This is a genomic window from Exiguobacterium sp. s36 (assembly GCF_018618345.1).
GTDB classification, from domain to species: Bacteria; Bacillota; Bacilli; order Exiguobacteriales; family Exiguobacteriaceae; genus Exiguobacterium; species Exiguobacterium chiriqhucha.
The window spans coordinates 1-57,671 of record NZ_JACSLW010000004.1; the positions used below are offsets into that span (position 1 = coordinate 1).

At 54.0% G+C, this 57,671-nt stretch carries 57 protein-coding genes and 2 other annotated features (1 of these 59 running past the window's edge); of the genes, 11 read left to right on the top strand and 46 right to left on the bottom strand.

Translation table 11 applies throughout. The features are described from left to right. Positions 1-95: 95 nt before the first annotated feature. On the bottom strand, positions 96-1,130 hold the full coding sequence (locus KNP95_RS09710) for a zinc-binding dehydrogenase (protein WP_214836862.1): 1,035 nt from the start codon (positions 1,128-1,130) through the stop codon (positions 96-98). Between the two features lie 91 nt (positions 1,131-1,221). After that, a complete protein-coding gene (locus tag KNP95_RS09715) occupies positions 1,222-2,934 on the bottom strand; it encodes an ABC transporter ATP-binding protein (RefSeq protein ID WP_214803096.1) in 1,713 nt (570 codons plus the stop codon). A gap of 118 nt (positions 2,935-3,052) precedes the next feature. Here KNP95_RS09715 and KNP95_RS09720 point away from each other — a divergent pair, with 118 nt between their 5' ends. Together KNP95_RS09720 and KNP95_RS09725 are read left to right on the top strand one after the other, a co-directional pair. After that, positions 3,053-3,403, top strand: coding sequence for an iron-sulfur cluster biosynthesis family protein (locus KNP95_RS09720; protein ID WP_214803093.1), 351 nt, complete (start codon positions 3,053-3,055; stop codon positions 3,401-3,403). Further along, complete coding sequence (locus tag KNP95_RS09725) at positions 3,400-3,591, top strand: hypothetical protein (protein WP_214719548.1); 192 nt, start codon at positions 3,400-3,402, stop codon at positions 3,589-3,591. The genes KNP95_RS09720 and KNP95_RS09725 overlap by 4 nt, the downstream gene beginning before the upstream one ends. 63 nt (positions 3,592-3,654) lie before the next feature. On the opposite strand, the gene KNP95_RS09730 is transcribed toward KNP95_RS09725, so the two are convergent. The 9 genes from KNP95_RS09730 to secD all read right to left on the bottom strand — a co-directional run bounded on the left by KNP95_RS09730 (position 3,655) and on the right by secD (position 16,243). Next, positions 3,655-4,797 (bottom strand): DUF5050 domain-containing protein, encoded by a 1,143-nt coding sequence (locus tag KNP95_RS09730; RefSeq protein WP_214836865.1) that lies wholly within the window; start codon positions 4,795-4,797, stop codon positions 3,655-3,657. A 117-nt stretch (positions 4,798-4,914) separates the two neighbouring features. Beyond that, complete coding sequence (gene aspS, locus KNP95_RS09735; RefSeq protein WP_214803087.1) at positions 4,915-6,687, bottom strand: aspartate--tRNA ligase; 1,773 nt, start codon at positions 6,685-6,687, stop codon at positions 4,915-4,917. Beyond that, a complete protein-coding gene (gene hisS / locus KNP95_RS09740) occupies positions 6,684-7,964 on the bottom strand; it encodes a histidine--tRNA ligase (RefSeq protein ID WP_214803085.1) in 1,281 nt (426 codons plus the stop codon). Before hisS ends, aspS begins: the two co-directional genes overlap by 4 nt. A gap of 40 nt (positions 7,965-8,004) precedes the next feature. Beyond that, positions 8,005-8,238: a binding site (T-box leader), on the bottom strand. A gap of 38 nt (positions 8,239-8,276) precedes the next feature. Next, positions 8,277-8,720, bottom strand: coding sequence for a D-aminoacyl-tRNA deacylase (gene dtd, locus KNP95_RS09745; protein WP_021066906.1), 444 nt, complete (start codon positions 8,718-8,720; stop codon positions 8,277-8,279). Positions 8,721-8,736: 16 nt separating this feature from the next. Next, positions 8,737-10,926 carry a RelA/SpoT family protein gene (locus KNP95_RS09750; RefSeq protein ID WP_021066905.1) on the bottom strand — a complete coding sequence of 730 codons (2,190 nt, stop codon included), beginning with the start codon at positions 10,924-10,926 and terminating at the stop codon, positions 8,737-8,739. A gap of 189 nt (positions 10,927-11,115) precedes the next feature. Beyond that, a complete protein-coding gene (locus KNP95_RS09755) occupies positions 11,116-11,634 on the bottom strand; it encodes an adenine phosphoribosyltransferase (RefSeq protein WP_021066904.1) in 519 nt (172 codons plus the stop codon). A gap of 1 nt (position 11,635) precedes the next feature. Then, on the bottom strand, positions 11,636-13,927 hold the full coding sequence (recJ, locus tag KNP95_RS09760; protein WP_214803083.1) for a single-stranded-DNA-specific exonuclease RecJ: 2,292 nt from the start codon (positions 13,925-13,927) through the stop codon (positions 11,636-11,638). 101 nt (positions 13,928-14,028) lie between these two features. After that, positions 14,029-14,952, bottom strand: a complete 924-nt coding sequence (secF, locus tag KNP95_RS09765; RefSeq protein ID WP_214803080.1) for a protein translocase subunit SecF — start codon at positions 14,950-14,952, stop codon at positions 14,029-14,031. Further along, a complete protein-coding gene (gene secD / locus KNP95_RS09770) occupies positions 14,942-16,243 on the bottom strand; it encodes a protein translocase subunit SecD (protein ID WP_131471102.1) in 1,302 nt (433 codons plus the stop codon). Before secD ends, secF begins: the two co-directional genes overlap by 11 nt. Before the next feature lie 219 nt (positions 16,244-16,462). Between secD and zupT the strand changes: the two genes are divergently transcribed. Beyond that, positions 16,463-17,317, top strand: coding sequence for a zinc transporter ZupT (gene zupT / locus KNP95_RS09775; RefSeq protein ID WP_214803078.1), 855 nt, complete (start codon positions 16,463-16,465; stop codon positions 17,315-17,317). Between the two features lie 40 nt (positions 17,318-17,357). On the opposite strand, the gene KNP95_RS09780 is transcribed toward zupT, so the two are convergent. From KNP95_RS09780 to KNP95_RS09820, 9 genes are all read right to left on the bottom strand, one after another. Then, positions 17,358-19,118, bottom strand: a complete 1,761-nt coding sequence (locus KNP95_RS09780) for a methyl-accepting chemotaxis protein (protein ID WP_214803076.1) — start codon at positions 19,116-19,118, stop codon at positions 17,358-17,360. 186 nt (positions 19,119-19,304) lie between these two features. Continuing rightward, on the bottom strand, positions 19,305-19,583 hold the full coding sequence (yajC, locus tag KNP95_RS09785) for a preprotein translocase subunit YajC (protein WP_021066898.1): 279 nt from the start codon (positions 19,581-19,583) through the stop codon (positions 19,305-19,307). 83 nt (positions 19,584-19,666) lie between these two features. Next, positions 19,667-20,812, bottom strand: coding sequence for a tRNA guanosine(34) transglycosylase Tgt (tgt, locus tag KNP95_RS09790; RefSeq protein WP_021066897.1), 1,146 nt, complete (start codon positions 20,810-20,812; stop codon positions 19,667-19,669). Continuing rightward, positions 20,809-21,852: a tRNA preQ1(34) S-adenosylmethionine ribosyltransferase-isomerase QueA gene (gene queA / locus KNP95_RS09795; protein WP_087576471.1), complete on the bottom strand. Its 1,044-nt coding sequence runs from the start codon at positions 21,850-21,852 to the stop codon at positions 20,809-20,811. Before queA ends, tgt begins: the two co-directional genes overlap by 4 nt. Before the next feature lie 20 nt (positions 21,853-21,872). After that, the gene (gene ruvB, locus KNP95_RS09800) at positions 21,873-22,868 is read right to left on the bottom strand and encodes a Holliday junction branch migration DNA helicase RuvB (RefSeq protein ID WP_021066895.1); all 996 of its coding nucleotides are present in this window, start codon (positions 22,866-22,868) and stop codon (positions 21,873-21,875) included. 10 nt (positions 22,869-22,878) lie between these two features. Next, positions 22,879-23,466, bottom strand: coding sequence for a Holliday junction branch migration protein RuvA (gene ruvA / locus KNP95_RS09805; RefSeq protein ID WP_021066894.1), 588 nt, complete (start codon positions 23,464-23,466; stop codon positions 22,879-22,881). 83 nt (positions 23,467-23,549) lie between these two features. Further along, a complete protein-coding gene (gene nadA / locus KNP95_RS09810; RefSeq protein ID WP_214803073.1) occupies positions 23,550-24,629 on the bottom strand; it encodes a quinolinate synthase NadA in 1,080 nt (359 codons plus the stop codon). Continuing rightward, complete coding sequence (nadC, locus tag KNP95_RS09815; protein WP_021066892.1) at positions 24,592-25,461, bottom strand: carboxylating nicotinate-nucleotide diphosphorylase; 870 nt, start codon at positions 25,459-25,461, stop codon at positions 24,592-24,594. The genes nadA and nadC overlap by 38 nt, the downstream gene beginning before the upstream one ends. After that, on the bottom strand, positions 25,415-26,848 hold the full coding sequence (locus tag KNP95_RS09820) for an L-aspartate oxidase (RefSeq protein ID WP_131471099.1): 1,434 nt from the start codon (positions 26,846-26,848) through the stop codon (positions 25,415-25,417). The genes nadC and KNP95_RS09820 overlap by 47 nt, the downstream gene beginning before the upstream one ends. A 96-nt stretch (positions 26,849-26,944) precedes the next feature. Between KNP95_RS09820 and KNP95_RS09825 the strand changes: the two genes are divergently transcribed. The 4 genes from KNP95_RS09825 (at position 26,945) to KNP95_RS09840 (ending at position 30,179) form a co-directional block, all read left to right on the top strand. Beyond that, a complete protein-coding gene (locus KNP95_RS09825) occupies positions 26,945-28,075 on the top strand; it encodes a cysteine desulfurase family protein (RefSeq protein ID WP_214836868.1) in 1,131 nt (376 codons plus the stop codon). After that, positions 28,053-28,592, top strand: coding sequence for a transcription repressor NadR (locus KNP95_RS09830; RefSeq protein ID WP_021066889.1), 540 nt, complete (start codon positions 28,053-28,055; stop codon positions 28,590-28,592). The genes KNP95_RS09825 and KNP95_RS09830 overlap by 23 nt, the downstream gene beginning before the upstream one ends. Positions 28,593-28,696: 104 nt before the next feature. Continuing rightward, positions 28,697-29,278, top strand: coding sequence for a DedA family protein (locus KNP95_RS09835; RefSeq protein ID WP_214713909.1), 582 nt, complete (start codon positions 28,697-28,699; stop codon positions 29,276-29,278). A 124-nt stretch (positions 29,279-29,402) separates the two neighbouring features. Beyond that, the gene (locus KNP95_RS09840) at positions 29,403-30,179 is read left to right on the top strand and encodes an NUDIX domain-containing protein (protein WP_058763233.1); all 777 of its coding nucleotides are present in this window, start codon (positions 29,403-29,405) and stop codon (positions 30,177-30,179) included. Positions 30,180-30,222: 43 nt separating this feature from the next. Here the strand turns inward: KNP95_RS09840 and KNP95_RS09845 are convergent, their stop codons facing one another. The 24 genes from KNP95_RS09845 to KNP95_RS09960 all read right to left on the bottom strand — a co-directional run bounded on the left by KNP95_RS09845 (position 30,223) and on the right by KNP95_RS09960 (position 51,649). After that, positions 30,223-31,509: a hemolysin family protein gene (locus KNP95_RS09845; RefSeq protein ID WP_285801150.1), complete on the bottom strand. Its 1,287-nt coding sequence runs from the start codon at positions 31,507-31,509 to the stop codon at positions 30,223-30,225. Between the two features lie 16 nt (positions 31,510-31,525). Continuing rightward, the gene (gene obgE, locus KNP95_RS09850; protein ID WP_021066885.1) at positions 31,526-32,815 is read right to left on the bottom strand and encodes a GTPase ObgE; all 1,290 of its coding nucleotides are present in this window, start codon (positions 32,813-32,815) and stop codon (positions 31,526-31,528) included. Further along, complete coding sequence (locus KNP95_RS09855; protein WP_021066884.1) at positions 32,816-33,256, bottom strand: Spo0B domain-containing protein; 441 nt, start codon at positions 33,254-33,256, stop codon at positions 32,816-32,818. 75 nt (positions 33,257-33,331) lie between these two features. Next, positions 33,332-33,613 carry a 50S ribosomal protein L27 gene (gene rpmA, locus KNP95_RS09860; protein WP_016508537.1) on the bottom strand — a complete coding sequence of 94 codons (282 nt, stop codon included), beginning with the start codon at positions 33,611-33,613 and terminating at the stop codon, positions 33,332-33,334. Positions 33,614-33,625: 12 nt separating this feature from the next. Further along, positions 33,626-33,961, bottom strand: a complete 336-nt coding sequence (locus tag KNP95_RS09865) for a ribosomal-processing cysteine protease Prp (protein ID WP_031200131.1) — start codon at positions 33,959-33,961, stop codon at positions 33,626-33,628. A gap of 3 nt (positions 33,962-33,964) precedes the next feature. After that, a complete protein-coding gene (gene rplU / locus KNP95_RS09870; RefSeq protein ID WP_016508528.1) occupies positions 33,965-34,273 on the bottom strand; it encodes a 50S ribosomal protein L21 in 309 nt (102 codons plus the stop codon). A gap of 15 nt (positions 34,274-34,288) precedes the next feature. Beyond that, positions 34,289-34,360: a sequence feature (ribosomal protein L21 leader region), on the bottom strand. A gap of 55 nt (positions 34,361-34,415) precedes the next feature. After that, positions 34,416-35,741, bottom strand: a complete 1,326-nt coding sequence (locus KNP95_RS09875; protein ID WP_214836875.1) for a ribonuclease E/G — start codon at positions 35,739-35,741, stop codon at positions 34,416-34,418. A 42-nt stretch (positions 35,742-35,783) separates the two neighbouring features. Continuing rightward, positions 35,784-36,641, bottom strand: a complete 858-nt coding sequence (minD, locus tag KNP95_RS09880) for a septum site-determining protein MinD (protein WP_021066881.1) — start codon at positions 36,639-36,641, stop codon at positions 35,784-35,786. A gap of 5 nt (positions 36,642-36,646) precedes the next feature. After that, entirely contained in the window at positions 36,647-37,315 is a 669-nt protein-coding gene (locus tag KNP95_RS09885) for a septum site-determining protein MinC (protein ID WP_021066880.1), read from the bottom strand. Positions 37,316-37,320: 5 nt separating this feature from the next. Beyond that, complete coding sequence (gene mreD / locus KNP95_RS09890; protein WP_052013683.1) at positions 37,321-37,815, bottom strand: rod shape-determining protein MreD; 495 nt, start codon at positions 37,813-37,815, stop codon at positions 37,321-37,323. A 1-nt stretch (position 37,816) separates the two neighbouring features. Beyond that, on the bottom strand, positions 37,817-38,707 hold the full coding sequence (gene mreC, locus KNP95_RS09895; protein ID WP_214836878.1) for a rod shape-determining protein MreC: 891 nt from the start codon (positions 38,705-38,707) through the stop codon (positions 37,817-37,819). Between the two features lie 13 nt (positions 38,708-38,720). Next, complete coding sequence (locus KNP95_RS09900) at positions 38,721-39,758, bottom strand: rod shape-determining protein (protein ID WP_021066877.1); 1,038 nt, start codon at positions 39,756-39,758, stop codon at positions 38,721-38,723. Between the two features lie 204 nt (positions 39,759-39,962). Continuing rightward, positions 39,963-40,799 carry a DUF2785 domain-containing protein gene (locus KNP95_RS09905; RefSeq protein ID WP_214836881.1) on the bottom strand — a complete coding sequence of 279 codons (837 nt, stop codon included), beginning with the start codon at positions 40,797-40,799 and terminating at the stop codon, positions 39,963-39,965. A 186-nt stretch (positions 40,800-40,985) separates the two neighbouring features. Further along, positions 40,986-41,609, bottom strand: a complete 624-nt coding sequence (radC, locus tag KNP95_RS09910) for a RadC family protein (RefSeq protein ID WP_021066873.1) — start codon at positions 41,607-41,609, stop codon at positions 40,986-40,988. 29 nt (positions 41,610-41,638) lie between these two features. Beyond that, a complete protein-coding gene (locus KNP95_RS09915) occupies positions 41,639-42,226 on the bottom strand; it encodes a Maf family protein (protein WP_251138525.1) in 588 nt (195 codons plus the stop codon). Between the two features lie 138 nt (positions 42,227-42,364). Continuing rightward, positions 42,365-43,072, bottom strand: coding sequence for a hypothetical protein (locus tag KNP95_RS09920; protein WP_058763221.1), 708 nt, complete (start codon positions 43,070-43,072; stop codon positions 42,365-42,367). Further along, positions 43,069-44,712 (bottom strand): pilus assembly protein PilM, encoded by a 1,644-nt coding sequence (gene pilM, locus KNP95_RS09925; protein ID WP_214836887.1) that lies wholly within the window; start codon positions 44,710-44,712, stop codon positions 43,069-43,071. The genes KNP95_RS09920 and pilM overlap by 4 nt, the downstream gene beginning before the upstream one ends. Positions 44,713-44,724: 12 nt before the next feature. Continuing rightward, positions 44,725-45,477, bottom strand: coding sequence for a prepilin peptidase (locus KNP95_RS09930; protein WP_214836890.1), 753 nt, complete (start codon positions 45,475-45,477; stop codon positions 44,725-44,727). Between the two features lie 91 nt (positions 45,478-45,568). Next, on the bottom strand, positions 45,569-46,081 hold the full coding sequence (locus KNP95_RS09935; RefSeq protein ID WP_214836892.1) for a prepilin-type N-terminal cleavage/methylation domain-containing protein: 513 nt from the start codon (positions 46,079-46,081) through the stop codon (positions 45,569-45,571). A 142-nt stretch (positions 46,082-46,223) separates the two neighbouring features. Then, the gene (locus tag KNP95_RS09940) at positions 46,224-47,441 is read right to left on the bottom strand and encodes a type II secretion system F family protein (protein WP_029595836.1); all 1,218 of its coding nucleotides are present in this window, start codon (positions 47,439-47,441) and stop codon (positions 46,224-46,226) included. 4 nt (positions 47,442-47,445) lie between these two features. Then, on the bottom strand, positions 47,446-48,480 hold the full coding sequence (locus tag KNP95_RS09945) for a type IV pilus twitching motility protein PilT (protein WP_021066866.1): 1,035 nt from the start codon (positions 48,478-48,480) through the stop codon (positions 47,446-47,448). A gap of 4 nt (positions 48,481-48,484) precedes the next feature. After that, positions 48,485-50,134 (bottom strand): GspE/PulE family protein, encoded by a 1,650-nt coding sequence (locus tag KNP95_RS09950; protein ID WP_251138532.1) that lies wholly within the window; start codon positions 50,132-50,134, stop codon positions 48,485-48,487. A 10-nt stretch (positions 50,135-50,144) separates the two neighbouring features. Then, positions 50,145-50,426 carry a hypothetical protein gene (locus KNP95_RS09955; RefSeq protein ID WP_021066864.1) on the bottom strand — a complete coding sequence of 94 codons (282 nt, stop codon included), beginning with the start codon at positions 50,424-50,426 and terminating at the stop codon, positions 50,145-50,147. Next, on the bottom strand, positions 50,423-51,649 hold the full coding sequence (locus KNP95_RS09960) for a G5 domain-containing protein (RefSeq protein WP_214836899.1): 1,227 nt from the start codon (positions 51,647-51,649) through the stop codon (positions 50,423-50,425). Before KNP95_RS09960 ends, KNP95_RS09955 begins: the two co-directional genes overlap by 4 nt. A 163-nt stretch (positions 51,650-51,812) precedes the next feature. Here KNP95_RS09960 and KNP95_RS09965 point away from each other — a divergent pair, with 163 nt between their 5' ends. Genes KNP95_RS09965 through KNP95_RS09975 form a run of 3 tightly spaced genes read left to right on the top strand, consistent with a single transcriptional unit; the run spans position 51,813 to position 54,470 of the window. After that, positions 51,813-52,262 carry a prepilin-type N-terminal cleavage/methylation domain-containing protein gene (locus KNP95_RS09965; RefSeq protein WP_131471085.1) on the top strand — a complete coding sequence of 150 codons (450 nt, stop codon included), beginning with the start codon at positions 51,813-51,815 and terminating at the stop codon, positions 52,260-52,262. Then, the gene (locus tag KNP95_RS09970) at positions 52,210-52,773 is read left to right on the top strand and encodes a PilW family protein (protein ID WP_214803043.1); all 564 of its coding nucleotides are present in this window, start codon (positions 52,210-52,212) and stop codon (positions 52,771-52,773) included. Before KNP95_RS09965 ends, KNP95_RS09970 begins: the two co-directional genes overlap by 53 nt. Before the next feature lie 14 nt (positions 52,774-52,787). Next, a complete protein-coding gene (locus KNP95_RS09975) occupies positions 52,788-54,470 on the top strand; it encodes a hypothetical protein (RefSeq protein WP_214836903.1) in 1,683 nt (560 codons plus the stop codon). A 43-nt stretch (positions 54,471-54,513) separates the two neighbouring features. On the opposite strand, the gene KNP95_RS09980 is transcribed toward KNP95_RS09975, so the two are convergent. Next, positions 54,514-56,055 (bottom strand): hypothetical protein, encoded by a 1,542-nt coding sequence (locus tag KNP95_RS09980; RefSeq protein WP_214836906.1) that lies wholly within the window; start codon positions 56,053-56,055, stop codon positions 54,514-54,516. 44 nt (positions 56,056-56,099) lie between these two features. Next, positions 56,100-57,344, bottom strand: a complete 1,245-nt coding sequence (locus KNP95_RS09985; protein ID WP_214836909.1) for a bifunctional folylpolyglutamate synthase/dihydrofolate synthase — start codon at positions 57,342-57,344, stop codon at positions 56,100-56,102. 108 nt (positions 57,345-57,452) lie between these two features. Here KNP95_RS09985 and KNP95_RS09990 point away from each other — a divergent pair, with 108 nt between their 5' ends. Then, positions 57,453-57,671 carry the beginning of a protein adenylyltransferase SelO gene (locus KNP95_RS09990; RefSeq protein WP_214836911.1) on the top strand. 1,218 nt of this gene lie beyond the right edge of the window, so 219 of the gene's 1,437 nt are visible here — the first part of the coding sequence; the start codon lies at positions 57,453-57,455; the stop codon falls past the right edge of the window.

A 57,671-nucleotide genomic window follows, 5' to 3' on the forward strand; every position in this document is an offset into this window, starting at 1 on the left:
CCATAAAAAGGAGAAGAGGCCACCTGGCGCGAACGAGTCGCGCCAGGTGGCCTCTTTCTTATAAATCTACTGAGTTATGTCCCAGCCTCTTTTCGTTATGGCACGAGGACAATTTTCCCGAATTTGCCCCGTTGCTTGAAGTACGTCTGCGCGTCCCGTGCCTCAACGAGCGGGAACATCCGATCGACGAGTGGCCGAATCTTACCGGCCTCAATCGCCTCGAGCATCGCTTGGAACTCGGCCCGCGTGCCGAGTACGGAGCCGTACATGGTGATATGTTTCAAATACATCGTCCGGAAATCGAGGTTCGTCTGTTGTCCCCCGGCCGAACCGGAAATACAGAACTTACCGCCGTTTTTCAACACCTCGAGCGACGTCGCGAACAAGGCGTCACCGACGACATCAAGGACGGCATCGACCGGCCCGCCGTTCGCCTCGAGAATCTCGTCGGCGAGTGTCTCGGAGCGGTATGAAAAGACACGGCTCGCGCCAAGTTCTTTCAGCTTCGCCTCATCTTTCAAGTCGCCGACGATAGCAAATACGTTCGCGCCATGCACGTTCGCCGCGATTTGGACGTTGAACGACCCGACCCCGCCGCTTGCACCGGTGACGACAATCGTCTGCCCCGGCTGAATCTCAATCTGTTCATTCATATGCCACGCCGTCAACCCGCTCACCGTGAAGACGGCGCTATCGACGAAACTGTCGAGCGGCATATCGTAACAGAGTGCGGCCGGCCAAGCGACATATTCGGCATAACCGCCATCGTACTCGGAACCGATGAACGACATATCGTCAGCGATATGCTCTTCCCCGTCCTGCCCGCTCGATGTGAACGGGAACAGGATGACACGACGTCCTACCATCGTCTCCTCGACCCCGCTGCCGACTTTCACGACTTCCCCGGTGATATCTGAACCCGGGACCCGTGGGAACTGGACCCCTTCCGGCCGCCAGCCTGACTCTTTGTCCGTCCCATACGCCCCTTCTCGCATCCAAATCTCGGTATTGTTAATCCCGCACGCCTTCACACGCACGAGCACTTCTCCTTGTTTTAGGCTCGGAATCGCGACATCGACGACTTGTAATTGATCGACGTCACCGTAACCGATGACCTGTATTGCTTTCATCACTTGTTTTCCTCCTCATCACAACTATATTCCTGTCTATACCCCACTAACGCACGACAGCCACCAAAAATTATTGGTGGCTGCCCATTCCTTATAGTTGTTGGCGTCTGAGCAATCCGGCGAACACGCCGCCTTTCATGCTCAATTCATCGTGCGTCCCGTCCTCGACGATGCCGTCAGCGGTGACGACGAGGATACGGTCGGCATTTTTCACCGTCGCTAAGCGGTGGGCGATGATGAGCGTCGTCCGGTCGGCCGCGAGTTCATTGAGCGAGTCTTGAATGATCGCTTCCGTCTCCGTGTCGAGCGCGGACGTCGCCTCATCTAAAATCAAAATCGGTGGATTTTTGAGGAACATCCGGGCGATGGCAATCCGTTGTTTCTGTCCGCCCGACAGCTTCAAGCCCCGTTCCCCGATTTGCGTATCGAGGCCGTACTGCAACTCGTCGACGAGCGAGTTCAGATGTGCTTTCTCGACCGCATGCATAATTTCCGCGTCGGTCGCGTCCAGCTTCCCGTAAGCGATATTCTCACGGAGTGTTCCCGCGAACAAGAACACGTCCTGTTGCACGATTCCGATTTGGCGTCGCAGACTCTCTTTCGTCATATCGCGGATGTCCATACCGTCAATTGTGATGGCGCCACTCGTCACGTCATAGAAACGCGGGATGAGCGAACAAATCGTCGTCTTCCCGGCCCCGCTCGTCCCGACGAGGGCGACCGTCGTACCCGACTTGATGTCGAGGTCGATGTCGGTCAACACTTGGCGATAGTCCGAGTAGCCGAACGAGACGTTTTGGAAGGCGATGTCGCCTTTCAGTGCCGTGACGTCGACGGCGTCCGGACGGTTCTCGATGTCCGGCGCCTCGTCCAATAGTTGCGTGAATCGTTTGAAGCCGGCCATCCCTTTCGGATACATCTCGAGGAGGGCTGTGATTTTCTCAATCGGCTTGATGAGCAAGTTCATATAGAGGATGAACCCGACGAGCTGCCCGTAAGACAGTTGACCTTGATACGTCAAATAGGCGCCGTAAACGAGTACGAGCAGCGTCATGAGCCGCGTCGTAATATAAATGCCCGCAAGCGATTTACTCATGACTCGATACGCCTCGATTTTCGAGCCGCGGTAGAAGTTATTGTCTTTCTGGAATCGGTTGATTTCGAACGTCTCGTTCGTGAACGATTGGACGACACGCGCGCCGGAGACGCTGTCCTCGACACGGGCGTTCACTTCACCGATGTTCGTATACATCTTTTGCCACGCCTTGTTCATGTTTTTGTTGGCGTACGTGATCATGATGACAAGGAATGGCACGGCGACGACCGTCACGAGCGCGAGTTGCGGGTCGATCGAGAACATGATTCCGAACGCACCGAGCAGTGTCATGATGGCGATGAAGAAATCTTCAGGACCATGGTGCGCCACTTCGCCGATATCGAACAAGTCGTTCGTCACCCGACTCATCAGATGGCCGGTCTTATGATTATCGAAGAACCGGAACGACTGTTTATGGATGTGGGTGAACAGCTCTTCCCGCATATCGGTCTCGATATTGATGCCGAGCTTATGCCCCCAATAGTTGACGACGTACTGCATCATCATGGCGAGTATGTAAAGAATCAATAGGCCGATGCTGATGATGATAATCCAATTCCATTCCCCACCCGGCAACAGGTCGTCGATGAACCATTGTACGGCGAGCGGAAAACCGAGCTCGAGCAGGCCGACGAGGATGGCGAACGAGAAATCGAGGATGAATAACTTCTTATGTGGACGGTAATAACTAAAAAAACGTGAGATCATGTCGTTTCCCCCTTCTAAACAAATAGTTTACGCCTTTTTGCAGGAAGTGGAAAACGGGAAGCACGTCTTTTTCAATCTTTTTTCCAGCGAGGTATAATAGAGTTAAGGAGTGATATACATGAACGTACAGATTACAGAACGCGCTCAGGCGCGGATTGATGCCTTAAAAGGCGACCGTGACGGACAAATGCACTTGTTTTATGAGACGGAAGGTTGCGGCTGTGGCAATAGCGGCATCTTCGAGATTCGCTACGTGACCGAGACGACACCAGAAGATGTCAAGATTGATTCGAACGTCGGCCCGATTCTCATCAAGAACTGGACGAAAATCTTTTTGGACGAGGACATGATCATTGACTATCGTGACGATAAACGGACGCTCGTCTTGAAGAGTAACGGCCAAGTGTTCAACTCGAACTTGCTCGTGACCGATGGGACCGGTTGCCAGTTGAACGTCCCAAGCCGATGAAGCAGGCGTTACGCGACCATCCGAGCCTCTGGCTGTGGTTCATCCTCAGCTTCGGGCTCGGCCTGTTCGGCATTTACCTCGCGTTCGCGGACTCGGTTTACACGATGACGGCCGTGATTGCGTCACTGTTCGCCTTCGGGTTTGCGCTTCAGCGTACGGCGAAGAAGATGGAACAACAGAATCACTAAAAAAGAGAGAGTTGCCGCATCGGCCACTCTCTCTTTCATCGCACAGATGATTTTGACCTGCCCTTATTCTACATCGATTGTATAAAATCGAATCTCACCCTCATTGCCATGTTCTGCATATGCAATTTTTCCATCTACATAAAGCGGTTTGGACGTCATCCCCCCCTGACTTCGCAAGTACGAGACCGTCCCTTCATACACATCGGCAATCATCAAACGGTCCATGCCTTCTCGGAACAGAATTCGATTGTCCGGTAAAAAGCGAAAGGCGTCAAATGAACTTTTCGACTGCGCCCCCATGTATTGAAACGGCTTAGCTTCCTGTGTTAGTCCTAAAAACTCGGCTCGTCCTTCTTTTCCAAAAGCCGCATAGTCAGGTCCTACTTGAAAATCAATTAATGCGCCCATTTCTTCATCAAACTTCCCGTCGAGCGTGGTCAATCTCGTTGTCTTGTTTCCTGCTTCGAACAGACTTCGATGAAGAATGACTCCCCCTTCGCTATCACGATAATCGAACACGTACTCTCCGTCTCGATTCTCCCCTTCTTGAAGCGTGTAAGTTCGAAGTGTCTCCACCTTCTCTGAAGTAGACGAGAACTGCTTTACCGATGTCGTCGTCATTGTTTCGGATGCCTCATAATCGACCCACGTGACGTGTCCATCCGCTGCACACAAATGAGGAACAGGCGTCTCGAACATACTTACACCGTTATATATCTCCGTTAGTTCAGAAGCGTCGAGCTTCATTCGAAAAATAGACCAAGCGTATCCATTGTCTTCCGTCGCTTCGTATTCGCTCCAGTAGATGTTATCTTTAACCCCGACAAGATTACCGATTGTCTTTGACGTTTTATGTAACGACCGATTGGTTGCTTGTTCCGTATCGTAGACATAGATTTCATAGCCTACTTCACCGATCGAATCCGTATAAATAATATGTTCATCATCTATATGTTCCGGTGCAATCATCGTGACTTTATGTTGGAAGAACGGAGATAAGTCGTAATTCTTCAACGTCCCAAGGGAAGTAGTCTCTCCGACCGGACGCAATTGAATCATCTCCACTTCTACATCGACTTCTGATTCCGTGTCTTGAACGACGTCCTCCACTTTTGGCAACACTTCCGATTCTTGACTGCAGCCCGCTAAAATAGTTGCCAACCCAATCGTCATTCCAAGTGATTGCACTATGCTTTTTAATTTCATGTTTCCCCATTTCCCCTCATCGTTAAAATACATTTTATACCATAAATGTAACATATTATTATTTAGCAAGATATACGCAAAAAGACCCGCCAATTGACGGGTCCTTGTGACTAGTTGTTATTTTTTCTCTTTGACCGCGGTCCGAATCGACAACTCTTGGAGTTGCGCATCCGCGACCGGGCTTGGTGCTTGTGTGAGCAAGTCGCTCGCCGACGCCGTTTTCGGGAAGGCGATCGTGTCACGAAGGTTCGAACGACCCGCGAGGATCATGACGAGACGGTCGAGACCGAGCGCGATACCCGCGTGTGGCGGTGTACCATACTCGAACGCTTCGAGCAAGAAGCCGAACTGGTCGACTGCTTCTTGTTCTGTGAAGCCGAGCAATTTGAACATGCGTTCTTGAATGTCACGCTCATAAATCCGTTGTGATCCGCCACCGAGCTCATAGCCGTTCAAGACGAGGTCATAGGCGAGAGCGCGTACGCTCGCCGGGTCCGTCTCGAGCAAGTGGAGGTCTTCACGGTTTGGCATTGTGAACGGGTGGTGGTTGGCATAGAAACGGCCGTCTTCTTCTTCGAACGTGACGAGCGGGAAGTCCGTCACCCAAAGGAAGTTGAACTTCGACTCGTCGATGAGTCCGAGCTCATGACCGAGCTTGACGCGAAGCGCGCCGAGGCTGTCGGCGACGACTGTCGGTTTTGATGCCACGAAGAGGAGCAAGTCGCCCGCTTCTGCGTTCGTCGCTTCCATCAACTTCTGGGCGTACGTCTCGTCGAAGAACTTGGCGATCGGTCCGTTCAAGCCTTCTGGCGTCACTTTGAGCCAAGCGAGGCCTTTAGCACCGTAGACGGCCGTGAACTCTTGAAGCTTGTCGATGTCTTTACGCGAGAACTTGTCCGCCTCGCCTTTGACGTTGATCGCTTTCACTTGTCCGTTAGACTCGAGCGCCATGTCGAACACTTTGAAGCCGGCACCTGTTACCGCATCCGCGACGTCGATGAGTTCGAGACCGAAACGTGTGTCAGGTTTGTCTGAACCGAAACGGCGCATCGCCTCTTCATGCGTCATGCGCTCGAACTTGGCCGGCGTGTCGGTACGACCGAGCGTCGCTTCCATGACTTGCGCCATCATCGATTCCATCATCGCCATCAAGTCTTCGACGTCCATGAAGCTCGTCTCGATATCGACTTGCGTGAATTCCGGTTGACGGTCGGCCCGAAGGTCTTCGTCACGGAAGCAGCGTGCGATTTGGAAATAACGGTCGAATCCAGCTACCATGAGGAGCTGTTTGAACAACTGTGGTGACTGTGGAAGTGCGTAGAATTCGCCGCCGTGAACACGGCTCGGGACGAGGTAGTCACGCGCGCCTTCCGGTGTCGACTTCGTCAAAATCGGCGTCTCGACTTCGAGGAACTCCTCTTCTGTCAAGAAGTTACGAATCGTGTTCGACGCCTTCGAGCGGAGACGGAACGTCTCTTGGAGTGCCGGACGACGGAGGTCGAGATAACGGTATTTGAGACGGAGGTCTTCCGATACGTTCTCGGCCTCGTCCCCGATTGGGATTGGTGTCATCTTCGCTGCGTTCAAGATGTTGATTTCAGAGGCGATGACTTCGATGTTCCCAGTCGGCATGTTCGGGTTCTTGTTCTCACGCTCGAGGACGGTACCTTTAATGTCGAGTACGTATTCGCTGCGGATTGACTCGGCGAGCTTGTGCACCGCTTCGTTTTCCGGGCGAACGACGACTTGGACGATTCCCGTGCGGTCACGAAGGTCGATGAAGATGAGGCCTCCGAGGTCGCGACGTTTCTGGACCCATCCTTTCAATTGTACATCTTGGCCGATGAGTGACTCTGTCACGCGGCCGTTCATATGTGTGCGTCCGATCATTGTCCTGCTCCTTCCGATAGTTCACGAATTTTGTCTGCGACGGCCGAGAGTGGCACGTCGACTTGTTCCCCGGTCGCCATGACCTTGAGGGAGGCCGAGCCGCGTTCGACTTCATCGTCTCCGAGGATGACGGTGAATTTCGCGTTCAAGCGGTCGGCTTGTTTGAATTGTCCTTTGAATTTGCGGCCGAGATAGTCGCGGTCCGCCTTGAAGCCTTCGATGCGAAGCAATTGCAACAGGCGTGTCGCCGTCACTTCAACTTCTGATCCGCCTTGGGCGACGACGAAGACGTCAAGTCCCGTCTCGAGCGCCGGGAGCACCCCTTCGTTCTCGAGAGCGAGGACGAGACGCTCGAGCCCGATCCCGAAACCGATGCCCGGCATGTCCGGTCCACCGATGTCTTGGACGAGACCGTTATAGCGTCCACCGCCACATAGCGTCGTGATGGCGCCGAAGCCTTCTGCCTCTGACATGATCTCGAACGCTGTGTGCGTATAGTAGTCGAGACCGCGGACGAGCGTCGGGTCGACGACGTAAGCGACGCCGAGCGCATCCAAGTGCGCGAGTACTTTCTCGAAATACGTCTTCGACTCTTCGTTCAAGAAGTCGAGAATCGAAGGTGCCGACTTCATCGACGGGTGGTCGCGGTCGACTTTACAGTCGAGGACGCGAAGCGGGTTTTGGTGCAATCGCGTCTGGCAATCTTGGCACAGCTCGTGCTGGACCGGTTCGAAGTGACGGATGAGCGCTTCGCGGTGAGCGTTGCGGCTCTCGGCGTCACCGAGCGAGTTGACGACGACCTTGATTTGCTTCAGGCCGAACGATTTGTAAATCGTGTAGGCGAGGCTGATCACTTCTGCGTCGATGGCAGGGTCACTGCTACCGATCGCCTCGACACCGTATTGGTGCAGTTGGCGGAACCGGCCTTTTTGTGGACGTTCGTAGCGGAACATCGGTCCCATGTAGTACAGTTTCGTCGGCTGGTCGGGGCTGCCGAACAGCTTGTTCGTGACGAATGCGCGGACGACCGAGGCCGTCCCTTCCGGACGGAGCGTATACTCGTCCTTGCCTTTCTTGACGAGCGTGAACATCTCTTTTTGGACGATGTCCGTCGTCTCGCCGACGCTGCGTGTGAACAGGTCGGTCGTTTCAAAAATCGGGGTACGAATCTCTTTATAGTTGTAACGGGCGCTGATGTCGCGTAGTTTCTCTTCGACATACTGCCACGTCTCGACCGTGCCCGGAAGCAGGTCTTGTGTGCCGCGTGGTGCTTTCATCTAAAATTCCCTCCTTAGAATACAAAAAGGCCCTCGTCCGCAAAGGGACGAGAGCCTGTTAAAGTTTCCCGTGGTACCACCCTCGTTGCAGAGCCATAATCGATACTCTGCCACTCGAAATCGGTTAACGCCCGATGAAACGGCTCCCCCTACTCGAGTTCAAGGAAGCACCTCCAAAGTGTCGTTCGGGTCATCATCCAGTCGATGCTTTCAGCCTAGGCATCGCTCTCTTTGCTGGTGGGGTGACCGTACTTTTCTTTATCGTAGGTGTTAGGTTATATGGTTCATGATGCCGAATCACGCCTGCTTCTGTCAAGCGTTTTTTTCGAGCATGAGCGTGACCGGACCGTCATTGACGAGCGCGACATCCATCATCGCCCCGAACTTCCCGGTCTCGACGACGAGCCCGTGCGTCCGCAAACGCTCGTTGAACTTCTCGTAAAGGCGTTCGGCGATATCCGGCTTCGCTGCTTGCGTGAACGCGGGACGACGGCCTTTGAGCGTGTCCCCGTAAAGCGTGAACTGCGACACGGACAACACTTTGCCGGCGACGTCTTGAATCGATAAGTTCATCTTCTCGTCCGCGTCCTCGAAGACACGGAGTCCGGCCACCTTGTCGGCGAGCCAGTTTACTTCCGTCTCGGTGTCCTCGTGCGTCACCCCGACGAGGAGCAAATAACCGGCCTCGATTTGACCGATCGTCTCCTCATCGACGGTGACGGATGCTTCTTTTACTCGTTGCAACAATACACGCACAGAAATCTTCCTTTCGTCACGTCATCATGACTCGGCTGACCGAGTACACGTCCGAGATTTGCTTAATCCGGTCGACGACTTTTTGCAAATGGTTCACGTTCGGAATCGAGATCGTCATCGAGATACGGGCCTGTTTGTTCTGGTCCCCGCGTCCGCTCACCGCCACGATGTTCGTGTTCGTCGCCGAGACGGCTTGGAGCACGTCGTTCAACAAACCGGAACGGTCGTAGCCGGTGATCTCGATGTCGACGTTATAGTTCTTCTCCTTCGCCTGACCGACTTCCCACTCGACCGTGAGGAGTCGCTCCGGGTGCTGCTCATTGATGATGTTCAAGCAGTCCTTCCGGTGAATCGACACGCCGCGTCCACGTGTGATATACCCGACGATTTCATCGCCCGGTACCGGGTTACAGCAGCGGCTCATGCGGATCAGCATGTTGTCAATCCCTTTCACCGAGACGCCGGCCTCGGCCGTCTTCTTCTTCGGCGACTGACTGACTTTCAATTCGTTGATCGCGTCCGACAGCTCGAGTTTTGGCTCTTTGCGCTGCTTCTCCGTCAACTTGTGGGCGACTTGGGCGGCCGTGATGCCATGATAGCCGACCGCGGCGTACATCTCTTCCTCGTTCCCGAAGTTGAACTTCTCGACGACGACGGCGAGCGACTGGTCATCGATCACTTCTTTCGGCTCGAAGCCGAGCTTCTTAATCTCGACGTCGACGAGCTCTTTGCCTTTCTCGACGTTCTCTTCACGCTGTTGGCGCTTGAACCATTGGCGAATCTTGTTCTTCGCCTGGCTCGAGACGGCGAGCTTGAGCCAGTCCTTGCTCGGCCCATAGCTATGTTTCGACGTGATGATCTCGATGATGTCACCTGTCTCGAGTTTATGGTCGAGTGGCACCATCCGTCCGTTCACTTTCGCCCCCGTCATCCGGTGACCGATCTCGGTATGGATGCGATAGGCGTAATCGATCGGGACCGATCCTTTCGGCAACTCGAAGACGTCCCCTTTCGGTGTGAAGACGTAGAGCATATCGCTGAAGAAATCGACTTTGAGCGATTCCATGAACTCCTCGGCGTCGGTCGTATCTTTTTGTAGCTCTAAAATCTCGCGCAGATGGGCGATTTTTTCATCGAACCCGTTCGTCGCGACACTCTTTCCTTCTTTATAGGCCCAGTGCGCGGCAATTCCGAACTCGGCGATAAAGTGCATGTCCTTCGTGCGGATTTGCACTTCGAGCGGCTCACCCTTCGGTCCAATCACCGTCGTGTGGAGCGACTGATACATGTTCGGTTTCGGCATAGCGATATAATCCTTGAACCGGCCCGGCATCGGCTTGTATTGCGTGTGGATGATACCGAGGACGGCGTAGCAGTCACGAATCGAATCGACGATGATGCGGACCGCCATCAAGTCATAAATCTCATTGAACTCTTTCTTATGCTTCACCATCTTATTATAAATCGAGTAGATGTGCTTCGGACGACCGTTGACGTCGGCCTCGATGCTCACGTCCTCAAGAACGGTGTTCACTTCTGTGATGACCGAAGTGACGAGCGCTTCCCGCTCGGTCCGTTTCTGTTTCATCATCGAGACGATTTTATAGTATTGCTGCGGATTGATATAACGTAACGAAATATCCTCGAGCTCCCATTTGATCGTCGAGATCCCCATCCGGTGGGCGAGCGGCGCGAAAATCTCGAGCGTTTCTTCCGCTTTTTGAACTTGCTTCTCTTTCGGCATATGTTGAAGCGTCCGCATGTTATGCAGACGGTCGGCGAGTTTGATCAAGATGACACGTACGTCTTCAGCCATCGCGATAATCATCTTGCGGTGATTCTCGGCGAGCTCTTCTTTTTTCGATTTATATTTGATTTTACCGAGCTTCGTCACACCGTCGACGAGCATGGCCACCTCGACCCCAAACTCGTCAGCGAGTTGTTTGAGCGTGATGTCCGTGTCTTCAACGACATCATGAAGAAGCGCACCGATAATCGTCGTCGCGTCTAACCCGATATCAACGAGAATACCGGCCACTTGGACCGGATGCAGAATGTAGGGTTCGCCGGAACGTCGGAACTGACCGGTATGATGCAGTTTTGCGTATTCGTAAGCGCGTCTCACTTCGGCAATCTCGTCTTCACCCATATACTCCCCGAGCGCGTCGAGAAGGTCCTCAATACTTACGATTTGTTTTTTGGTCATAACATTCGACACCCTTTTTCTTACCGCTCCAATCGACTTGGACTCGTCGCAGCATGGTAGTAGTTAACGTGCATGAGTAATGTAATTTTACTTACTATTATCGAAAAAATCTGACGACCTGTCAAAGGTTGTGGGTTATTTTCCTCAAAAACTATTCAAAAACGGGAAGCTAATCGCTTCCCGTCTAGGTCAATCTTCGTAACGGATGAGTGAGAACACGTCGTATCCTTCGAGACGCTCACGTCCACCAAGTCCATCAAGTTCAATTAAGAATCCAATCCCCGCGACGACGCCGCCGAGTTGTTCAATCATTTTGATGGTCGCTTCAATCGTGCCGCCTGTTGCAAGCAAGTCATCCAAGATGACGACTTGTTGGCCCGGTTTGATTGAATCTTTGTGCATCGTCAAAATGTCTGTGCCGTATTCGAGGCCGTATGCGACGCGAACCGTCTCACGTGGCAACTTGCCTTCTTTACGGACCGGGACGAACCCGAGTTCAAGTGCGTACGCTGCCGGGCAACCGACGACGAATCCGCGTGCTTCCGGACCAGCGATGAGTTCAGCACCGCGCTCCTGAGCGTAAGCGATGAGCTCATCGACCGCTTTTTTGTAAGCCGGCCCGTCTTGCATGAGTGACGTGATGTCTTTGAAGCTGATTCCTTCTTTCGGGTAATCCGCTACTTCTTTAATATGCTGTTTGAAATCCATTTTATGTGTAAGCCTCCTGCATCTTGTTCGATCGCAATGATTGTAACCGCTCTTTCAGTTCTGCCAACGACGCATAGATGAAACGCTCCTCGAGTTGGACTCGTCCGACCCGGCGCTTATAACACGGCGCTTCGGTCAAATCGCGTTTCGGCGCTTCTGGATTCACTCCAGGCAGTCCGTCTTCCATTGTAACAAGAAATTCGAGTTCAGAGAATACTTGATGCATAAATTGAATCGTATTTTTTGACCATTTTCGCTCGATTGACAAACGAATCAAGTTTTCGCGCAGGTTTTTCCGTTCGCACGTCGCCATGTGGACGTAGTATGTTCGGAAATCTTCACGCGTCGGCAACTTCTCGAAGAACGAGCCGCCTTGTCCGAACGCACAGTAGATGCGTTCGACGTCCTCGGTCAACAAGTCCGCCAATACGTCTTCCTCGTCCGGCAAATCGAGCAAGACGACAAACGGCTTGAGCGGCGTATCGAGATCGTGGAGCGGGAAGTCGTCCCGCCCTTGGAACGAGATGAACGACGTCGTGTCGCCCGGGAGCTGTTTCAATTCGTCGAGCGAATTTTTCTTGCCTCGATAATCGAACACTTGGAACCCGTCGACACGGATGTCTTGAATCATAAGCTGCGGCTTGCGCATCCCGTTCCATTCATTCACTTGCAAACTACCCATGACCGAGACGTTTGCCATCTTCGATATTTCAGAGACGACGTGACCGAAACCGAAGCCGATGCCATCGAGTTCCCGTTTGTCCCCGGCGAGCTGAACCTTCAAATGGGTGTTGTCGCGCCCGATTTGACGGATGTCGCGAAGTCTAGCGTCTGCCACGACGACACGCGGTGACGGATTACCCATCCCGAACGGGGCGAGCTTGCCAATCTCTGAAATCAAGTCGAGCGACACATCGTTCACGTCGAGCTTCAAGTCGACGTTGACGCGGGCGACGAACGTCTCGTCCGGAATCGATTCGGCTTGTTCGTTCAGACGACGGCGCAGTTCGGCCACGTTTTCCGATAACAACGTCATCCCGGCTGCGGCCGGGTGGCCACCGAAGTGCGGCAAGATGTCTTCGTTCTTCGATAGTTCTTTGAACAAGTCGAAACCGTCAATCGACCGGCCTGACCCTTTCGCCTTCCCTGTCTTCGGGTCATGGCACAAGAGGATGACCGGACGATAGTACGCCTCGACGAGACGTGACGCGACGATTCCGACGACGCCTGGGTTCCAGCGTTCACTGGCGACGACGAGGACGCGGTCGTCCGTCATCGAGGCTTCGACGAGTTCCGTCGCTTCTTTGGCGATCGTCTTGACGATGTCTTGGCGTTCTTTGTTCTGTTTGTCGAGCTGTTGTGCCAGTGCGAGCGCTTCTTCCTCGCTCTCGGCGAGCAACATCTGGAGCGCCGGCATCGCCGAGTCGAGACGACCGGCGGCGTTGATGCGCGGACCGAACGCGAACCCGACCGATTCCTCGTTCAATGTCCCGTCCGTCAACGCACACACTTCACGGAGCGCCAAAATACCCGGGCGTTTCGAATCATCGAGCGCCTTGAGCCCGAGCTTGGCGAGCAGACGGTTCTCCCCATCGAGCGGGACGAGGTCGGCGATCGTGCCGAGGACGGCCAAGTCGAGAAGCTCGTCCGGCATCCGGTCGAGCACGGCGTGCGCCACTTTGAGGGCGACGCCTGCCCCGGCGAGTTTGTCGTACGGATACGACGGGTCGATATGAGGATGGATGATAGCGAATGCATCCGGTAACGTCTCTTTCGGTTCGTGGTGGTCGGTGATAATCAAGTCGACACCGAGCTCTTTTAAGAGCGCTGCTTCTTCAATCCCCGAGATGCCGCAGTCGACCGTGATGATGAGGGTGAACCCTTCACCGGCGGCCCAGCTGAACGCCTCTTTGTTCGGTCCGTAGCCTTCGGTGAACCGGTTCGGGATATAGCATTCCGCCATGACGCCAATCTCGGTCAAGGCGTGCCACATGACGGCCGATGCGCTGACGCCATCGACGTCATAGTCGCCATAGATGAGCACCATCTCGCCTTCGTCAGCCGCCCGTTTCAAACGTTCGACGACTTTTGGCATCTGTTCAAATAAAAACGGGTCGTGGAACGTCAATTCATCCTCGACGTATAAAAACGCCTTGGCCGCCTCGACGTCGCGGTGTCCCCGTTGTGTGAGGAGCGTCGCGAGTTGCTCCGATATATTCAGTTCTGTCTGTAACTGTTCAACAGCCGTTGTATCCGTCTCCGGATACACCCAACGTTTCTTCGCATGATACATAATGCCTCACTCCAATCAATTGTAGATTATATCAGAACGAGCGAGTGAAGTGCCGTCTTGACATTCAAAAAGGTCCCCCGATTAATTCGGGAGACCAGTGGTTACGCCTCTGGGGCAGCTGATTTCTTTTTGTTGAGCGACATACCTTTGATGAGCAACCAAAGGTACGAAGCGATGAAGATCGACGAGTACATTCCCATGATGAGGCCGACGAGAAGCGCGAGCGAGAAGCCGCGAATCGATTCGGCACCAAAGATGTACAAGGCGATGACGGTGAACAATACAGTGACGACCGTATTGATCGAGCGGACGATCGTCTCTTGAATCGCTTTGTTCACGATCATACGGTACTCGTCCATCGTCTTGATTTTCCGTTCTTTCTCATACGCTTGAATGTTCTCGCGCACCCGGTCGAACGTAACGATTGTATCGTTGACCGAATAACCGATAATCGTCAAGATAGCGGCGACGAAGTACAAGTTGACCTCGATGCCAAAAATCGAGAACGCCACAAGCATGAAGAACGCATCGTGGAGCATGGCGACGACGGTGGCGACACCGTAAGAGAATTGGAAGCGGAACGTGATATACAAGATAATCCCGAGCGATGCGAGCGAGACGGCATAAATCGCATTACGGGCGATGTCTCGACCGACTTCGGCTGAGACGGTGCTGATGTTCGGGTCGTTCCCGAACGTCTCCGTGAACACAGTCTTCACCGAAGCGACTTCATCTTGAGTGAGCTGCCCGACGAACGTCACGTTCGCGAGCGTCCCGCCTTCTGCATATTGGACAGAAGAGATGTCTTCATCCACGCCTGCCTCGGTGAAGGCGGCCGCTAAATCGTCTTGCGACACTTGCGACTCGGTCTGGACTTCGACCCGCGTTCCAGACGCGAAGTCGATTCCGAGGTTCAAGCCGCGGAAGAACAAGATCCCGAGCCCGATGATGACGACGGCACATGAGATGAGGAACAACGTGCGCATCGGTTTAATATAGTTTAATTCAGTGAGCTTAAAGTTCACGGATTTCACTCTCCTTCACACCAAACCAGCCTTTGCGCTTGTCGAAGAGACGACTTGCGACGAGGAGGTGCATCAAATAGCGCGAGATGAAGACGTTCGAGATGAACGTCATCGCGATCGAGATCATGAGCATGAGCGCGAACCCTTTGACGGAACTCGTTCCGAAATAGAACAAGACCGCTGCCGAGATGAGCGTCGTCAAGTTGGCATCGATGATCGTACTGAGCGAGCGACGGTTACCGGCACGGAACGCCGATAGGACCGACTTCCCTGAGCGGAGTTCGTCTTTAATTCGCTCGGCCGTGATGATGTTGGCATCGACTGCCATACCGATACCGAGGACGAGACCGGCAATCCCCGGGAGCGTCAAGACGGCGTTAATCCCGTTAAAGAACAACATAATCAAATTGATATACAAAATGAGTGTGATGATCGAGACGAGACCGGGTAAACGATAGAAGAACAACATGAACAAGAAGATAGCGACGACACCGATGACCGAAGCGAACACGGTCTTTTCAAGTGCATCTTGACCGAATTGGGCCGAGACCGACGTCGAGTAAATCTCTTCAAGTTTGACCGGGAGTGCCCCGGCGTTCAAGATGTCAGCGAGACGTTGACCACTCTCGGCGTCGATATCTCCACCGGAGATGATGGCTTTATCCGAAAGAATCGGTCCGTTGACCGAAGCGTCCGAGACGATTTTCGAGTTCTCTTTTTGAATCTCTTCTTCGTACGAGTCACCTTCCTCATAATCGAGCCAGATGACAAGGCGGTTTTCCGGTGCCGGGCGCTGAGCGATCTCAGACGTCACTTCACCGAACTGTTCTGCCGATTGGAGCGTCAATTCAACGACCGGGTTGCCTTGCTGATCGTAGCTGATTGAGGCGCCGCGCGGCGCGAGATCTTTTCCGTCGAGCAGGACGTTGTCATCGATGTCGCGGAACGTAAGCTGCGCCGTCGACGAGAGCACTTCTCGGGCATCGTTTTGGTTCGATACACCCGCGAGTTGGACACGGATCCGGTTATCATCCTCAATCCGAATGTCCGGTTCAGACACACCGAGCACGTTGACCCGGTTGTTGATAGCGCGAACGGTTGCATTCATCGCAGATTGATCGATGACATCGCCGTCTTCAAGCGGCTGGACTTCGTACAGCACTTCAAATCCGCCTTTGAGGTCAAGGCCAAGGTTCGTGTTCTTCACGACCCATGGTGTCGTCAAGACGGCGAGTAGGATCGTTGCAATCATGATGACCGCAAAGATCGCGATATTCCCTTTTTTGTACATACGACAAATTCCTTTCTAAACACATGTTCTCGTAAAAAAACTTCTCTCGTTAACATTACAAATATTCTAAACATTTATCAATCGTTTTCCTAAAATTGTAACACGGGAGCGTTGATTTCCCACGCTTTTTTTGCGTATGCGACTAAAAGTTGCATTAGGGCAAAACTTGAGCTATGATGTGATTATCAACTTACACTACACGTAAAGGAGTCCTTTTCAATGGATAGCACGATTATCTATGCCTTTTTACTGACGTTGTTCGCTGGACTCGCGACGGGGATCGGAAGTATGATCGCCTTCTTCGCCAAACGGACCAACACAGCCTTCTTGTCGGTGTCCCTTGGCTTCTCAGGCGGGGTCATGATTTACGTATCCTTTATCGAGATTTTCCCAAAAGCGCTCGATGAACTCGTCGGCGCCCATGGCGAGCAGACCGGGACACTTTATACGGTCCTCGCGTTCTTCGGCGGTATGCTGTTGATCGCCTTGATCGACAAGTTCATCCCGTCTCCCGAGAACCCGCATGAAGTCAAATTCGTCGAGACGATGCAAAACGACCCGTCGTCCCAAGAACTCGCGACGACGGCGACCGAACGCGTCCCATTGAATCACGAGACGAAGCAGCGGCTTCATAAGATGGGGATTTTCATGGCACTCGCCATCACCATCCATAACTTCCCGGAAGGTTTGGCCACGTTCATCTCGGCCCTCGATGACCCGGCCGTCGGTTTAGCGATCGCCATCGCCATCGCACTGCACAACATTCCGGAAGGGATCGCCGTCTCGGTCCCGATATACTACGCGACCGGCTCTCGGAAGAAGGCGCTGAAACTGTCCTTCTTATCCGGACTCGCTGAACCGATCGGCGCGGCCGTCGGCTTCCTGTTGTTGATGCCGTTCTTGAGCGACACGGTATTCGGAATTATCTTCGCGGCTGTCGGCGGCATCATGGTGTTCATCTCGCTCGATGAATTGCTCCCAGCCGCTCGTGAATACGGACGGGCCCACCATGCGGTGTACGGCATGGTCGCCGGTATGATGGTCATGGCAGCAAGCCTGATATTGTTGATGTAATCGAAACAGCGTCCCCTCGATTGTCGAGGAGACGCTGTTTTTATGCCTTAAACAAGTGGACGAGGTCTTTCAACTCGACCGACATATGACTCATCGTCTCGGCGATGCCGTTGATTTCTTGAATCGCGGCGAGTTGCTCTTCGACGTTCGCGCCCGCCTCTTCGACGCTTCGTTGCGTTGAGACGGCGTTCGTTGACATATCTTCGACCGAGACGGCGACCTCGGTCGTGTTCGCACTTACTTCTTCTGTCGCTGCCGCAATCTCACTCATTTGACGGGACGTCTCTTGAATGACGGTGACGATTTCACGGAACGCACCGGCGACTTCGCCCATTTGGATCACACCGCTTGTCACATGCTGGCTCGTGACATCGAACGCCGCCTCGACTTCCGACGTGTCGCGCTGAATATCGACGACGACCGCTTGAATCTGTTTTGCCGACTGTTTCGATTCTTCGGCCAGTTTTCTGACCTCGGCCGCGACGACGGCAAACCCTTTGCCGTGTTCCCCGGCCCGAGCCGCTTCAATCGCCGCGTTCAAGGCGAGCAGGTTCGTCTGTTCAGTGATGGCCGTGATGGAACGAGTGATTTTCTCAATCTCGAGCGATTGATTAGATAAGCGCTCGACCATCTGTTGCGTCAAGTCGTTCGCTTGTTGAATCTCCCGCATTTGCTGCTCGGCCAACTGAATTGTCTCCAGTCCCCCACTCGCCGCTTCGAGTGTATGAATCGTCTGCTCGTTCACGCCTTGCGAGGCAGCGGCGATTTGGTTCAAGCCGACGACGGCTTGATTGACGCCGGACGTCCCTTCTTCGGCCCGTTTCGCCGACACTTGGGCGGCAAGGTTCATCTGTTCAAATAGACCGGCTACACCTTGCGTCGTCGTGGCGACGTGGTCCGTGCTGGCATACAGTTCTTCCGAGTAGGCCGTCACTTTGTCTGAGGCCGCCCCGACTTGACGAATCAAGCCGACAAGGTTGCGTTTCATATCGTTGAACGCCGTGACGAGGTCACCGAGCTCATCGTTCGAACCGACCTCGATATCACCCCCGGTCAAATCACCTTCGGCGACGACGCGCGCTTCGTTCACGAGTCGATTGATCGGCTTCAAGAACAACTTTTGGAGTGCTACTAATGAAAGTAGACCGACAGCGACGCCGATGATGCTGATGACAACCATCCAGATGATCGACTGCCCGGCACTCGCCTGGACCGCTTCCGACTCAGCTGCGAGCGCTTCGCCTTGATACGTGACGAGGTCGGTCACCGTCATCCGGACGCGATCCGTCGTCGGTGTCACGCTCGTATTGAGCACCGTCTTGTATCCGATCTCGTCTTGTTGTTGACGGAGATCGATGATGCGCGCCATTTCCGTGTCGAGATGTTGATTGAACTTCTCAAGATCACCGATCCAGGCGATGACTTTCGAATCTGACGACGACTGCTTGAGCGTATCCATCAGTTCGTCACGTTTTGTCTGCGCCGCTTCGAGACTAATCAGTGTCTTCGGGTTCGAGACGAGCAGATAGTAGTTCAAATAACGCTCGGCATCGGTCACGGTCAACGCCAAATCTTCGGCGACGAGCATATCTTGGAGCCGCTCGTTCAAGACGCGGTCATACTCTGACGTCGCATTCTGTAATTGATACGAGCCGAGCGCACCGACGATCAATAAGGCGATCAGTGTCGGCACGAGCGCCATCGCCATCTTACGGCGCATCGACGAGCGTCCTTTCACGCGGTCAGGGCGACGTCGTACCTTCCAATTTTTGAGTGGGCGTAGCAATCGTTTCACATCCATGTCTTCTTCTCCTTCTTTCCAACTCTTCTCAACTTGACGATAATGCAAACGTTTTCACGATTCAATTTGATTTTTGGAAATAAGGTGGATGATTCGTCGGATTGACGAAGTTTGTCAAAAATAAATCATTTTTCAAAGTATGACAAAAAAAAGACGCCTGACCAGGGATGGTCAGGCGTGGTTTGGTTACTCAGCGAATGATGAGTTGCCTTTTTTCGTCACTTCAGCAATCGCACTGCGATTGAACTTGAGGAGTGACTGGTCACATTTCAATGTGACTTGTGTGTCTTCGATTTGGTGGACGACGCCGTGAAGGCCGCCGATTGTTACGACGTGATCCCCACGCTCAAGCGCGTTTTGCATCGATTGTACTTCCTTCTGACGTTTCGTCTGCGGACGGATCAACAAGAAGTAGAACACGACGAAAATAAGGATCATCGGTAATAGTGCTACGAGAGTTTCCATGCGTAAAATTCACCCTTTCCTTCAATATCAGGTTCATTATACCGTGAAACTGAAACGTTGTCACATAATCGCTGTTAGAACAATTAGAAATTCTTGGCGTTTGGTTTGTTATACCCATATTCTTCGAAAAACTCTTCCTTGAAGTCCAAAAGACGGTCTTCGCGGATGGCTTGACGTACTTGACTCATCAAGTTCACGAGGAAGTGAAGGTTGTGTGTCGAACAGAGGTGGAGACCGAACATCTCGTCGGCACGAATCAAGTGGTGGACGTACGCACGTGAATAGTTCTTACACGTGTAGCAGTCGCACTTCTCGTCGATTGGGCCGAAGTCCGTCTTATGTTTCGCATGTTTGATCGTGACACGGCCTTTCGATGTCATGAGCGTCCCGTTGCGGGCGATTCGGGTCGGCAAGACGCAGTCGAACATGTCGATGCCGCGAATCGAGCCTTCAATCAACGCATCCGGTGAACCGACGCCCATCAAGTAGCGCGGCTTGTTCTCCGGCATGAACGGTGTCGTGAACTCGAGCGCGCGGTACATGACATCTTTCGGTTCGCCGACCGATAATCCACCGACGGCATAACCTGGGAAATCAAGCGAGACGAGGTCAGCCGCACTTTGACGACGGAGATCTTCGTACTCGCCGCCTTGGATGATACCGAACAATGCCTGGTCTTCCGGACGTTCGTGTGCCGCGAGGCAACGCTCAGCCCAACGGCTCGTCCGCTCGACCGATTTCTTCATGTACTCATGTGTCGCCGGGAACGGCGGGCACTCGTCGAACGCCATCATAATATCCGAACCGAGCGCGTTTTGAATCTCCATCGCTTTCTCCGGTGACAAGAACAACTTGTCGCCGTTCAAGTGGTTGCGGAAATGGACGCCTTCTTCTTGGATGTTGCGCAGATCGGCGAGCGAGAAGACCTGGAAGCCGCCCGAGTCCGTCAAAATCGCGCCGTCCCAGTTCATGAACTTATGAAGGCCACCAGCTTGTTTGACGACTTCGTGTCCTGGGCGAATCCAAAGGTGATACGTGTTCGAGAGGATGATGTTCGCTCCCATCGCCTTGACTTGTTCCGGGGCCATCGTCTTGACGGTCGCCTGCGTGCCGACCGGCATGAAGACAGGTGTCTCGAACGAGCCGTGCGGCGTATGGACGATTCCGTGCCGCGCTCCCGTCTGTTTACATGTGTGGATATGTTCGTATGTGACTGCGTGTTTGGTCATTTGTTCTCTTCCTTCCTCGTGATGAGCATCGCGTCTCCAAAGCTGAAGAAGCGGTAACGTTCTTGTACCGCCGTGCGGTACGCGTTCAAGATGATGTCGCGCGACGCGAACGCCGAGACGAGCATGACGAGTGTCGACTTCGGCAGATGGAAGTTCGTGATCAGTCCATCAATCGCCTTCAACTCGACGCCTGGGTAGATAAAGATGTCCGTCCAGCCCGATGACTCGACGAAATCCCCATGGTCGCGCACGATCGTCTCGAGCGTCCGGGTCGATGTCGTCCCAACCGCGAAGACGCGTCCGTTATTTGCACGGATGTCACGGAGTGCCTCGGCCGAAGCGGCCGACAGCTCGAAATACTCACTGTGCATCGTGTGTTCTTCAATCGTATCCGCCGTGACGGGACGGAACGTACCGAGCCCGACGTGGAGCGTGAGCGGAATCAACTTGACGCCTTTCGCCTCTGCCGCTGCGAGCAGTTCTTCCGTGAAGTGAAGACCTGCCGTCGGTGCGGCCGCACTCCCGCGTTCACGGGCGTACACCGTCTGATAACGGTCTTGGTCGTCGAGCTGTTCACGGATGTAGGGCGGGAGCGGCATCGTGCCGAGCTCATCTAAAATCTCATAGAAGATACCGTCGTAATCGAACTTGAAGCGGCGTCCCCCTTCCGGCAGCTCTTCGACACATTCGGCCCGGAGCAATCCGTTGCCGAACTCGACGATGGCGCCGACGCGGACTTTTTTCGCCGGTTTGACGAGCGCTTCCCAGACATCATCTTCCGTCTGCTTCAAAAGAAGAAGCTCGACTTTCCCGCCCGTCTCTTGCTTCGCCCCGAACAGTCGAGCCGGGAGCACGCGCGAGTCGTTGACGACGAGGGCATCGCCTGCCTGTAAATAGTCGAGCACGTCGCGGAAGTGGCGATGCTCGATGTCGCCCGTGTCGCGGTCGAGGACGAGCAGTCGTGAGCTCGTCCGATCGAGGAGCGGTACTTGGGCGATCAGTTCTTCCGGTAAGTCAAAATCATAATCGTTTACGTTCAATTGAATGTCTTGCATATCGTTTACTCCTCTTCATAGCCAAAATGCGTCTTTGCGTACTGGGTGATCATGCGGCCGCGCGGCGTCCGTTGCAGGAAACCTTGCTGCAACAAATACGGCTCATACACGTCCTCGATCGTCTGGGCATCTTCCCCGATCGTCGCGGCAAGCGTCTCGAGTCCGACCGGTCCACCGCCGAACCGTTCAACCATCGCCCGTAAGAGCCGGTGGTCGACTTCGTCGAGCCCGAGGGCGTCGACGTGTAACCGGTCGAGTGCGTCTGAGGCAAGCACCGGATCGATTTCTTTCGTTCCTGCTACTTGGGCGAAATCACGTACCCGGCGTAACAGCCGGTTGGCAATCCGCGGCGTGCCGCGTGCACGTTTCGCGATGGCACCGCTCGCCTCTGGTGAAATCGACAGGCGGAACAGTTGGGCCGTCCGACTGACGATGGCGGCGAGCTCATGCGTCTCGTAGTATTCGAGCTTTAACGTGACACCAAAGCGGTCACGGAGCGGGGCCGACAACATGCCGGCCCGCGTCGTCGCGCCGACGAGCGTGAACGGTGGCAAGTCGATGCGGACGCTTCGCGCCATCTCGCCTTGTCCGTAAACGATGTCGAGACAGTAGTCCTCCATCGCCGGATAGAGGATCTCTTCAATCGTGCGGCTCAAGCGATGAATCTCATCGATGAACAGAACATCGCCCGGTTCGAGGGTCGAGAGGATTGCGGCGAGGTCACCCGGACGTTCGATGGCCGGGCCGGCCGTCGTCTTGATGCCGACACCCATCTCGTTGGCGATGATTTGGGCGAGTGTCGTCTTTCCGAGTCCCGGGGGACCGTATAGGAGGACGTGGTCGAGTGTTTCGCTGCGGAGCTTCGCGGCTTGGATGAAGATCGACAAGTTTCCTTTCGCCTTCTCCTGTCCGATATATTGCTCGAACTTTTGCGGACGCAAGCTCCACTCTTCAGAGTCTTCATATTGTTGATGGGATTGTGACAACAATCGTTCGTCCATGGTCTCCTCCTTATTTCAATAGCAATTGCAGGGCGCGCTTTATGTAAGCGTCTGTCGTCAATATTTCTGAATTCAGTTCCTTGCGGACACGGGTGATCTCACGCTCTGAGTAACCGAGCGCAACGAGCGCTTCGCACGCCTCGTCTAGTTCGGACGCGCCTTGGGCGAACAGTCCGGTGTTCGGTACATAATCCGGGGCGAGCTCGGACAGCTTGCCTTTCAAGTCGAGCGCCATCTGTTTCGCCGTCTTCTTGCCGACACCTGGGAACTTCATCAAATACTTCTCGTTCTCAGTCTCGATTGCGTCGATGAGCGCATCCATATCGCCCGAGGCGACGATCGCGAGTGCGCCTTTCGGTCCGATTCCGTTGACGCCGAGCAATTTATTGAACAGTTCGCGTTCGCGACGTGAACGGAAACCGTACAGCGTCTGTTGATCTTCGCGCACGTAATGGTGCGTAAATACGATTACATGTTCGTCTTGTTCACGATAAAAAAACGGGTTAGGCACATGTACTTTGTAGCCGACGCCCGAAACATCCAACGTTATATATTCCGCGCACACATAGGCGACGGAGCCTTTTACGAATTCAATCACGGTCATATCTCCTCTTCATAGGAAAACTGCATTCATTGTACCATAACCGTCGCCACGAAAAAAGGACAGGCGATTGCCTGTCCTTAGCGTGCGAGCATCCGCTCGAGGGCGAGTGTCGCCCACTTTGTCGTCTCTTGATCGACGCGAATAATATTTACGGGATCGGTCTCGAGTGACTCGAGCGCCCAGAGCAAATGAGGCAAATCGATTCGGTTCATCGTCAAGCACGGGCACATGTACGGGTTGAGCGAATTGATGTCGAGCTCAGGGTGCGTCGCCGCAAGTCGATTGACCAAGTTCATCTCGGTGCCGACGGCCCACTTCGTCCCCGGCGCGCTCGCCTCGATTTGGTCGATGATATATGACGTCGACCCGGCCTCGTCCGCCGCCTGCACGACATCGAACGTGCACTCGGGATGGACGATGATGCGTCGTTCCGGGTCGTTCTTCCGTAACGCCTCGATTTGGGCGACGTTGAACTTCTCATGGACCGAGCAATGCCCTTTCCATAGAATGACGCGGACGTCCTCAATATCGCCTTCATAGACGAGTCGTTCCCGGAGCGGGTCCCAGACGGCCATCGCCTCGAGCGGCACGCCCAAGTCATATGCCGTGTTGCGTCCGAGATGCTGGTCCGGTAAGAACAAGACCCGTTCGCCCGCTTCGAGTGCCCAGCGCACGATGTCATGGGCGTTCGACGACGTGACCGTCGCCCCGCCATGTTTGCCGACGAATGCCTTGATGGCCGCTGTCGAGTTGACGTATGTGATCGGGACGATACTGTCGCCGAACGTATCGGTCAGCTCTTCCCACGCAATCTCCGTCTGATCGATATCAGCCATGTCGGCCATCGAACACCCGGCCCGCATATCCGGTAAGATGACGAGCTGGTCGTCACGCGTCAACATGTCGGCCGTCTCGGCCATGAAGTGGACGCCGCAAAAGACGATGAATTCGGCCTCGTTCATCTGTTCGGCGAGCCGTGCGAGCTGGAGCGAATCTCCGGTCGCGTCCGCGAACTGGACGACCTCGTCCTTTTGATAATGGTGAGCCGGTAAAAATAGGCGGCTGCCGAGCCGTGCTTTAATGGCTTCAATCCGTTGTTCCATCTGTTCAACCGTCAAGTCAGCGTATAGCGCTGGCATCGTTCCGAGTAACTGCATGTTTGATTCCTCCTACGAGATTTAAACTACAATCGAGCGCCGTCACCGAATGGGTCAACTGCCCGATTGAGATGACGTCGACGCCCGTACCGCGATACGAGGCGATCGTCTCGACCGTGATGCCGCCTGACGCTTCCGTCTTGATATGACTTGGGACGAGCGCGCGCCACGCCTTCAGTTCTTCTGGCGTCCGGTTGTCGAACATGATGATGTCGGCGTCCGCCGCAATCGCCTCATGCAACTGTTCGAGCGTCTCGACCTCGACTTCAATCGGCGTCGTGTGGCCAGCAAGCATCCGGGCCCGGGCGACCGCGTTCGTGATCCCACCGAGTGCCGTGATGTGGTTGTCTTTAATCATGACGGCATCGTCGAGCCGGAGCCGGTGGTTCTTCCCACCACCCGAACGGACGGCATGCTTCTCGAGCATGCGGAGTCCAGGTGTCGTCTTGCGCGTGTCCGTGACGGCAATCGTCGGGTCATTGAGCTGTTCGACGCAGCGCCGCGTCATCGTGGCGATCCCGCTCAAATGTTGGATAAGGTTCAATAACACCCGTTCCGTCTCGAGGAGCGTCCGTGTCTTGCCCCGCAACGTGAACAGTTCATCTCCAGTCGAGACAACCGTGCCGTCCGGTTGGCATGACTCGACGACGAGCCGTTGCATCTGGGCCAGCTCCAGGACGACATCCATGCCACAGAACACCCCATCCATTTTGGCGGTGACCGTGGCGAATGACGTCTCGCGCTGATCGATCAGTCCGCTCGAGATATCGCCAAAGCCGATGTCCTCATGTAGAAATGCCGTCAGCTGTTCGCGCAAAGCAATCTTGTTCATAACCATCCTCCGTCCTCATCATGGCACGAGCCAAAAGCCGTGCCGCTTCTATACTCAATGTCTGTTCACTTAATTGTCTTGTCACGTGTTTCGTCCGTGGCAGTTGTTGGGTATTTTCTAAGAAACTTACGATTTTGCCGAGTTGCGGCGAGATTGTCAGCCATTCCCCAATCTGTTGCCGATAGCGGCCGAACAGATCATCTGAAACCTCAAATACGGTCGTCTCGTTCACCGCGAACGGCTTCTCCTCCAAAGTCATCGTCGCCGCCACCCGCTTCCCGAACACCCAGCATTCAAGTAACGAGTTTGACGCGAGTCGATTCTTCCCATGGACGCCCGTATCGGCGACCTCCCCGACCGCATATAGTCCCGCTACCTTGGTTCGTCCATAGGCGTCGACGTCGACACCGCCCATGTGGAAATGTAGTCCCGGCCGGACCGGGATGCGCCGGATGTCGATGCCGTGCGCGTCACATGTCGCCACCAGTTTCGGGAACCGCTCATCGAGCCGTTCGACACGACTCGTATCCAAGTACACCGGTCCGACATGGTTCGTGAGCGTTCGTGCGACCTCATCCCTCGGGGCGAGGCTACCGAGCGGGTGTTGTCCCATCACATGGTTCCCGGACGTATCGACGAGCGTGGCTCCCGCCCCGCGTAGCGCTTCGGTCACGAGATGGGGTGAATCGACTGCGAGTAGCGTCGGATGAAACTGAATCCGAGACAAGTTCGTGAGCCGAGCCCCGACCGATTCTGCCAAGACGAGCCCGTCTCCTGTGACCGAGCGACAGTTCGACGTCCAGTCAATCAGTCCGCCGATGCCACCGGTCGCGAGGACGACGGCCCCGGCCTGAACGTGGAGGCGTGTCTCACCGTTGAAACCGGTCGCCCCGCTCACACGGCCATCGCTTTTCGTCAACGTATCGATCAGGACATGCTCCATGACGGTCACATTGTCAGGCAGTTGACGCCGCAGCGTCGCCATCACGTGCCGTCCCGTCTCATCGCCACCGGCGTGAAAGATTCGATTCATGCCATGGGCACCTTCCCGACCGACCGCGTAGCCAGTCGCGTCGCGATCGAAGACGACGCCGAACCGCTCCAGCTCTTGAATCGCCGTCCGCCCTTCCTCGACGAGTGTATAAACACGGTCGGGTACGGCCGCAAGTTTCGAGGCGACGAGCGTATCCCGCTCATGGTCGACGCTCGACGGTTCCAAGTACGAGCTAGCGATTCCGCCTTGAGCCAAGTCCGAGTTCGCACTCGTCACTTCATGCTTGGCGACGAGCAGGACGTTCAACGTCCGGGGCAGATGGAGGGCGACCGTCACAGCGGCCAAACCGGCCCCGATAATCAACACATCGACCCGTTCAAACTGTAAAGACATCTGTATATCACCTGTTTTTCATATGTAATGTTGACTTGTAAACTAGTTTCGCATAATTTTGTGAAGAAGACAACATAAGAAAAGGGGAACTTTACGATGAACCGTTACTTTGATTATGCGGCGACGCACCCGATGACAAAATCCGCCCTCGACCATTACGTCGCCATGGCGCGGAGCGTATACGGTAATCCGTCTTCCCTCCACACGCACGGATATATCGCCGAAGATTACTTGACCGAGGCAAGGCGTTTGGTGAAGCAGGCTCTCGGGCTCGACATGCTCCGCGGGAAGCTGCTCTTCACCGGGAGCGGTTCGGAGAGCAACTATATCGCGCTAACGAGTCTCCGTAAGCGCATGAAAGGCAGTGAAGTCATCACGTCGTGGCAAGAGCACGACTCGGTCGCCCTCCTTCTCGACGAATGGGAAGCGGAAGGCGTGACCGTCCATCGGCTGAAACTAAAAGACGGTCGCTTCGACCAAGAGACGTTCACGCGTCTGCTCGACCGTGATATCGGGCTCGTGACGTTCCAGCACGTCAACTCCGATACCGGATGGACGCTGCCGCTCCACAACATCCTCTGTCAATTGAAATATAAGAAAGTGTTGCTCCACATCGACGGCGTCCAGGCGCTCGGCAAGATTCCTGTCTCGGTCGACGGGATTGACGCCTATTCGTTCAGCGCCCATAAGGTCGGCGGTCCAAAAGGCGTCGGCGGCCTCTATATGGAACGGCTGTTGCCACCGCCCTATTATCCGGGACACCATCAGTACGGCATTCGTCCCGGCACGATTGACGTCCCCGGCATCTGTGCGTTCGTTAAAGCGTTCACAGATCGGCACGAGGCACGGACACGTCATGAAAGAAATTTCTTGGCGTTTCGTGCTATCTTGAAAGAGAAGACATCGTCTTACGTGGACTGGCTCGAGTTCGACCAGCAGAGTCCCGCCATCTTCTCGTTCGTCTCGAATCAGCGGGACGGACAATGGTGGATGACCGAACTCGACGGGCTCGGCTTCCAAGTCTCGGCAGGCTCGGCCTGTCGGGCCGGCCAGAACGGACCGAACCGGATGCTCGAGTCACTCGGCTATGAGACGAGCGCCTGCCACGGCCTCGTCCGCATTTCCTTCGGTGAAGACACGACCGTCGAAGCCACGACGGCACTCGCCGAAGCCATCGTCACTTTAGCAAGGAGAGTCGGATCTTATGAACAAACGCTTAGCCGGTGAAGAACGCCGGCGCACATTATTGGAAATGATTGAACAGAGTTCCGAGCCGATCACCGGCTCCGAACTCGCCCGCCGTGTCGCCGTCAGCCGACAAGTCGTCGTCCAAGACTTGTCGCTCTTGAAGGCGAAGGGCCATCAAATCGTCGCGACCGCTCGTGGATACGTCTATCTACCGGGCGAGTCGTCACCGTCCGCCTACACCCGTAAAATCGTCTGTCGTCACGAGGCCGAGGCCATGGAGGCCGAAATGAACGCCATCGTCGACGAAGGCGTCACGATTCGGGACGTCATCATCGATCATCCGGTCTATGGTTCGTTGACGGGCCAGTTGATGGTGAAGAGCCGTCGCGACGTCCGTGCTTTCCTCGAACGGGTCGAGGCGAACCAGGCCGCCCCACTTTCGCATTTGACGGGTGGCTTGCATATCCACACGCTCGAGGCCGATAGCGAAGATGCCATCGATGCCGCCGTCTCGGAACTCGAGCGGCTCGGCGTCCTCGTCTCCGAGCTCGACTAAGATGTCACAAATACGTGACATCTTTTCTTTTGCTTTCGGTCCATGTCCGTTATACTGATGGATGGAACAAAGACCGTACAAAATTTGGAAAGGAGGGAACGGTCATGTGGCATTTCTTTGAACAACTGTTGCTCGGCTGCGGCGTCTTCAGCGTCCCGCTCGGTATCTTCATCCAATTCATCCCGAATGAGCTCGTGCTCGCCTACGGTGGCCACTTGATCGGTTCTCTCGACGTCTCGTTCCTGCTCGTCTTCCTCCTCGCGTGGTCGGCGTTCGTCCTCAGTCAAATCGTTCTCTATTGGATTGGCCGTTACGGCGGTCGTCCTGTCGCCCTTCGGCTCTACAAGTCATTTCGCATCAGTGAGGCGAAGCAACAACGCGCCGAGACATGGTTCGATACGTATGGCGCCTGGATCGTCTGTCTGAGCGTCATTTGGCGCCAACTGTTCGCCGTCAGCGCCGGCGTCATGCGCTTGTCGTTCCGGAAATTTTTGACGGTGACCGTCGTCGTCTTCGCCGTCTGGTCGTTCGTGTTCGTCAAACTCGGGATGATGCTTGGTAGCAATTGGCGTCATATCGGCGAAGTCACGCACGGGTTCTTGCCATACGTCGGCACCGCCATCGGACTATATGTCCTCATCCGCTATATCCGCGCGAATCCGCGTCTATTTAAAAAGTCAGCCTGAGCAGATTCGCTCGAGCTGACTTTTTTGAATAGAGGGAAAATCGGATCTGGTACCGAATTAAGAATAGTGAGGAAAGCGTTTTTTTCTCGGAATAGAGATTACCACCTTCAAAGGAGGAATTACCATGTTCCATCGTCGAAAAACGTACACCATCCGTCCTGAACGCTTAGATGAATTCACCGAGTTTTTCCATACATACCTGTATCCGATACAGGTATCGCACGGCGCCCGTCTCGTCGGTCGTTGGGTGACCGAAGACAAGGACGAGGTCATGGCCCTCTGGGAATATCGTGACCGCGAGCATTACGAACAAGTCGAACGCGATTACCGCTCGAGCAGCCTGCGCCGCGAGGCGATGAAGAAGCGGGCCCGTCTCGGCAAAGATTTATATATCAAGTCGAGCGAGGAGTTCATGATGCCGACCGGTCACTACACACCACCGCGCACCATCGTCTCCGTGACAGCTTATGTCACGAACGCCGACGGCGAGGTGCTCCTCGTTCAGAACACGCATCGGAACGATACGTATGAGATGCCGGGAGGACAAGTCGAGGAACATGAGTCGATTGTCGACGCCGTGCATCGCGAAGTAAAAGAAGAGACCGGGATTGAGATCGAGGTCGATGGGATCACCGGCATCTATCAAAACGTATCCTCACGCGTACTCTGTGTCACGTTCCGCGCCCGCTATGTCTCGGGCGACCTGCAACCGCAAGAAGGCGAGACGCAAGAAGTCGGCTTCTTCAAGGTCGACGCCTCGAACGTCGGCGACTATATCAAGCGCGATCATTTCCAGATGCGCCTGCTTGATGCGATCGACCCGACGTATATGCCGCACGCCATCTATAAAGTACGCCCTTACGAGTTGCTCGAACGCGTCGAGCGCCATCATACTGTATAAACAAAAGGAGGGACCGCCGGTTGGCGATCCCTCCTTTGTTCGTTTACGCTTGTTCCGCCGCTTCGGATTGACCCGTTTCGACGAGCAATTTGCGAATCCGACGCTTTTCGACGTGGAGAACGGTGAACGTCATGTCTTCATACGTGACACGCGCACCTTTCTCTGGAATGTCTCCTAACAGTTCGACGATCCAACCACCCATCGTGTTGGCATCTACTTCAGGTTCTTTAATTCCCATCTCGTCCGCAAACTCATCGACATCCATGTCGGCCATACACTCGTAGACGCCGTCACGGAGTCGTTTGAGATAGACGATCGACTCATCGTGCTCATCCCAAATGTCTCCGACGAGCTCCTCGAGCATGTCTTCGAGTGTGATGAGGCCGGCCGTCCCACCGAACTCGTCGAGGACGATCGCCATGTGCGATTGTTTTTGCTGAAGGACTGGGAGCAGTTCAATTAATTTTGTCTGCGGTGATACGTATGTGAGCGGACGAATGAGCGAACGAACGTCCGTCACTTCATCCCGCATCATCGAACGAAGGAAATCACGTTCTGACAACACCCCGATGACGTTGTCAATCGAGTCTTTATATACCGGTAGACGAGAATGCCCACCGCTAAAGATCGTGTCTTTGATTTCTTCGAGCGTATCGTCGATGTCGACGGCGAGGATATCAATCCGCGGCGTCAACACATCGTCGACAGTGATGTCGTTGAAGGCGAAGGCGCTATGCACGAGTTCCGCTTCGGTCTCGCCGAGCACCCCTTCTTCTTCTCCCATATCAACGAGCACTTTCAACTCTTCTTCCGTCACCGACGGTTCTTTTTCGTTCATCCCGATCATCCGGAGTACCAACTTCTTCAAGCCAGTGAAAATCATCGTCACCGGTTTCAAGATTTTGACGAGGAACAGCAAGATGCCGCTGATGAGAAGCGAATACTTCTCGGCGAACTCTTTCGCGAGCGACTTCGGTAAAATCTCACCGAAGATCAAGATGATGACGGTCGTCGCGAACGTCGAGATGACGAGGCCGGTCCCGCCCGAGTAAATACTCGTGGCGATGGCCGTCGATACGGTCGCCGCCCCGATGTTGACGATGTTGTTCCCGACGAGAATCGTCGAGAGCGTATCGTCGAAGCGGTCGACGAGGTGAAGGACGCGCTTGGCGCCCTTGTCCCCATATTCCGACATACGAATCATCCGGACACGGTTCACGCTCGAGAGCGCGGTCTCGGCAGAAGAGAAAAAGGCTGACAACATAACTAAAACTACATAAAGAATTAAACTAGACGAGGGCACAGGGTCCACGTTTACTTCACACTCCATTTCCTAATTAAAAAGATTATTCGACGAATTCGAATTCAAAGTCCAAGATGGCGACGACGCTGCCGTCTTCGGCACCTAACTTGCGAAGGTCGTCATCGACGCCCATTTGACGCATTTGACGCGCAAAGCGCTTGATTGATTCGTCGTGATCGAAGTTCGTCATCTTGAAGAGCTTCTCGATACGAGGCCCTGTGATCACGAAGCGTTCGTATTCATCAATATGAATCTGATACCCCTTCTCTTCCTTCTCGTAACGATAAACGACACGTGGTGTGGCCGTCTTCTCTTCGAGCTCTTCGAGTGGGAACTCAGGTGTCGAGTCTACAAGGTTAGCTACTTCGATGAGCAGATTGCGAAGTCCTTCTTTGGCGAGTGCCGAGATCGGGAAGACTTTGACGTCGTCTCCGATTTTCTTTTGGAACTCTTCAAGTAATTCCGGCGCATCCGGCATGTCCATCTTGTTGGCGACAACGATTTGCGGACGCTCGAGGAGACGTAAGTTGTACGACTCGAGCTCGCGGTTGATCGTCGTGTAGTCTTCGAACGGGTCGCGCCCTTCCATGCCGCTCATATCGATCATGTGGACGATGACTTTCGTCCGCTCGATGTGACGCAAGAATTGGTGACCGAGGCCGACGCCTTGGCTCGCCCCTTCGATGAGTCCAGGAAGATCGGCCATGACGAAGTCACGGTCGTCTGCCGTCTTGACGACACCGAGGTTCGGTGTGATTGTCGTGAAGTGGTACGCGCCGATTTTCGGGCGTGCCGACGAGACGACTGACAAGAGCGTCGATTTCCCGACTGACGGGAATCCGACAAGACCGACGTCAGCGAGCAATTTCAACTCAAGGCGCAATTCACGCTCTTGACCTGGCTCCCCGTTCTCGGCGATCTCTGGTGCCGGGTTAGATGGCGTCGCAAAACGACAGTTCCCGCGGCCCCCGCGTCCACCTTTGGCGATCGTGGCCCGTTGGCCGTGCTCGGTAAGGTCGGCGATGACCGTATCTGTTTGTGCATCGAACACGATCGTACCTGGTGGGACTTTGACGACGAGCGGCTTCGCTTTTCGTCCGTGCATGCCTTTCGACATCCCTTTTTCACCGTCATGGGCGATGAACTTTTTCGAGAATCGGAAATCAACGAGTGTACGTAATCCCTCTTCTACTTCAAAGACGACGTCACCACCGTGACCTCCGTCTCCTCCTGCTGGTCCACCGTCTGGAACATACTTCTCGCGGCGGAATGCAACCATCCCTTTACCGCCGTCTCCAGCTTTTACAAAAATATTAACCTGATCGACAAACATTTAATTCCCCTCCTTTATAACGAACGTAGAACATTCTACTGTTTGCTCGTACACTTCATCTGACGTGAACACGTCGTCCGGTACGTGACCGAAGACGCGGACCATCAGTCCGTCCGTGAACGTCACATGAATCGGTCCATCCGTTCCTGACAGAAGACGGACAAGCTTGTCCGCCACGCGCGCGTCGTCTAGCGACACGCGGTCGGCCGATACCTTATAGGTCAACCGCCCTTCCCAGTTCGCTTGCATGAGGACGAGACTCGTCGTCGGCATGTCCAAGCGAATGAGCGCACTCTCCTCGTCGGCGTGCTGACGATATCGCTCATACAGCTCCTCAAGTTTTTCAGGCTCGAGCGCCGCGTACAAGGAGATCATCTGAAGCCGATTCATCCATTCGTGACGGACGGTCGATAATAGTTTCAGTGCTGCTTGTGAGTTCATGAAATCCTCTCCTAGTAAAACTAGTAAAAAAGACTCTAACCAAATAAGTGGCTAGAGTCTTCTGCGTGGTTCTACTTACGCAACTGGGTAAACGCTCACTTGTTTCTTGTCGCGACCAAGACGCTCGAAGCGTACTACGCCGTCAACTTTTGCAAACAATGTGTCGTCGCCACCACGGCCGACGTTTTCACCTGGGTGAATTTTCGTACCGCGTTGACGGTAGAGAATCGATCCAGCTGAAACAGTCTGTCCGTCAGCGCGTTTAGCGCCGAGGCGTTTCGAAATCGAGTCACGACCGTTTTTAGTCGATCCTACTCCCTTTTTCGATGCGAAGAACTGAAGGTTCAATTGTAACATGAGGTCCACCTCCTATTGTTCAATTTGGATATAATCACCGTAACTATGGGCGATCGTGTCTAGTTGCACGAGCATCCCTTCTAATAACAGTTGGGTGCGAGTCATGTCCTCCGGTGATACGTCAGGATATGTCTCGACATAAAAGTAGCCACCCTCTGTTTTGTCTGCCATTTCTACAAGAAGCGATTGACCGGCAAGTACCTCGACAGCGTTATATGCCCCAAAGATGATGGCAGAAACGCCGGCACAGACCAAATCAGAACCGGGTTCAGCAAAGTTGGCGTGACCTGTCACTTCAACGGAACGAATCGACTTCGTCTCGTCTCGTCTGACCATTACTCGAATCATAGCTTACGCTTCGATTTTCTCGATGCGAACTTTCGTGTAAGGCTGACGGTGACCTTGCTTACGACGGTAGTTTTTCTTAGCTTTCATTTTGAAGACAGTGATCTTCTTCGCGCGACCGTGTTTAACGACAGTTGCTACGACTTTAGCGCCCTCTACGAGTGGAGCTCCGACTTTAACATCGTCACCACCAACGAAAAGAACTTCACCGAATTCTACAGTACCCTCGACATCAGCATCGAGTTTTTCGATGTAGATCTCTTGACCTGCTTCAACTTTGATTTGCTTACCACCAGTTTTGATGATTGCGTACATATACGTGCACCTCCTTATTAAACTCAGACTCGCCATCCAGGGCAGGGCGAAACCATTTCAACCCGTTCTGTGCGGTTGTAGCCATTTGGGTGCTTCCAAACGAACTAACGTTATAGATAATACCACTCTCGTTCAATCATTGTCAATGACGAGATACGAAATTTTGACATTCCTCGAGCGTCCCGTAGAACGCCACATCCGGTTCCCCGTCGACGAGGAAGACCGTGCAGTCAAAAGCGTCCCACGACGCGTCATGCCACTTGCTCGGGAGTGTCACGACGACACCCTCGGCTTGAGGCGCGAGCTCCATCAGCGTCCGCTCCAGCTGCGAGAAGACGGCAAGCTTCGACGGGTTACCGTTATAGGTCATCCGGTCTTGCATCGAACGTCCGGTCCGTTCTCGCGACAGCTCGAACAAACCCATGCGCGTGAAGCCGTAGATTTCGACACGGCGCAGATCGCGGGCACCGAGCTCTTTCATCTTCTTCAAGAGCCGGGCTTGTCCATCCTTTGACCCCCTCAGGAAGTCGATGACGACCATACCGCCGATATTGCGTAACCGGAGCTGTTCCATGACGGCGTAGAGCGCGGCCTCGTTAATCGTGTCGGCGGCGCGCCCCTTGTCTTTGACGGCGACGTTCTTGCCGCTGTTGACATCGATGACGGTCATCGTCTCGACTTGTTCAATCAAGACGTACGAGCCGCCTTCGAGCCAGACGACACGCTGACCCAGCTTCTCGATTGCCCCGTCGAGCCGGACAGCTTCTTTCATCCGGCCTTTGCCGATATGGCGCTCGACGTTGACCTCGAGACGCGTCAACCGGTCCTGCGCTTCCTTGTCATTCAACATGACCGATTCGACCGCATGGCGTCGCACGAACTGCTCGCACAACAGCTCATCCTGTCCCCCGCGTGCCGTGATGACGTCCTTGGCACGCGTCCGGAGCAAGTCGAGCTCTTCTTGAAGGTCTTCAGGGCTTGCCTGCCCCGACTCGGTCCGGAACAATACCCCTTCTGCTTCTTCGAGGTCGAACACTTTCGATAACCGGTCCTGGGTGACGAAATCGAGCTTGCGGCTATACAACTGGCGCCGACCATAAGGGAAGTAGACGATATACCGTCCGCCGAAGCGGATGTTCTCCGTCACTTTATGGTGTTTGCCGTTGATGCCTTCTTTCGTCACTTGGACGAGCCGCTTCTCACCGACGACGGCCGCCTGACCGATGGCTGGCACTTCCGGATATGCCTCGAGCGCTTTTAGCGTCTCGGCAATTGGCAAGAAGAGCGTCGTCTCGCCGGTCGTCAAAAACGCGGCGCCGAGCGACGGATGAATCCGTTCGATCGCGGCCTCGAGAATCGTCCCGATCGACAGTTGGTCGATGAAGCGTTCCTCGACTTCGAGCAGACGCTCCCCGTCGACGAGCATGGCCCGTTCGATGGACGGGGTCCGTTCATAGATCAATCGCATATGCGTCTCTCCTTTCGACACAAAAAGGCAACTTTCGTTGCCTTAGGCTTTTTTCATTCCAAATTTCATCATGAGTCGTGTCCAGAAGCCGACCGGTTTTTGTTCGGTCTGAATCGACATGAGCGGCACCGACTCCCCAAGAATCCGGCGCGTGATGTTGCGGTACGCTTGTCCGGCATTGTTATCCGGGTTCATCGTGACCGGTACCCCGCGGTTCGCGGCGGCGATGACTTCTTCATCGTCAACGACGACGCCGAGCAGGTCGATCGACAAGATGCGCATGATGTCATCGATGTCGAGCATGTCCCCTGATTCGACGAGGTGGTTCTTGACGCGGTTGACGATCAATTTCGGCGCAGCGACATGTTCCGCTTGCTCGAGCATCCCGATGATCCGGTCCGCGTCCTGAACGGCCGCCTTCTCAGGCGTCGTCACGACGACGGCCTCATCGGCGCCGGCGATGGCGTTCATGAAGCCTTGCTCGATGCCGGCCGGGCAATCGATCAACACGAAATCATATTCTGTCTTCAACTGGTCGATGATCTCTTTCACTTGCTCCGGTTGGACCGATGTCTTGTCTTTCGACTGGGCCGCAGGCAAGAGATACATCTCTTCGAACCGCTTGTCACGGACGAGCGCCTGATGCAATTTGCATTGGCCGTTGATGACGTCGACGAGGTTATAGATGCTGCGGTTGTCGAGTCCTAAGATGATGTCGAGGTTACGAAGACCGATATCCGTATCGACGAGACAGACCGAGTGACCAGACAATGCGAGGCCGGTCCCGAGGTTCGCGGTCGTGGTCGTCTTCCCGACGCCACCTTTCCCAGACGTCACGACGATGGACCGACCTTTCTTCACTTCTTTCGCTGTATGTACAGGCTCTACTACTTGCTCCATCAAACTCACCCTCTCTGTAATTCCATTGCATATGCGTCTTTCAGCCCAGTCATGACTTGACGGAGACGCGTCATTTCAATACCCTGATTCGTCTGATATGCGCATCCCATCTCGATCTCCGGAAGCTCTTCGCCGTCGTCCGACGCGAGCACGTGTTCACCGATCGCTAAAAACTTCGGATGGAGCAGACTGGCGGTGATGACCGCTTCCTCCCATCCTTCGACACCGGCACGCACATTTCCTCGTATCGTCCCTAAACAATAGATACTTCCCGTCGCCCGAACTTCGGACCCTGGGTTGATGTCTCCGATAATGAGCACCGAGCCATCGAAATCGAGCACTTGTCCGCTTCGAATCGTCCCGCTATGGTAGTGGAACGTCTTTTTGCCGTAGGTCGCTTTCGCTTCTTCGGTCAACATGACCTCGCTCGATAGCTCCTCGATATAAAAAACGCCATGACGAGCGACGACTTCACGAATTTGACGTGACAGCTCCTCGTCTAAATAACGAGTACCCGCGTGCAATTTGAGTGCAATCTTCCCAGAGGGCGGCTCCATTTCTTGTAACGTGGCCTCAAGCTCTCCGAGCACCTCATCGATGCCACTCCGTGGATTGAAGTGGATTGCAATACCGTTGCGATGTCCTTTTATCGTAATATGTCGTTTACGCTCCATCATGGCTACCCTCTTTTCGCTACAGGTCGCGGCGCCACGTATCGTGTCATCGGCACGTATAACAATGCGATGGCGACAGCGTTGGCGACGAGCGTCCCTGGAATCTGTTCAACTAATAGTGTTTGAATGGTCATGGTCGTCCCACCGACCGCCGTCATGACGCTAAAGATCCCGAAGGAAAACACGAGAATCATGAACGTGAACGTGATGACGACCGAGAAGAAGTTCTCACCTATATATTTTAACACGAAGCTGACTAAGAGAGGAATGAGTGAAAAAGTAAATAAGTAAATTCCGAGCAAGTCGGTATAGACGATGTCATACAACAGTCCAAAGACGAGTCCGAATCCGAACGCCGCCTCGAAGCGACCATACAAACCGACGTACATCAAGCCGATCAGTGTCAAATACAAGAACGGCGTCACATAGTGCCATGAGAAGATGGCGGCCCATGTCCCTTCAATAAGAAAGAGGAGGAACAGGGCGATGAACACTTTCATGTTACTCACCCGCTTCTCCTCCTTCCTCGGGACCCGTCAAGAACGGTTCGTCGAGCGTTCGATTGATGACGAACATTTGCGAGAACTCATTGAAGTCCGCTTCTGGTTTGATGCGGGCGACTTGAGATACGCCATATTCATCCGTCTCGATCGACTCGACCGTTCCGATGACAAGACCGGCCGGATAACGGCCACCGAGACCTGACGTCGACACGATTTCGCCTTTTTTCAACTTGACGCTGTTCGAGACCTTCGTGAAGAAGAGCTCGTTCGTCTCGCTGTCGAAGCCGTCAATCGTCCCGTACGTCGCTTTGCCGTCCTCGTCCTTGACGACGGCCGAGACATTGTTCGTCCGGTTGTTGTCCGAGAGGAGTTGCACTTGCGACGTGTAGGCGCTCGTTTGAATGACGCGACCGACCATACCGCCGGCGGCCGTGACGGCCATGCCTTTCTCGACACCGCGCTCTTCCCCGACGTTGATCGTCACATAGCGCTGCCAGTCGTTCGGCGTGCGCCCGATCACTTCGGCGGGAATCAAATCGAAGTCACGGAGCGATGTATCGGCCGCCTCGACCATTTGCCGCAATTCTTCGTTCTCGCGGCGCAGGTCATCGGCTTCGACCGACACTTCCGCGTATTTCGTCAAATGTTGTTTCAATTGACGGTTCTCTTCATAAATATCGCGTACGTTCGAAATCGAGGACACGGTACTGTCCATCCAGCCGATCGGCACCGTGAACACCCGTTGGAACGTTCCGACCACATCACGCGTGACGTCTTGGTACCAAGCGGATTCCGACCGTCCTCGAATCGAAACCCCTAAAATCACTACGAATAAGATGATACCGATCAGCGTGATGATGAGCTTTTTATTCCGTACGAACCGGCTCATCGTGTGTCACCACTCATCGACGCGACGAGATGCCTGATTTTGAACGGAGGACGTCCATCATTTCAAGAGATTTTCCTGTCCCGATGGCGACGCAATCGAGCGGCTCATCCGCGACGAGTGTCGGGATGTGTGTCTCATCTGAGATCACGTCATCCAAGTTTTTAAGGAGTGCTCCACCGCCTGTGAGGACGATGCCGCGGTCCATGACGTCAGCCGCAAGTTCCGGTGGCGTCTGCTCGAGCGTTTGTTTCACGCCAGCAAGGATCGCTTCGACCGTATCCGAGAGTGCTTCACACACTTCAGCAGCCGATACTTCGATTTGTTTCGGAAGACCTGTCACGAGATCGCGACCACGGATTTCCATTTTCTCATTTTCGTTCGAAGCGTCGATGCGAGCCGAACCGACTTCCATCTTGAGCGTCTCTGACGTCCGCTCCCCGATCATGAGGTTGTATTTGTTTTTGATGTAACGAATAATGGCGTCATCCATTTCGTCACCGCCGACACGAATCGATTGGCTCGTCACGATGCCGCCGAGTGAAATCACTGCGACTTCGGTCGTACCGCCACCGATATCCACGACCATCGAGCCTGTCGGTTCCCAAACTGGGAGACCGGCACCGATTGCTGCCGCGAACGGTTCTTCAATCGTGTACGCTTCACGCGCGCCCGCTTGCTTGGCTGCGTCTTCCACGGCACGTTTTTCGACTGACGTGATGCCGCTTGGCACACAGATCATGACGTTCGTCTTCGATGAGAACAAACCGCTCTTCGATTTCTGCGCTTGCTCCATGAAGTATTTGATCATCGTCGCTGTCGTTTCGAAATCGGCGATAACCCCATCTTTCATTGGACGGCGTGCCGTGACGTTACCCGGCGTACGTCCAATCATATCCTTGGCCTGGTTACCCACGGCCTCAATTCTACCTGTATCTGTACGGAACGCCACTACGGACGGTTCACGAACAACGATGCCTTGACCTTTTACATAAACGAGCGTATTTGCCGTTCCAAGGTCGATTCCGATTTCTCGGTTAAAACTACGAAACATACGTGCTGCTCCTCTCTTGGTTACACTATTTTTTATTATAACGGAAAAATCATGTTTGAAAACGTTCATTCGATTACAGGTTATTTACAATAACGTTCATCTCAGTCCTGTCTCACCGTATATTAGTGTGCCTTCTTTTCGACAAAAAGGCAAATCAAAAAGCAAGCGCGTGAAAGCGCCTGCTTGGATTCTCTCTCGCAATCGTCACATATTTTTCAAGGTGAGCAGCACTGCCGTTTGAAGCACAGGTCGCTCCGTCTCATGCAGTTTGACAAAAAAGCTTTTCAAAAACGTTTTCACGTTATGCACGACGTGCCAATAGTGTTCGGGCTCGAGTTGCTGTTTTTGTGCGCTCAATCGGGCAGGCAAGTCTTCTAACAGAACGATGAGCTCGTGTTCGTCCATCCCGCGCTGCAATAAGGCAAAGATAGGATTCAACAACCGTTCATCCTCGTCATGCATATATACGGTCGGCATCATCACCTTGTTCCATAGCGCCTCGAGCATCTCACCGAATTCCGTCTCATCGAGGTGCGGATGCAGGACGAGCTCATCGAAGGCATCGGTCACGTGGGCGATCGAATGGGCCCAGCCTTTCCCAGGCACATAGCCTCTCGTGTCGATTTCACAATCGAGATAGGCTAGGAGCTTCGCCTTCAACATGTCGAGATCTGCTTCCGATAAAAATCCACGCTGCCGGTCCTGATACACAATCAAGGCGATCAACAGCGTCGAGAACGCCCGCGTGAAGACGGTGTCCGATGCCGTCTCCCCGATTCCGTGGAACAAATGATATTTGAGCGTCGTGTGGAGCATATCCGTCAATTGTTCGTTCGTCAGGTGATCGTCTTCGATGATGAAGCGATAAAACAGCGTGTAAATCAACTGGTCCCGAAGCTCTGCATCCGTCGAGCCGATGTGATGGAGCATGGATTGGATAAGCCTAGTTTCGTCTAACTCTTCCAGATTCGTCGCTCGGTTTTTGATATCTGTCAAAATAACTTTCAAATCAAGCTCGCTATAAATAGTCTCTTCATTCATGTCTGATCACATTCCCTCTTCGTAGGTCGTATGTAAACGTATACTCTCGGTGTTCGACGACGGGTTGAACGATTCCTGTTACGGACCAACAACATCTAAAATATGGCTACGATGAAGACGGCGACTGAGCGTCAGGAAGTATGAAGTCTGAACAAAAAAGCAGACGCATATGCGCCTGCCCACTGTTCACCCGTTCATATATCCACGTTGCTTCATACTGACGTAATGGTCCTCCCCGATGATGACGTGGTCAAGACAAGCGATGCCGACGATATGACCGGCCTCAACAAGACGCTCCGACACTTCGATGTCTTCCCGGCTCGGGGTCGCGTCCCCGCTCGGATGGTTATGGACGGCGATGAAACAAGCAGCCGACAGCTTGAGCGCCTCGCGGAACACGTCGCGCGGATGGACAATCGACGAATTGAGCCCACCGACGAACAGCGTCTTCCGGGCGATGAGCTGGTTCTTCGTGTTCAAATACAGGCAAATGAAATGTTCCTGATTCAACAGTCGGAGTTCATCACGGAGCAGTTCATAGGCGTCCTGCGGCGAACGGATCGTCGGCGTCTCCATTTTCGGTTCCTCGACGTAACGGAGACCGATTGCAAACGCCGCGAGCAACTGCTCGGCTTTCTTCTTCGTCATGCCCTCGATTTGACAGAGGTCGCTCACAGACGCCTGCGACAGCGCCCGGAGCGTCGGATATACGTCGGACAGCCGCCGGGCCGTCTCGTGCGGGTCGCCACCCCTGCCCCCGATTTGGAGCAACCGGGCGATTGCGGATTCAACACTTCGGTCGAGCACCATGGTCATTCCTTCACCAACTTTCGCTTCATTCACAGAAAGCGCGGCGATACCCCGTGTCGTTCGAGCGTCTCGACGAGTGGACGGATCGGTAGACCGACGACGTTATAAAAGTCCCCTTCGAGCCGTTCGACGAACAGACCGCCCGACCCTTGAATCCCATAGGCACCGGCCTTGTCATAAGGCTCCGCCGAATCGAGGTAGCCGTCGAGCCACGCGTCCGGGATGTCGATGAACGTGACGTGCGTCGTCGTGACGAACAAGTCTTGCCGCTCGGGCCCGATGATGCTGACGCCCGTGAGCACTTCATGCGTCGCTCCCGAAAGCCGTTGTAGCATGGCTCGCGCATCGTCCCGGTCTTTCGGTTTCTCTAAAATCGTCCCGTCTAAGACGACGACCGTATCCGATCCGATGACGATGGCGCCACGGTTGTCGCGGGCGACGTCCATCGCTTTCTCGCGGGCGAGGCGTCCGACGTACTCGTCCGGGTGCTCCCGTCCGTTCGTCCCTTCGATGACGTTCGAGGGGATGACCGCATGATTGATTCCGGCCTGGGTCAACAGCTCGGTCCGCCGCGGCGACATCGAGGCGAGGATGACACGTTTCTGTGTTGGTTTCATTGTAACGACTCCTTCCATATGTGCGTAACGGGCTTCTTTCCCGTATCACAGTTCACTGTCGATTGTAGGCAAACGGGTACGTGTTTACAATCCGCGACGCCTCAAAAAAACGCCCCTTCTTTTCGAAGGGACGTGAGGTCACGGTGTCGTATAGTCGTACACCGGGATGTCTTTCGGTGTGAACGTCTGGGCCGGTACGTAGCGGTCTTCGACGAGTTGATCGAGGTCCGGGCGATAGAACGCGTCGAGTTCGACCGTGAAGTCGAGCGGCTCAGCCGTCTCGGTCGTGTTCGGTCCCGTCTCCGTAGGTCCAGTGAATTGGACCGTGCGCAAGATGTGAATCCGGTTCATCGACTCGACCGACTCAAGGAACAGGACGAGCGACTCGTACGTGTCCGCTTGGAGTGACACCGTCGAGCGGACCGACGAGGCGTTGACCGGCGTGATTTCAACCGGTTCGGCCGGTTCAGCCGTCGCACTCACATCGTTCGGTTCCGGCTCGTCGATGTCTTCTGGTACTTCCGATTCAGCGATGATGCCGTCGGCGAAAGCGATGCTCGTCACGCGAACGTCAGACAGTTGGCTCGCCTGGGACAGCGTCTCGACGACCGTGTCGAGGGCTGCTTCGGTCGGGACACGAGTCTGCAGGCGCTGGGAATCGGCGACGTCGACGACTTCGCCTTCTTGGCGCAACAGTTCGAGCTTCGTCTGTTCGAGCGACAGTTCCCGTTCGAGCGACTTGACGTTGCCTTGGTGGATGAAATACTGGTAACCGAAATAAGATGGTACGGCGATGGCCGCGAACAAACAGATTGTGAAAATCAAATAAATCGTCGAGCGTTTCATTCGCTCACCACCTCCTCATCGGTCGTCTCTTCCGTCTCGCCGTCCGGTGTCTCACCATCAGGGGTCTCCCCTTCCGGCGTCTCCGGTTCGGCATCGATGAACGTGAAGGTGAACTCGCCGATGTAGCGTGGGAGCGGTTCGTCTGTCGAATCGAGCACGCTCGGCGACAGCGTCGAATCCGTTTCGGTATCCGTCTCTTCTTGTTCCGTCTCCGCTTTCGTCTCGGTCGTCACGCCGAGCAGTTTGACGTTCTCAAACCGCACGTCGTTCAAGAGCGCGCGTTGGAACACGTTCAAATCGGCGAGCGTCTCGAATTGGGTACGCACGCTCATGAGCGAACCGTCGGCGTAGTTATACGTCAACACGTAGCCCGTCGGCGGCAATTGTTCCGTCAAGGCCCGCAGTGCTGGCACGGCCAACTTCTCTTCAGCCGAGAGCGCCGTCACCGTCTGGTCGAGCGACAGGACTTGCTGCCCCTTCGAGTTCACTTGCTCGGTCTGATAGATGCGGACGAGCTGCAACTGTTCTTCGAGCTGTGCCTCGTTCTGTTTCATCTCGTTCACTTCATAGAACAAGTACCCGGTCGCCCCGCCGCCAATCAACAGCGCGAGCAAGCTCGCGATAATCGGCCAACGGAGCGTCACATCGGTCGAGTTGATGAAGTTGGCGTCGTGCTCCTTGTCGAGCGTCGCCATGCCAAGGAGCGGCAACATCTGATGCGACAACGGCGTCGCGTGCGAGAGCGGAAGCGGGTCGGCAATCCGTTTGACCGGCACCATCGCCTCACTCTCAATCGTCCGGACGAGGTCATCCAGGTTCGGGACCGTCCCCGAGACGAGCAACTCGTCAATCGGACGACCGTCCGTCCGGAGCGAGTAGCGATAAAAGTCGAGGAAGCGGGCCAGTTCGTTCAACCACTCGTCCGTCTGCGTCGCGAGCGTCTCCTTCGAGCCGCTATATGTATACGTGATGATTCCGTCCGTCGTCTCGGCGCGGTACGGGAGATCCGTCTCGATGGCCCGGATGAACCGGACTTGTCCTTCCTCAAGGACGAGCAACTGGTGCGCGAACGGTGTCACGTGCCAAAGGAGCGTCGATTTGAGCGGGTCGAGCGTCTCGATCCGAGCCACCCCGTTCGCGATGGCAACCGGACGCGGAACGATTTTCTTTAAGACGAACCCTCGCTTTTTCATGTAGGCGCGGATGGCTTTCGTCAAATCGACCGAGACGGCGTGCAGCATGACCTCAGTCTTCGTCTCCGTCTCCCCGAGCACTTCATAGTCGAAGGCGACGTCGTCGAACGGCAGGATAATCGAGCTGCCGATTTCCATGAACAGATAGCCACGAATCTCGTCTTTCGGGATTGTCGATGGAATCTCGACTTTACGGGACAACACCTCGGTCTCGGCCATATCGACGGCACAGACCATCCCTTTTCGTACTTTTAATTTTCGGCACAGTTCATCAAAAGCGAGACCGAATGCGTTCTCGTCTTCGATGCGTCCCGCCACATAGGCGCCTTTCGCCAATTGGACGGAGGCGCTGCGCTTGAACACGCCTTGTTTAATCACGGCCCCGTGGATGCTGAGCGCATCGAACGAAAAATACGCGACCGTTCCTTTCTCTATAGACCGGCTCATGCTGGTTTCCCCCTACATCAAATCAATATACCAATCAAAGAAGCGTTCGCTGAACCAAAACGTCAGCATCGTACCGAGGGCGATCGACGGCACGAACGGAATCGGCTGTTTGCGATCCATCCGTTTCAAGCCGATGAGCGTCAACCCGACGACCGCTCCGATCAAGCTCGATAAAAAGAGTGCGACGAGGACGTCGCGTGGCCCGAGGACGAGCCCGATTACTGTAAAGAGTTTGACATCGCCGGCCCCAAGTCCCCCCTTGGAGACGAAAAAAACGGTGGCGAGGACAGAAAAGCCGAGCGCCGCTCCGGCAATCGGGTTCCACCAGACGACGCCTGCACTATAGGCGAGCAGTAGGAGGACCGGTGCCGTGAACATAAGGATGACGTTCGGCACAAGCATTGTCGACAAATCTGACATCGCGAGTGCGAGGAGCGTCGACAAGAAGACGCAGGCGAGGAGCGTCGTGAGGCTAAAGCCATACAGCCAGAAGCTATAGGCGTAACCGACCGCTCCAAGCAGTTCGAAGAGCGGATACGTCGGCGCGATCCGCCCGCCACAGCCGCGGCATTTCCCGCGCAGGAACACATAACCGAAGACCGGAATCAGTTCCCAAGCGGATAAGACGTGTCCACATGACGGACAGTGCGAGCGCGGTGTGACGATGGACTGTTTGCGTGGCACGCGGAGCCCGACGACGTTCGTGAATGACGTGATGACGGCCCCGAGGACGAGGCTATAAATGAGTCCAATGAATTCAACCAATCAAGGTCACTTCCTTACTTGTAAGTATATGCCAAAAACAGAAAACCGGCTAGGCTGAGCGAGTGCCCAGCGCCAGCCGGAGGAAAAGTTATTAGTTTGTAGCTGATTCTTCTTTTTCAAGTTCAGTTCGAGTCAAGTCGCCTTCTGGTGTAGCAGCATATTTATATGAATTTTTTGTTCCGCTATCTAAAGTCACTGTATAGCTGTATTTCCCAGCAGTATTAGTTACCACAACAAACGCATTAGTATAAGTGGCGTTTGTAAACGGATCTTGTAGTTTATCGATAAACTCTTTCCCTGAAACTTCTTTTGGCGTTGTATTAGCTGCAGTAGATGGTGTTCCAGTAAACATAAGTTTTACAGATTCACCTTTAGCAACCGGATTTGAAGCCGCATAAATTTTAGAAGAGCTCACCATCTGCTTCGCATCGGCAACCATCGCATCTTTACGTGAGTTCTCGATAATCCCACCAATCGCGACAACGGCGATGGCTGCGATAATTCCCAAGATGACGACGACGACGAGTAACTCGACGAGTGTGAGTCCGCGCTCATCTTTCAATTGTTTGGCATCTTGCCAAATCATTTTCATTTTCTCTAACATGATTCATTCTCCCCTTTTGTGTGTTGTGCTGTGTTGTGTGCTGCATGCATTACCTTCGACCTAATAATAAGTAGAACAATTTTACTATACATTCAAAATTTAGGATTGAAAAGATACAAATCTGCAAATAAATAAAAAGTTTCTACTGATTTTGGATATCGCCATAAATTTGGAACATCGGGACGACAATCGCGATGACGATGACCCCGACGATGCTCGCCAAGACGACAATCAACAGTGGCTCGATAATCGATTTCAGGCGGTCTGTCGTCGTCTCGACCTCGGTCTCATAAAACTCCGCGACCTCGTTCAACATCGAGTCCAAATCCCCGCTCTCCTCGCCGACCGCAATCATTTGCGTCATGAGCGGTGGAAAGCTATCGTTCCGTTCGAGCGGTTCATGGAGTGGAATTCCTTGTGCCATCATCTTGCGTGCTTGAGCAAGACCTTTACGGATGACACGGTTCGAGACAATCTTCTCGGTAATCTCAATTGCCGATAAAATCGGGACCGCCGCTTGAAGCAAGACGGCCAAACTTCGCGTCAATAACGCGATTTGCGATTTTAGGACAATTGGACCAAAAATCGGCATCTTCAACAACAATCCATCAATCACATACCGTTCCTTGTCGCGCTTCAACATCCATGTGAAGACGAGCAGTGCGAGGAGCGCCCCCCCGAAGATGAGCCACCAATAGGCGGCGACAAAATCAGAAACGGCGACGACGATACGCGTGATGAGCGGCAGTTCCCCGCCGAGCTGTCCGAAGATGCTCGCGAACGTCGGGACGACGTTCACCATCAGGAACGCGACGACACCGATGGCGACGATTGAGACGACGAGCGGATACGTCAACGCCGAGATGACTTTCCGTTTGACGTCATACTGTTTTTGGAGCTGGAGGCCGATTTGATCGAGCGCCTCTTCCAAATTCCCGCTCGCCTCACCCGCAAGCGCCATCGAGCTGAAGAAGTTCGAGAACACACGAGGATGTTTCTTGATCGCTTCCGAGAAGGCAATCCCTTCGCGTAAATCGTCCTCGACTTGACTGAGCGTCTTCTTCAACACTTTCGATTCGGTCTGGACGCGCAAGATGGACGTCGCCCGAACGATTGGCACGCCGGCCCGGATGAGCGTCGCGAACTGGCGCACGTACATAATCAAATGTTCAATCTTGACCCGCTCCGGGAGCAAGTTCACTTCTTTATTCAATCCCGTCGACTCGAGTTCAGCGAGCTCGGTGACGAGAATCGATTCCTGGCGCAGTTTTTCTTTCGCCTCTCGGAGCGAGACGGCGGTGACCCGCCCTTTCTTACGCTTTCCGTTCAGCAGTTTGCCTTCGTATTGGAAGATGGCCATTCAGTCACCTCTCTTCATTTGGTACGGCGTTCGGGTTGATGACGCCTTGACGGACGAGCTGTTCGATTGCCATGTCCATCGTCTGCATCCCGTTCTGCCGGTTCGTCTGGATGACGGTCGGGAGTTGGAACTCCTTCTCGTTCCGAATCAAGTTGGCGACGGCCGGATTGCCAATCATAATCTCCATCGCGGCGACACGACCTTTCGGCACGTCGACGCGCGGGAACAAGCGCTGACTGACGACACCGAGCAGGACGTTGGCGAGCTGGGTCCGAATCTGGTCCTGTTGCTCGGCCGGGAACGCGTCGATGACACGGCTTACGGTCGACATCGCGCTCGACGTGTGGAGTGTCGCCATGACGAGGTGGCCCGTCTCTGCAGCCGTCATCGCCGTCGAAATCGTCTCAAGGTCACGCATCTCCCCGAGTAAAATGACGTCCGGATCTTGACGGAGCGCGGCCCGGAGACCGTCGACGAACTTCATGACGTCGGAGCCAATCTCACGCTGGTCGACGATGCTCTGGTCGTGCGAGTGCAAATACTCGATCGGGTCCTCGAGCGTGATGATTCGTTTCCGCTGCGTGCGGTTAATCTCATGAATCATCGCGGCGAGTGTCGTCGACTTCCCTGACCCGGTCGGACCCGTAACAAGGATGAGCCCGTATGGCTTCTCAATCAACCGTTTTAACACTTGCGGCAAATCGAGCTCGTTCATCGTCGGGATTTCCCCGGAAATGGACCGGAACGCGATGGCGACCGTGCCCCGTTGATAATAGGCGTTGACGCGGAACCGCGATACGCGCGGAACCCCGAACGAGAAGTCGAGATCGCGCTGCATCTCGAGCCGGCCCCGCATTTCTTCGGTCATAATCTCTTTCAAATAGCTCTCGATATGGAGCGGCAACACTTTCTCGTCACCCATCGTGATGAGACTGCCGTCGACCCGGATGATCGGCGGCGAGCCGGCGGTCAAATGGATGTCCGAGGCGCGTTGCTCGACCGCTTTCGTTAAAATCACTTCAATCGACTGATGGATCATAGGCTCACTCCGTTATCACTGTTCTCAATATCTCTTCGGTGTTCGTCAGTCCGAGTGCGACTTTCTCAAGTCCATCGGCGAGGAGAAAGCGGACGCCTTGTGCTTTCGCATAGGCGACCATCTCGGCCTCTGTCGCCTGGTTCATAATCAACCGGCGCAACCCTTCATCGATCGGCACGACCTCGTGAATGGCGAGCCGTCCACGGTATCCCGTGAAATTACACGAGGCGCAGCCGTTGCCGCGCATGATCCGTTCGACAGGAATGCCTTCAGCAGCAAACAGTTCCTGTTCCCGTTTCGAGACCGGCTGTTCGTGCCCGCAATCCCGACAGATGCGACGGACGAGCCGCTGGGCGACAAGCCCTGAAGTCGAGGCGGCGACGAGGAACGGTTCGACCCCCATGTCAATCAAGCGAGTGATTGAGCTGATAGCCGAGTTCGTATGTAGTGTCGATAACACCAAGTGACCGGTCAATGATGCCCGGATGGCGATCTCGGCCGTCTCGGTGTCACGGATTTCCCCGACCATGACGATGTTCGGGTCTTGTCTCAAAATCGAACGCAGACCCGACGCGAACGTCAAGCCGACCTTGGCGTTGACTTGGACTTGGTTGATGCCGTCGAGCTGATACTCGACCGGGTCCTCGACCGTGATGATGTTCTTCGATTCATCGTTCAATTCGCGCAGCGACGCATAGAGCGTCGACGACTTCCCTGACCCGGTCGGCCCGGTGATGAGGATAATCCCGTTCGGCCGTTTCAACATGTCGCGGTACACGGCCTCGTTCTTGTCGCCGAAGTCGAGTTTCGTCAAATCGGTCAACCCTTCCGACGAGTCGAGCACCCGGATGACGATTTTCTCGCCATACATCGTCGGGAGCGTCGAGACGCGGAAGTCGTACGGGCGGCCCCGGAGCGTATATTTGATACGTCCGTCTTGTGGCAAGCGGCTCTCCGTGATATCTAGGTTACTCATGACCTTGAGGCGCGTCAGCATGACGCTTTGAATCTTCTTCGGATAGATGGCTTCGGTTCGTAAATCACCGTCGACTCGAAGACGCACGTGCAACTGCTTCTCGTGCGGGTCGAAGTGGATATCTGAGGCTCGTTGGTCGATGGCGCTCAAGAAGAGCTGATTGACGAGACGGATGACCGGTGCGTCATCTCGCGACGCCGTCTCTTCGCGATCGAGTTCCGGCGCTTCTTCTTTTAAAATCTCGATGAGTGACGCGTCCATCTCGTAATAGCGGCCAATCGTCTTGCGAATCTGTTCGCGCGTAGCAATCCCGACCTCGATGTTCATCCCCGTCTGAAGCCGGACGTCATCGATGGCGATCAAGTCGAGCGGGTCCGCCGTCGCGATGAACAACGTGTTTCCTTGTAGCGAAATCGGCATGATGTCATGTTTTTGGGCGATGACTTTCGGGACGAGTTTCGTCACGGTCACGTTGATATCTTCTGAATATAATGAAATGACCGGCACGTTCAACTGTTCGTGCAACACTTGAATCAATTGCGTCTCGGTCAAATAGTTTAATCGCATGAGCGCGTCCCCGAGCTTTTCCCCGGTCCGCTTTTGTGCGAGCGCTTCGTCGAGCTGGCCTTGCGTGATGATACCCGCCTCGACGAGCATCTCGCCGAGCCGTTTTTTCATTCTTCTCAACTTACTTCACCATCCTCTGTGGTACCTCCTGTGCGACGTCTCGCTGTTCGATGAACGCACTGAGTGCCGCACCGCCGGCCAAACCGAGGGCGAGGAGGACCCACGCCCACCACGTCCGCTCGAGCCCTTCGACGTACAGGCTATAGACGCCGAGCGATAGCACGGCGACGAGCAATACGATGACCCCTTTCGTCTCGCGTTTCCGAATGTACGGAATCGACAAGGCGAACACGGTCAATGTGGCGAGTACCCAAAAGGCAATCAAAATTAAATATCCGATCATCCGACTGCCCCCTCACTTGGTACCGGATCAATGTCATAAACCGGTGGCTGTTCTTCAAACTGATTCAATCCGTCATCTTCTACATCGTCATCGAACGGGTCATCTTCCAGTGTTTCATCCGGGAAAGTTGGAATGACCGGTTCGACAGGCTCTGGAGGTGGGAGCGGGACGGAACTTTTCGTCACGATCTCCGGAATCGGCTCATAAAAATCAAACCCGAGCAGTTCGAGCGACTCACCCGTATCCGTGATGCGGACACGGTACAGCTTGCCTGACTCGCCGGTCTGTCCGGACTGGGTCACAGACGAACTACCAGCTGTAAGCGATGGCGAGAAGCGAACGATGTTTTGGTAAGGGACGCTCGTCACGTCTTCGACGCGCGATTCGTAGGCACCGACGAACGTCTTGCCGAGCAATTGGACCGTCATCGCGTTCCCTTCTTCGAGTACGATGAGCGCGTACGGTGTCTGTTCCGTGTTCTGGACAGCAAAGTTCGAGCGTTCGTCGATTTTGACGTCATAACCGAGCTCGATGCCGGTCGGGAGCGTCTCATGTTGCACGCGTTCAAGGATTTGGAACGGTGTCGCCGCAAACAACTGATACATCGATGACCCGAGCGTGCTGAGCGCGTCAAAATCTTCCCCGAACGCTTTCAAGCTGAAGATGTCCCCGGCTTCCATCTCGAAGCCGTTCATCCGTTCGAGTGCCGAGCGCATCGCTGGTGTCGGACTGACGGTGATCGAGGCGACGACTTCGCTCTCCGTCGCCGTCATCTCGAGGACCACATCTGAGTTCAAGTTCGATGCCGCTTCGACGAGCGGTGGTGTCACCATCGATAGCGTCACCGGTTGATTCTCTAAGTAAGGCGTCAACCGCTCTTCGTCGACCGTCGTGACGAGCGGATATGTACCCGGTTCAGAAGCCGTCTTGAGCGTCGCATCGACGTTGAATGAGACGACGTCCTTGCCGACTTCGAGGGCCGTCCCATCAACGAGCGTCACCGTGAACGGCGTGTTGTTGAAGTCTTTGATGGCGTTATCGAGCCGGACGACCGCCTCTTCCTTCGTCATCCCCGACACATCGATGCCGGCCACGGTCGTCTCTTTATATGTAGCACTCGTCTTCGCCGAGGCGTCGAGATAGTTCACGAGCCCGATCGTCGGCAATGACACGAGCAGGACAAGTCCCGCCAGGATGAACAAATGCATCCCATATCGCTTCATTCCATTTCCCCCTCTATTTCAAGTCAAATGAGACTTTTGAATTACTATCCGTTCCCACTGTAACTTTAGTATAATATGCATTGTACAGAAAATAACAATTATTTCAGGTTAAAAGTCTCTTTTTTCCTATCTTTAAATGAATATTGAAAAGGAGGTCAATGCGTTGAACCGTTCCGAACAAGGTTTCACGCTCGTCGAAGTACTCGTCTCGATCGTCGTCGTCTCGATCCTGGCATTATCGCTCATGAATATCTTCTCCCAAAGCTTGCGAATCACCTCCTCGGATCTTGACCGGACCGTGGCGAACCAAGTCGCCCAAAACACGCTCAATACATTGAAGCGCCGGGCAGCCGAGACACGGGACCCGATCGATATCGCGGCGCTCCAACAGACACCGGCCAACGTCTGCGATTTATGTGACGTCACGATCAACGGGCGCGCCTTCGATGTGACCATCCTCTCTCCGGGCAATGAGCCGGCCGCTGACCTCGTCAACGTCGAGATTACCGTCGCCTCGGAGACGTTGCTCCAACCGATTACGTTGAAAGGAGTGGTGACGAATGCGACGCTTCAAGATAAATTCCCTGAGACGGACGTTCCGGAGCTTCCGTGACCGTGAGGACGGCGTCACGCTCGTCGAGTTGTTGCTCGCACTCGTCATCTCTGCCATCTTCGCTGGCATCGTGATCACCGTCTTCTTGTCCGGCTCGCTCGGTTTCCGTCTGACGAACGATACGAGCTCGCTTCGAAGCGAGGCCGACTATTTGATTACGAGTGTCCTCCAGGACATCAACCGGACCGAGTTCGACGCCTTGACCGTCAACGGGGATACATATTCGTTCCACCGTCTGCATACTCCGCGCATCTCGACGGAAGGGATCCTGTATCGTCAAGGTGATTATATGGAGGACGCCGTGCTCGAGCTCGACCCGTCGAGCTTTGTGACGAACAACCCTGACGTCATCGTTCAGTCCGTCGACATCGACCTCCGCGACGAAGTGACCGATCCAAGGCGCGGACGTGAGGCATATATCACTTCTGGATTGATTGAAATTCAAGTGACACTCGCCTCTCGTGAAGATACGACGCTCGTCAAAACGTTCACGAGCACCATCCCGTTATGAAAAGAGGGAGTCAAATGAAACAAGATGAACGAGGCTACGTCCTCATCCTCGTCCTCGTGACGATGGCGGCACTCGCCGTCCTCTCGCTCGCAGCGATTCAAGTCAACTTGGCCACGAACAAGCAGACGAATCTCCGTGTCGATGAGACGCAACTCGATACCGACGTCAAAGGCGTGCTCGATGTGCTTGTCGCCGACCTCCGAGCGACGTTCCCGCTTCACGATGCGAATGTCGTTCAACCGTATATGGAGAACGAGCAATTGTTCCAGGCGAAAGTCGAGACTGTACTCAAACAAGATACGTTGTATGCAGGAACACGCCAATCGGGCGATAACGATATCCGCTACTCAATCACCCGCTCGACAGCGGACCAGGCGAACGCCCCGTTCACGACGGTGCTCACGTTGACCGCGACCGGGACGACGAAAGCGAAGCCGGAACAGCCAATGCAGACAAGCTCGTATAGCCAAGAAGTGTATGTGACGGCGCTGCCGTCATTCCTCTATTACGTGCTCGGGTCAGACGACACGTTGACAGTCAACGGTCCACCGAAGATTGAAGGGAACTTGTTTGCAGGTACGGAGCTCGCACTCGAACGCGACGCGAAGTACCAACTGAAAGACCAAATCAACACGCTGAACAATAGCGCCTCGAGCCGGTTTTATCTCGATGGCCGCATCGATCTTGGAGACGGGGCGACGTGCGACGGCTGCGAGACGCCGAACTACTTTACGAATTCGCTCATACCGGATGTGAACCATCAGCCTGAGATTGGTCCGGTTGAGAGCAGCTTTTCGAGTTTTAATTATGATTACTCGGTCGTCCAATACGTCAACCGATTTATGGATTCATTACGTGACATTCCTTATGATTCCAACCCGGCTAATGAGATCTTCACGAATTCAAGCATCACGCAAACGAACGAGCCGTTCATTGAACAGATTTATCGGCCCGTCAACTCGAACAAACCAGAATTACTGAAAACGAACTTGATTGATCAAGGTAAATTAGATGCCATCACCGGCATGCAGATTGTGAAACTGCACCCAGAGGCCATCGCCAACTACACGGGTAAAGATAACATCTCAATCGTCATCTCCAAATCCGTCGCCAATAAGCCAGAACCGCTCCTGTTCAACGGCGATGTGACCATCGATGCGTTGAATGAGATCACCATCAGTCGCCCACTTATCATCAACGGGGATTTGACGATTCGAGGGAAAGTCGCATTCAACACGACCGTCTACGTGTTAGGAGATACGTACATTGACGGAGCTGAACTATTACCGGCCACAGCTGGCGGGAAAAACAGTTCCCTCGTCCTGCTCTCTAAAGGAAAAATTTTATTGAACCGTATCAATGAATTCCAAAATACCTCATCAACACTTCAAGCGTTCATGTATAGCGCTTCGACAGAACCGACTCGCCTCTATGCGGTCGGCTCAATCATCAATATGAAAGGAGGCCTCTACAGTAAAGGACCGCTCGAAGTGAATACGTTCCGAGGGTCGTTTAAAACGTTGCCTCAACAAGCGGATCGACAAGCCTCGTTTGCACCTGGTAACGTCGACGCTTACGACAAAGTCGAAAAGTCACGTCTTATCATGGAGTATAACGAAGGTGTGTTCCGTCAGATTGAATCTTTGCCGGTGACGAACCAGTTGCAACTGTTCGTCAGTCAACAATTGAAGAAATAAGAAAAGAAGCTACTCGCGCGAGTAGCTTCTTTTCGTTAGGTGCTCAATAGAAATCCGACACAGGCTCTTCTTTTCCTGGGTTCGGGTCGGTCCCCTCTTTGACCCGGACGTAAAACGTTTGGCTGATGACTTCAGGACCGTCACCATTCGGGAAGAACGAATCATCAACCTTTTCGGTCACTAATCCAATTTTAGCGATACCCGGTTTCAAGAGTATAAGCACACCATCCTTTTCCGTCATAACATCTGTCCCTTCGAGAACTGTCAACCCGTACTCTGTCACGTTTGATGTTTCTGGCCAGAACTTAACCGGGTACTCGTAAGGACTATCAGACATATACAAGACGACGTTTGGTGTCGAGACACGTTGCGGATATTCTTTGACTTCAATCAAAGTGGCCTTCGTTTGTCCAGGATACTCAATCAGCGATGCGATGACGGAAACGTTGCCTGTACTTCCATGTTCGGCTTGTACCGTCGCTGACGAGTTTTGACTCGATACAATACTGAGCGCCGTCGAGTTCACATCCCACGTGGCATCAAATGGACTTTTGACACTTTGACCATCTTCAACTAATTGTGTGAGGTTTAAAGCCGCCTGTTGTTTCACTAGCGTACCCGCCTTGTTTTGATACACCCATAACACTTCTTTTGAGGTACCAATTGCAAGTTCAGGTAATTTCACTTTCACCGTCACTGGTTGTGATTTCGATTCATACTTATTGCTATGAACATAAACAGCTTGAATCGCCGTCGTTCCTACTTCCAATGCCTTGACGGACAAGCTTTGATTGGCAGCACTCGTCTCTTTTACAATCTTAGGATTGACGATTTCCCATTTCAACTTCACATTTTCTGGAATAGTTGCTTTGGTCGTTGACAACTCCGCATTCACGGTACCCGAATCGTTTAAATAGAGTTCCAATTCAGATGGAAGCTGGATGTTCAACTCTTCTGCTAATAATAAGGAATCACCGATTTGATCGGTTGTTAAATTGATAGCTCGGTCATGCTTAACAGACCCGTGTCCGTTTCCAGAATGGTCCGCTGTGAGTGAGTATTTGATGCTTCCATCGGTAAATTTGTAGGTGCCAGGCTTGTCAACTTTCAGCTTGATGGTGACCGTTTCATAAAACGTTTCATTAAAATAATTCTTACAAGACTTCGATCCATCCTTGCTGCAGGATACATTTACTTGTCCTGATAGCGTTTGTGCTGATGTATCAAACTTCAGTGTATGGGATACATTAGATTCATTATTGATTGAAACGCTCTCTACACTTAAACCGTCAGGAATTTTTTCGTTGAAATCTAAAGTCCACTGAATGGTTTTATACGAATTGATATTGGGGCCAGTTGTAAAATCAATAATATTATTTATCGACAACCGATACTCAACAGTCACGGTCTCTCCAACCAAAACCGCATCAGAAGATAAGTTACGAATCACTTCGTTGGTGATGCTCGGCTTCTTTTTAATATCTTTATTATCGTTATCTGCTAACGTCGATGTATACGCAAATAACAGCAATACCATCCCTATCACTATGAGGAACCCGTACTTGGATCTTAGCTGCCTCTTCATCGTTGTGCCTCCAGTCGGTTTGTCATCACACTTCTTCAGTTAATTCATACCCCTTTTTCTTCCTGTTCACAAGCGGTTTTTTTCAAACTTTGGAAATAGGTTCTGACTTCACTGATAAAGTAGAGCGACCCGGTCACGACGAGCGTCTCGGATTTCGGTGCTTCGAACCACGCAGCCAACCAATCCTGCCAGTCCACGTAACGAGCACCATCCGCAATCAGACTGTCTTTCGTCCGGGCACGCGGAAAATCGAACGTCGTCTCATAGACGCCCGCCACTTTCTGGAGCGACGCGACCATCGCTTCCCGGTCCTTATCGGCAAGAATGGCGGCAAGGACGGTCACGTCACGCTCAAGTTTCAGCTGTTCGACGAGTGCGGCGACGCCTTCGGCATTATGCGCCCCATCGAGTACGATACGAGGCTGTCTTGAGACGAGCTCATAGCGTCCCGGATGTTGCGCCGATTCGAGTCCCGCTTGAATCGTCTCTGTTCTCCAGCCGAGATGGCGCGCGACGGCGACAGCACACGCTCCGTTATACGCTTGATGGTGTCCGGTCAATCCGAGTGTCACCGGAGGCATCCCATCATACGTGACGACCGTGTCGGCCCCATCCTCTACGGATGAGACGAGCGGCGTGACGTCGTGAATCGACGCGTCCATCGTCTCACCTTGTTGTTCGAGCAACTCAATCAACCGCTTCTCCGTCAAGCTATGGAACATCGGCACACCCGACTTCATGATACCGAACTTCTCGAGCGCGATCTCTTCAAGCGTGTCACCGAGGATGCCTTGATGGTCATGCCCGATCGACGTCACGATTGTCGCGAGCGGCTTCTGTAACATGTTCGTCGAGTCGAGACGTCCTCCGAGCCCGACTTCCCAAATGACGAGGTCAGGCTGTTGCTCATGGAAATAGAGCCACGCCATGACCGTCAGCAACTCGAACTCCGTCAACGTCTCTCGTGACGAGCTCGCACAGTCACGGACTCTATTGGCGATGCGGACGAGGTCCTCTTCTCGAATCGGTTCCCCGTTCAACATGATCCGTTCCTCGAACTGGATGATGTATGGCGAGATGAACGTCCCGACGTTCAAGCCCTGTTTCATCGCCATGGCCCGCAAGAAGGCGACCGTCGACCCTTTCCCGTTCGTCCCCGCCACGTGAATCGACGGCAATTCCTTGATTTGTAGCGCGTTCAGCATCCACTCGATTCGTTTCAGGCCCGGCTTAATCCCGAACCGCAGCTGCCCGTTCAGCCATTCCAATACGTCTAGTCTCGTCTCCATCTTCCATCACTCCTGTTTTCACACTTCCCTCTCATCTTACCAAAATTCGCGAAGCGCTATGCAAGGAATCGGCTGTGCTATACTCGAGGCGAAGAAGGGGGAATCACCATGACAACTAATTGGAACTTCGAGGCGACCTACCTCGATCTCCGTGACATCTTTTACGACCGGGGACCGGTCCATCCGGTCGATAAGCCCGAGCTCGTCCTTTGGAACGAAGCGCTCGCCGAGACGCTCGGACTCGACGTCGTAGCACGTCAAGACGTCGCACTCTTTGCCGGTAATCGCCAGACGGATACGTCGTTCTCGCAAGCGTATGCCGGCCAC

Excerpts from the sequence above, each read along its gene's own strand:
- KNP95_RS09710 (WP_214836862.1), bottom strand. The coding sequence starts at position 1,130 with ATGAAAGCAATACAGGTCATCGGTTACGGTGACGTCGATCAATTACAA.
- KNP95_RS09715 (WP_214803096.1), bottom strand. The coding sequence starts at position 2,934 with ATGATCTCACGTTTTTTTAGTTATTACCGTCCACATAAGAAGTTATTC.
- KNP95_RS09720 (WP_214803093.1), top strand. The coding sequence starts at position 3,053 with ATGAACGTACAGATTACAGAACGCGCTCAGGCGCGGATTGATGCCTTA.
- KNP95_RS09725 (WP_214719548.1), top strand. The coding sequence starts at position 3,400 with ATGAAGCAGGCGTTACGCGACCATCCGAGCCTCTGGCTGTGGTTCATC.
- KNP95_RS09730 (WP_214836865.1), bottom strand. The coding sequence starts at position 4,797 with ATGAAATTAAAAAGCATAGTGCAATCACTTGGAATGACGATTGGGTTG.
- aspS (WP_214803087.1), bottom strand. The coding sequence starts at position 6,687 with ATGATCGGACGCACACATATGAACGGCCGCGTGACAGAGTCACTCATC.
- hisS (WP_214803085.1), bottom strand. The coding sequence starts at position 7,964 with ATGAAAGCACCACGCGGCACACAAGACCTGCTTCCGGGCACGGTCGAG.
- KNP95_RS09750 (WP_021066905.1), bottom strand. The coding sequence starts at position 10,926 with ATGACCAAAAAACAAATCGTAAGTATTGAGGACCTTCTCGACGCGCTC.
- KNP95_RS09755 (WP_021066904.1), bottom strand. The coding sequence starts at position 11,634 with ATGGATTTCAAACAGCATATTAAAGAAGTAGCGGATTACCCGAAAGAA.
- recJ (WP_214803083.1), bottom strand. The coding sequence starts at position 13,927 with ATGTATCATGCGAAGAAACGTTGGGTGTATCCGGAGACGGATACAACG.
- secD (WP_131471102.1), bottom strand. The coding sequence starts at position 16,243 with ATGTACAAAAAAGGGAATATCGCGATCTTTGCGGTCATCATGATTGCA.
- zupT (WP_214803078.1), top strand. The coding sequence starts at position 16,463 with ATGGATAGCACGATTATCTATGCCTTTTTACTGACGTTGTTCGCTGGA.
- KNP95_RS09780 (WP_214803076.1), bottom strand. The coding sequence starts at position 19,118 with ATGGATGTGAAACGATTGCTACGCCCACTCAAAAATTGGAAGGTACGA.
- yajC (WP_021066898.1), bottom strand. The coding sequence starts at position 19,583 with ATGGAAACTCTCGTAGCACTATTACCGATGATCCTTATTTTCGTCGTG.
- tgt (WP_021066897.1), bottom strand. The coding sequence starts at position 20,812 with ATGACCAAACACGCAGTCACATACGAACATATCCACACATGTAAACAG.
- ruvB (WP_021066895.1), bottom strand. The coding sequence starts at position 22,868 with ATGGACGAACGATTGTTGTCACAATCCCATCAACAATATGAAGACTCT.
- nadA (WP_214803073.1), bottom strand. The coding sequence starts at position 24,629 with ATGCAGTTACTCGGAACGATGCCAGCGCTATACGCTGACTTGACGGTT.
- nadC (WP_021066892.1), bottom strand. The coding sequence starts at position 25,461 with ATGAACAAGATTGCTTTGCGCGAACAGCTGACGGCATTTCTACATGAG.
- KNP95_RS09820 (WP_131471099.1), bottom strand. The coding sequence starts at position 26,848 with ATGTCTTTACAGTTTGAACGGGTCGATGTGTTGATTATCGGGGCCGGT.
- KNP95_RS09825 (WP_214836868.1), top strand. The coding sequence starts at position 26,945 with ATGAACCGTTACTTTGATTATGCGGCGACGCACCCGATGACAAAATCC.
- KNP95_RS09830 (WP_021066889.1), top strand. The coding sequence starts at position 28,053 with ATGAACAAACGCTTAGCCGGTGAAGAACGCCGGCGCACATTATTGGAA.
- KNP95_RS09835 (WP_214713909.1), top strand. The coding sequence starts at position 28,697 with ATGTGGCATTTCTTTGAACAACTGTTGCTCGGCTGCGGCGTCTTCAGC.
- KNP95_RS09840 (WP_058763233.1), top strand. The coding sequence starts at position 29,403 with ATGTTCCATCGTCGAAAAACGTACACCATCCGTCCTGAACGCTTAGAT.
- KNP95_RS09845 (WP_285801150.1), bottom strand. The coding sequence starts at position 31,509 with ATGGAGTGTGAAGTAAACGTGGACCCTGTGCCCTCGTCTAGTTTAATT.
- obgE (WP_021066885.1), bottom strand. The coding sequence starts at position 32,815 with ATGTTTGTCGATCAGGTTAATATTTTTGTAAAAGCTGGAGACGGCGGT.
- KNP95_RS09855 (WP_021066884.1), bottom strand. The coding sequence starts at position 33,256 with ATGAACTCACAAGCAGCACTGAAACTATTATCGACCGTCCGTCACGAA.
- rpmA (WP_016508537.1), bottom strand. The coding sequence starts at position 33,613 with ATGTTACAATTGAACCTTCAGTTCTTCGCATCGAAAAAGGGAGTAGGA.
- KNP95_RS09865 (WP_031200131.1), bottom strand. The coding sequence starts at position 33,961 with ATGATTCGAGTAATGGTCAGACGAGACGAGACGAAGTCGATTCGTTCC.
- rplU (WP_016508528.1), bottom strand. The coding sequence starts at position 34,273 with ATGTACGCAATCATCAAAACTGGTGGTAAGCAAATCAAAGTTGAAGCA.
- KNP95_RS09875 (WP_214836875.1), bottom strand. The coding sequence starts at position 35,741 with ATGCGATTGATCTATGAACGGACCCCGTCCATCGAACGGGCCATGCTC.
- minD (WP_021066881.1), bottom strand. The coding sequence starts at position 36,641 with ATGGAGCAAGTAGTAGAGCCTGTACATACAGCGAAAGAAGTGAAGAAA.
- KNP95_RS09885 (WP_021066880.1), bottom strand. The coding sequence starts at position 37,315 with ATGGAGCGTAAACGACATATTACGATAAAAGGACATCGCAACGGTATT.
- mreD (WP_052013683.1), bottom strand. The coding sequence starts at position 37,815 with ATGAAAGTGTTCATCGCCCTGTTCCTCCTCTTTCTTATTGAAGGGACA.
- mreC (WP_214836878.1), bottom strand. The coding sequence starts at position 38,707 with ATGAGCCGGTTCGTACGGAATAAAAAGCTCATCATCACGCTGATCGGT.
- KNP95_RS09900 (WP_021066877.1), bottom strand. The coding sequence starts at position 39,758 with ATGTTTCGTAGTTTTAACCGAGAAATCGGAATCGACCTTGGAACGGCA.
- KNP95_RS09905 (WP_214836881.1), bottom strand. The coding sequence starts at position 40,799 with ATGAATGAAGAGACTATTTATAGCGAGCTTGATTTGAAAGTTATTTTG.
- radC (WP_021066873.1), bottom strand. The coding sequence starts at position 41,609 with ATGGTGCTCGACCGAAGTGTTGAATCCGCAATCGCCCGGTTGCTCCAA.
- KNP95_RS09915 (WP_251138525.1), bottom strand. The coding sequence starts at position 42,226 with ATGAAACCAACACAGAAACGTGTCATCCTCGCCTCGATGTCGCCGCGG.
- KNP95_RS09920 (WP_058763221.1), bottom strand. The coding sequence starts at position 43,072 with ATGAAACGCTCGACGATTTATTTGATTTTCACAATCTGTTTGTTCGCG.
- pilM (WP_214836887.1), bottom strand. The coding sequence starts at position 44,712 with ATGAGCCGGTCTATAGAGAAAGGAACGGTCGCGTATTTTTCGTTCGAT.
- KNP95_RS09935 (WP_214836892.1), bottom strand. The coding sequence starts at position 46,081 with ATGTTAGAGAAAATGAAAATGATTTGGCAAGATGCCAAACAATTGAAA.
- KNP95_RS09940 (WP_029595836.1), bottom strand. The coding sequence starts at position 47,441 with ATGGCCATCTTCCAATACGAAGGCAAACTGCTGAACGGAAAGCGTAAG.
- KNP95_RS09945 (WP_021066866.1), bottom strand. The coding sequence starts at position 48,480 with ATGATCCATCAGTCGATTGAAGTGATTTTAACGAAAGCGGTCGAGCAA.
- KNP95_RS09950 (WP_251138532.1), bottom strand. The coding sequence starts at position 50,134 with ATGAAAAAACGGCTCGGCGAGATGCTCGTCGAGGCGGGTATCATCACG.
- KNP95_RS09955 (WP_021066864.1), bottom strand. The coding sequence starts at position 50,426 with ATGATCGGATATTTAATTTTGATTGCCTTTTGGGTACTCGCCACATTG.
- KNP95_RS09960 (WP_214836899.1), bottom strand. The coding sequence starts at position 51,649 with ATGAAGCGATATGGGATGCATTTGTTCATCCTGGCGGGACTTGTCCTG.
- KNP95_RS09970 (WP_214803043.1), top strand. The coding sequence starts at position 52,210 with ATGCGACGCTTCAAGATAAATTCCCTGAGACGGACGTTCCGGAGCTTC.
- KNP95_RS09975 (WP_214836903.1), top strand. The coding sequence starts at position 52,788 with ATGAAACAAGATGAACGAGGCTACGTCCTCATCCTCGTCCTCGTGACG.
- KNP95_RS09980 (WP_214836906.1), bottom strand. The coding sequence starts at position 56,055 with ATGAAGAGGCAGCTAAGATCCAAGTACGGGTTCCTCATAGTGATAGGG.
- KNP95_RS09985 (WP_214836909.1), bottom strand. The coding sequence starts at position 57,344 with ATGGAGACGAGACTAGACGTATTGGAATGGCTGAACGGGCAGCTGCGG.